This is a genomic window from Stenotrophomonas sp. JAG2, assembly GCF_041080745.1.
GTDB classification, from domain to species: Bacteria; Pseudomonadota; Gammaproteobacteria; order Xanthomonadales; family Xanthomonadaceae; genus Stenotrophomonas; species Stenotrophomonas maltophilia_AA.
In genome coordinates this window covers 1-53,708 of the sequence record NZ_JBEUMH010000011.1, presented here as the reverse complement: position 1 = coordinate 53,708, position 53,708 = coordinate 1, and the positions used below count along the sequence as shown (strand labels likewise).

The window sequence follows — 53,708 nt, the reverse complement described above, 5'->3', positions numbered from 1 at the left end:
GCACGACGAAGCCGCGCTGCGGATCCCGCCGCAGCATGTCCACCTGCGTGTACAGGCCGGTGCCGCCGCTGTAGGCGCTCTGCACCAGGTCGCGCTGGCCGTCGCCATCCAGATCGAGCAGGGACAGGGACAACTCGCCCATCTCCACCGGCACGGTGTGCTGGGCATCGGTATCGCGCAGGTAGCGGCTCACCGCGTCCCAATCGGCCGGGGTGACGGTGGGCGGGCGCACCAGCGCGGGCAGCGGCGCATCGCTGTCGCCGGCCACCGGAATCTGCAGGTCGATGCCGGTCTCGTCGCGGTAACGGGCCAGCACGGTGTCGATCGGGGCGGGATCGTCGGGCGGCATCGCGGCGATTTCCGCGCGCAGGCGTGCCAGCACGTTGTCCAGGCCGGTGGCGCCGGCCAGCGAGGGGAGGGTGAGAGCGGCGAGCAGCGCGACCCGCAGTGCGGTATGCCTCACGCCCGGCGCCACGCGGGCTTGAGGGTGTCGATGCGCTTGAACACGGGGCAGTCCGGGCTGTGCGCGCCGGGCAGGTAGCCCAGGCTCATCAGGAACTCGCCGGTGATCTCCCCGCCGGTGAAGCGGAAGGTCTTCTTGAACAGCTTCACCCAGCCGGCCTTGTCCAGCGGATGGTGGGCATCCAGCCAGGCGACGAAGCTGCCGTGGCTGGCCCGCAGCTGCTGGATCACCTGGGCGTTGTGGACCGCCGCATGGACCTTGAGCCGGTTGCGGATGATCCGGGCATCGTTGAGCAGACGCTCGATGTCGCGCTCGCCATAGGCGGCCACCGTGTCCACGTCGAAGCCGTCGTACGCGGCGCGGAAGCCTTCGCGCTTCTTCAGGATGGTCTCCCAGCTCAGGCCGGCCTGGTTGATCTCCAGGATCAGCCGCTCGAACAGCTCGCGCTCCTCGCGCTGCGGGAAGCCGTACTCATGGTCATGGTAGTGGCCGTGGACCGGATGGCCGGGGGCGATGAGGCAGTAACCGGACACGTGCAGCTCCTTGCGATGGCGGATCAGGCGCGCGGGGGGCGGGGCACGCGCGCAGGCCTGCATTATGTCAGCGCGAAAGCGCACATCACGGCCAGCGGCTAGAATGGGGCCATGTCTGAACTGTCCACTTCGCTTGCCCACCACCTGCTGGTCGCGCTGCCGTCGCTGACCGACCCCACCTTTGCCCGTACCGTGGCGCTGATCTGCCAGCACGACGAGAACGGCGCGATGGGCGTGCTGGTCAACCAGCCCTCCGAGTACACCCTCGGCGAGGTGCTGGCCCAGATGGAAATCACCACCACCAGCGACACCCTGCGCAGCCAGGTCGTGCTCAACGGCGGCCCGGTGCACCCCGAGCGCGGCTTCGTGATCCATGATGATGCGCGCAGCTGGGATTCCAGCCTGGCCGTGGGCGAGGGTGTGTTCCTCACCACCTCGCGCGACATCCTTGAAGCGATGGCCCGCGGCGAAGGTCCGCGCAATGCGCTGGTCACCCTGGGCTGCGCCGGCTGGAGCGAAGGGCAGCTGGAAACCGAACTCGCCGAGAACAGCTGGCTGGCCGTGCCGGCCGATGCCGAGCTGCTCTTCAGCACCCCGTTCGACGAGCGCTGGCAGGGCGCGGCGGCACGCATCGGCGTGGACCTGTTCCGCCTCACCGATTACAGCGGCCATGTCTGAGCCGGCGACGCCAGTGCCCGCCGCAGCCGCGCCGCCGACCATCCGCCGTGATGGCACGGTGCTCGGGTTCGACGTGGGTTCGCGCCGCATCGGCGTGGCCATCGGCAGTTCGTTCGGCACCCATGCGCGCGCGATCGCGGTGGTGGATGTGCACGGCAACGGACCGGACTGGACCGCGTTCGAGCGCCTGATCAAGGAATGGCGGCCGGACGGTTTGGTGGTCGGCGATCCGCTGACCCTGGACGGCCAGGACCAGCCCAACCGCAAGCGTGCGCAGGGCTTTGCCCGCCAGCTGCGGGAACGTTTCAAACTGCCGGTGGTGCTGGTCGACGAGCGCTCCAGCTCGGTCGAGGCGGCCCGCCGGTTCGCGGTCGAGCGCGCCGAAGGCCGCAAACGCCGCCGCGATGCCGCTGCGCTGGACGCCGTCGCCGCGGCAGTCATCATCGAACGCTGGCTCTCCAGCCCGGATGACGCCACCCCCGTTTCCTGACCCTCAGACCCTGCCCATGACCGCCTCGCAACTCGATTCCGATGGACGCCTGCGCCACCTGCTGACCCTGGAAGGTCTGCCCCGCGAAACCCTGCTGCAGCTGCTCGACCGCGCCGGCCAGATCCGTGATGCGGCTGTTGGCCGGGTCGGCAACAAGCGCCACGTGCTCGGCGGCTCGGCGGTCTGCACGCTGTTCTTCGAACCCTCCACGCGCACCCGCAGCTCGTTCCAGCTGGCCGCACAGCGGCTGGGCGCGGACGTGCTGAACTTCGACGCCTCCACGTCCTCCACCCGCAAGGGCGAGACCGCCTGTGACACGCTGAAGAACCTGGAAGCGATGGGCGTGCGCGGCTTCGTGGTGCGCCATCCCGATGATGGCGCGGTGGCGGCGCTGGCGGCGGCGGCGGGCGAGGGCACCGCCCTGGTCAACGCCGGCGACGGCCGCAGCTCGCACCCGACCCAGGGCCTGCTGGACATGCTGACCCTGCGCCAGGCCAAGGGCAGCGATTTCTCGAAGATGAAGGTCATCATCGTCGGCGACGTGAAGCACTCGCGCGTGGCCCGCACCGATCTGCATGCCCTGCGCACGCTGGGCGTCGGCGAGATCCGCGTCTGCGGCCCGCAGTCGCTGCTGCCGGACGATGACACGCTCAAGGGCTGCATCGTCGGCGATGATTTCGACGCCATGCTGGAAGGCGCCGATGCGCTGATGATGCTGCGCCTGCAGCGCGAGCGCATGGAAGAAGGCCTGGTGCCCTCGCTGGAGCAGTACCACGCGCAGTACGGCCTGGATGCCACACGCCTGAAGCGTGCGGGCACCGATGCCGCCGTGCTGCACCCGGGCCCGATCAACCGCGGCGTGGAGGTCACCGACGAGGTGGCCGACGGCCCGCAGTCGTGGGTCCTGCGCCAGGTCGCCAACGGCGTCGCGGTGCGCATGGCGGTGCTGGAAACGTTGTTGGGGTAAGGCGTCTCGGCCCACGGTAGGCATCGACCGTTGGTCGATGCGTGCGGTTGGCGGTACCCACCTGCGGTGGGTACCTATCGGTCATCCATGGGCCATCTGCACCAGGCGAAGGGATACTCACCCATCGTCGTTGAAAGTCCTGCCCTGATGGGATTTCCAACAATGTACATCGCATGCCTGCGCAGGGATTCTTCTGACCGGACGGCATGGTCGTGATAGCCGGATTGCCACATCGGACCGGTTCGCCCGTGCAGGCGGTTCAACAGCAGCGCACTGCGTGATTTGATCCGTTGGGCAACGTAGGACAGTGGGTGCGCGCGCAGCTCCAGCAGCCAATGAATGTGATCAGGCATGACCACCCATGCAAGTGAGCAGCACAGCCCCTGCTCGTCGAGCTGTGGAAACAGCCCCATCATGGCGGTCGCGTCGCGAGGGTCACTGAACCAGGGGCGGCGGTGCAGACATACCATGGTGAGAGTGTAGGAATGGCCGGCGATGGATGATCGCCCCAGCCTGAGGCGCGGACTGTTCATGCCGCCATCGTCTCTTCGCCAACGCATGTCGGGTATCGCTGGAACGCATGACCTTGCGTCGGGGAAAGGTACCGACCAACGGTCGGTACCTACCGAACGGGCGAACGCTCAGCCCATCACCGCCTCTGCGCCCACAGCCATTCCCACATCGCGGAATCGGCATACGTGGCGTCCCACGCGTTGTGGTTGCCGTCGGGGTACTCGGTGTAACGCACATCCTTTGCCCCGGCCTGCTGGAACGCGGCGTGCAGTTTGCGGTCGTCCTCCGGCGGCACCACGTCGTCCAGCGCGCCATGGAACATCCAGATCGGGACGTTGCGCAGGCGCTGGGCGATGGCCGCGTACGGATCGGCCTCGTGGGCGACGTCCTCGACGAACAGGGTGGGGCGCACTGCGCGCGGGGCCAGCACCGCGCCGCACACCGGCACGATCGCGGCGAAGCGCTGTGGCGCGTCCAGCGCGATGTTCCAGCTGCCGTAGCCGCCCATCGACATGCCGGTCAGGTACTGCCGCCGCGGATCAGCGCCGAATTCGGCGATGGCGGCATCCAGCGCGGCCAGCGCGATGCGGTTGTTCCCGCCCGACCATTCCTGGTCGTCCGGGGTCTGCGGCAGCACGACCAACGCGGGGAAGGTGGTGGCATGCTGGCGCAGGTAAGGCCCGAGACCGGCCTGGGTCTGCCGGCGGCCGTCACGACCCCGTTCGCCGGAGCCATGCAGGAACAGCACCACCGGCACGTCGCCGCGCGAGGCGGCTGCAGTGCGTGGTACGAACACCTGGTAGTAGGCGGTCTGGCCATCGACCTTGACCGCACGGCCGACAAACCGGCCACCTGACGTATCGGGGCTGCTCGCACAGCCGGCCACCGTCATCATCGCCACCGCCCACAGCAGCCATCCACCCCAGCGTCGCGCCATTGCCGTGCCTTGATTGAAATCGATTTCAGTCTAGGCCCGGTGGCGCGCCGGGGCATCTTGCAGTGCATCAGTGCGGGCGCGGTACCGAAGCGAGGATGTCCAGCTGTTCGATCGCCTCGGGGTGACCCTCGGCGGCGGCGGCCTGCACCTGGGCCAGGCTGGGGTGGACCACCAGCAGGATCGGGTTCTCGCACTGTGGGCAGTCGAACTGCGCTTCGTCTTCGTGCAGTTCCATCGGCATCTGCCGCGCGCTGCCCTGCCATTCGCAGGCGGCGCAGGTATAGGCCGCGTCGCGCCAGCCGGGGACGAAGTAATTGTCGAGGGTCACGGCCATGCGGGAGTCCAGGGTCAGTGCAGCAGGATCAGGCTGGCCAGGCCAAGGAAGCTGAAGAAGCCCATGACGTCGGTGACGGCGGTGACCACCACGGTGCCGGCCACGGCCGGGTCGACATTCATGCGCTTGAGCAGCAGCGGCAGCAGGACGCCTGCCAGGGCGGCCGCGCAGAAGTTGATGATCAGCGCCATCGTGATCACCAGCGAGAGCAGGAAGCTGTGGAACCAGAGGTAGGCGATGATGCCGACCACGGTGCCGATCAGGGTGCCGTTGATCAGCGCGACCCGCGATTCCTTCCACAGCAGGATGCGCGCGTTGCTCTGGCCGACCTGGCCCAGCGCGATGCCGCGCACCATCAGGGTCAGCACCTGCACGGCCGCATTGCCGCCGACGCCGGCGACGATCGGCATCAGCACGGCGAGGGCGACCACCTTCTGCAGGGTCAGCTCGAACTGACCGATCACGCTGGCCGCCAGGAACGCGGTGCACAGGTTGATGCCGAGCCAGACCACTCGACCGCGCACGGCGCGCTTGATCGGCGAGAACAGATCTTCTTCTTCGTCCAGACCGGCCGCGCCCAGCGCCTGGTGCTCGGCCTGCGACCGGATGATGTCGACCACGTCATCGATGGTGATGCGGCCGAGCAGGATGTTGTTGTCGTCCACCACCGGGGCGGAGACCCAGTCATGATCGGAGAACTGGCGCGCGACTTCCTCGGCGCTCTCGCCGACGTCGATCGCCGGCTGTTCGTCATCGATCAGGCGGTTGATCGGGGTGTTGTCCTCGTGCGTCACCAGCGCGGCCAGCGACAGCCGGCCCAGATACTGATGGCGGCGGCTGACCACGAACAGGTGATCGGTGTGGTCCGGCAGTTCGCCGCGCAGGCGCAGGTAACGCAGCACCACATCGACGTTGACGTCGGCGCGCACAGTCACCACGTCCGGGTTCATCAGGCGGCCGGCGCTGTCCTCGGGATAGGAGAGCACCTGCTCGAGCCGCTCGCGGTTCTCGCGGTCCATCGACTTGAGCACTTCATCGATGACCGTGTCCGGCAGGTCTTCGACCAGGTCGGCAAGGTCATCGATGTCCAGGTCTTCGACCGCGGCGATGATCTCGTCCGGGTCCATGTCGGCCAGCAGGCTTTCGCGCACTTCCTCGCCGACGTGGACCAGCACCTCGCCATCGTCTTCCGGATCGACCAGGCCCCAGACGATTTCGCGCTTGCCCGGGGGCAGCGATTCGAGCAGGTTGCCGATCTCCGCCGGCGCCAGGGTATTGACCAGCCGGCGCACCGGACCCAGTCGCCCGCTGTCCAGAGCATCGGACAACAGCCGCAGCTGGCGTGCCGTCTTGTCGTGGCGTACGGCTTCGGCCATGCACAGCTCCTGCGGGAAAAGAAAAAGGCCGCTATCCGGTAGAGGATGCGGCATGGGCGGTGGTCACCGCGTCATTATCGCGTGCTTGTGTGTCAATCGGGTAGGGCACGACCGTTGGTCGTGCTGCAGGTGACGCCCCGCGGTCAGGCGCGTATCGACCAACGGTCGATACCTACCGGTCCAGGCTGGCCTTCTCGATCCAGCGTTCGATGCCGCGGCGGTCGCGCGCCTGCAGCAGCTTGGGCGCCATCGCCTGCAGCACGGACAGGTCGCTGTCGCGCACCGCGCGGCGCACTTCCAGCAGCGTGCCCGGGTGCAGGCTGAATTCCGTCAGGCCCAGCGCGAGCAGCAGGCGCGTCATCATCGGGTCGCCCGCGATCTCGCCACAGACCGCCACCGGGATGTCGTAGGCCTGGCCGGTGCGAAGGATATGCGCCAGCAGCCGCACCACCGCCGGGTGCAGCGGCGAATACAGCTCGCCCACGGCTTCGTTGTTGCGGTCGGCGGCAAGCAGGTACTGGACGAGATCGTTGGTGCCGATCGAGAGGAAGTCGACCAGGTCGATGAAGCTCTCCAGCGCGATCGCCGCGGCCGGGACTTCGATCATCGCGCCGAACGGGATGTGCTCGGCGACCTCGTGCCCCTCTGCGCGCAACAGCTCGGCTTGCTTATGCAGGCGCCTGCGCACGGCGAGGATTTCCTCGCGGGTACTGACCATCGGGATCAGGATGCGCAGCTTGCCGTAGGCCGACGCACGCAGGATCGCGCGCAGCTGGGTGTCGGCCACTTTCGGCCGGGCCAGCGACAGCCGCACGCCGCGCAGGCCCAGCGCGGGATTTTCTTCATTGCTCAGGGTCAGCCCGGTGCGGTCGGCCTTGTCCGCGCCCAGGTCCAGGGTGCGGATGGTGACCGGCCGCCCGCTCATGCCGAGCGCGGCATCGCGGTAGGTCTCGAACTGTTCCTGCTCGTCCGGCAGCTCGTTGCGCTGCAGGAACAGGAATTCGGTGCGGTACAGGCCCAGCCCGTGTGCGCCCAGCGCATGCGCCTGGGTGACGTCCTCGCTGGATTCGGCATTGGCCAGCAGCGCGATGTCGACGTTGTCGCGGGTGCGGCTCGGCTTGGTGCGCAGGCGGCCGAGCTCGCGCTGTTCGCGCGCGTGTTCGCGAAGCCGCACGCGGTAATCGCGCAGGTCCGGTGCCTGCGGGTTGATGGTGACCGTGCCGTCGCTGCTGTCCATGATCAGCACGTCGCCGTCGGCGACCTTCTGCAGCACGTTGGGGACGTTGACGATCAACGGCAGATGCAGGCTGCGCGCCAGGATCGCGCTGTGCGACAGCGCGCTGCCCCCGGCGGTGACGATGCCGACCACGCCGTGGGCCTGCAGCTGGGCCAGCTCGGAGGGCGCGATGTTGTCGCAGATCAGGATCTCGCCGGCCATGCCTTTGACGTCCGGCGGGCGCTTCTGCAGGAAGGCATGGATGCGCCCGATCACATGGTCCAGGTCGTCCATGCGGCTCTTCAGGTAGGCATCGTCCATGCCATCGAAGACCTTGGCCAGGCGATCGCGCTGCACGCGCAGGGCGTAGCCGGCGCTGTACGGGCCACTGCGGATCAGCTCGTCCAGCCCGAACAGCAGCTCCGGATCATCGAGCAGCAGGGCATGCAGGTCGAGGAACTCGCCGACCTCCTGGTTGAGCGCGCCATGCAGGCGCTGCCGCAGATCGTGCATTTCGCCGCGTGCCGCTTCCACGGCCACATGCAGGCGCGCCAGTTCGGCGTCGATCTTGGACGGCGGAATGCGCTGCTCGGCGACTTCCAGGGCATGTGGCAGGCGCACCCGGACACGGCCCAGGGCATTGCCGCGCGAGGCACCGTGGCCGGACAACAGCATCGCCCCGGACGCGGTCCGGGCCGGTGCGGAGGATCCCGATCGCGGTTGCCCCCCCATGCTCAGTTGTCCTCGTCGAAACGCCGTTCGAACAGGGCCACCACCGCGTCCATCGCGGCGGCTTCGTCTTCGCCGTCGATGCGCACGGTGACCGGGGTGCCCTGGCCGGCGGCCAGCAGCATGACGCCCATGATGCTCTTGGCATTGATCTCACGGCCTTTGGCGGCCATGGTCACGTTGCAGCGGAACGGCGCCAGCTCCTGCACCAGCTTGGCAGTGGCGCGGGCATGCAGGCCCAGGCGGTTGGATACGGTGAGTTCACGTTCAAGCATCGTCGACAATCGCTCCATTGCGAGTGCCTGCCGCGGCTGTGGCAGGCAGTTGATCCAGTCCCTGTTCCGGATAATTCATCACCCGCATCAACATCGGCAGGCTCAGCGCCGAAACCCGGCGTGCCGGGGTGCCCAGACGCGCCAGTTGCCCGGCCAGATTGCTGGGGCTGGCGCCGTACAGGTCGGTCAGGATCAGCACGCCCTGTCCACTGTCCACCCGGCGCAAAGCGGCCGAGGCGAGCGGGAGCAGGACGTCCATATCTGCGTCGAACGGTACTTCGAAAGCTTCGGTCTTCAGCGGCAGGTGCCGCAGCAGCCGTGTCGCCACGTCCAGCAGGGCCGTGCCGACACCGGGATGAGTTACGAGGAGAATGCCACAGGTCATTCCCGAACGTTAACAGGTCAACATGAATTGGCGATAGCACGCGTGAAAGACTGCTGTGTTCCGCGGTTCAGCGTGCCGATGGCCTGTCCCGGGTCGGGGCAGGACAGGGCGGTCCGGAAGCGCCGCGTTCAGTCCAGTTCCCGGTGGAAGGTGGCCACTTCGGGCCAGCCCTGGTCGCGGGCATGGCGGGCCATGCGTTCGGCCATGTAGACCGAGCGGTGCTTGCCGCCGGTGCAGCCGAAGGCGACGGTGACGTAGCTGCGGGTGTCATTGCCCAGCCGCGGCAGCCAGGTGTCGAGGAAATCGACGAGCTGGGCCGCGTAGCGCTGCACATCGGGCTGTTCGTCCAGATGCTCGCGCACGCCGGCATCGCGGCCGGACAGCGGGCGCAGCTCCGGGTCCCAGTGTGGATTGGGCAGCACGCGCACGTCGAACACGAAGTCGGCTTCGGCCGGGACGCCGCGCTTGTAGGCGAACGATTCGAACAGCAGCGACAGTTTGTTGCCGTAGGCGAGCGCGAATTCGGTCACGACCTTGCGGCGCAGCTGGTGCACGTTGAGGCTGGTGGTATCGATCACCGCATCGGCGGCGCGGCGCAGCGGCGCGGTGAGTTCGCGTTCGCGGGCGATCGCTTCGGGCAGCGACAGGCCAAGCTGGCTCAGCGGATGGCGGCGACGGGTGTCGGCGTAGCGCTTGAGCAGGCTTTCATCGGTGGCATCGAAGAACAGCAGCTGCGCATCCAGGCCGGCGGCCTTGGCGTCTTCGCGCCAGTGCGAGAGCTGGGTCAGGTCGCTCTGCGCGCGAACGTCGATGCCGACCGCGAGCCGTCGCGGGGCCTCGCGGCCGGGATCGCCGAGCAGGCTGCGCACGAAATCCGGCAGGAGGTCGATCGGCAGGTTGTCCGAGCAGTAGTAGTCGAGGTCTTCGAAGGTCTTCAGCGCGACCGTCTTGCCGGAACCGGACAGGCCACTGACGATGATCAGGGTTGCGGCGGTCGGGGCGGAGGCGGGGGCGGGGGTGTTCATGGCGTGCGGCGTTCCAACATGTTGCTGTGGCGGGCGATGAACATCGCGGCCGGGTCGATGCCCTTGGTCCGCAGGATGTGCAGGCGCGTGGCGGCTTCGGTCAGCACGGCCAGGTTGCGCCCGGGCATCACCGGCAGGGTGATCAGCGGCACGTCCAGGTCCAGCACGTGGCGGGTACCCGAGTCGCCGGTCAGGCGTTCATAGCCGTAGGGGGTGGGCTCGGTCATCGGCTTGGTCAGGTGGACGATCAGCCGAAGGTACTTGTTCTTCTTTACAGCGGTGTCACCGAACATCTCGCGCACGTTGAGCACGCCCAGGCCACGGACTTCCAGCAGGTCCTGCAGCAGCTCCGGGCAGGTGCCGTCGAGCACGTCCGGGGCGATCTGGGTGAACTCGGGGGCATCGTCGGCGACCAGCCGGTGGCCGCGGCTGAGCAGTTCCAGCGCCAGCTCGCTCTTGCCCGAGCCCGCCTCGCCGGTGATCAGCACGCCGATCGAGTAGATCTCCATGAACACGCCATGCAGGATCACCCGCGGCGCGAGCGTGCGCGCCAGGTGGTAGGACAGGTGGTTGAGCAGCTCATGACCGCGCTTGGGCGAGATCCACAGGGGCGTCTGCGATTCGTCCGCGGCCGCGCGCAGGTCTTCCGGACAGGACTGGTTGCGGGTGATCACCAGTGCCAGCGGATGCGACTGCATGATCCGCTCGATGGTCTCCCAGCGCTGGCGCGAGTCCAGCGAGTCCAGCCAGGACAGCTCTTCGGTGCCCAGGATCTGCACCTTGTTCGGGTAGATCGCGTTGAGGTAACCGGCCAGCGAGGGGCGGCGCGAGACCTTGTTGCCGGCTTCCAGCTCACGGCGCTCGCCTTTCTGCCCCGCGATCCAGCGCAGGGCGAGACGGTCACGCTGCTGTTCGAACAGTTCGCGCGCGGTGATGCTGGTATTCATGCGGCACTCGCCGGCGGGGGAAATTCGATGACCCGACGCAGTTCGTCGCCGTCGCGCGCTTCGCGCAGCGCCTGGCGGATGGCCGGCTCGGAGAACAGCTCGGCCAGCTCGGACAGCAGCATCAGGTGTTGATGGGTGTAATGCGCGGGAACGGCAATCGCGAAGACCAGGTCCACCGGCTCATCGCCGCCGAACTCCACCGGCGACTCCAGCCGCAGCAGCGCGCCGCGGGGGCGTTCGAGCAGGGGCGCACGGCCGTGCGGGATGGCGATGCCATGGCCGATGGCGGTGCTGCCCAGCGTCTCGCGCTGGCACAGGTTCTGGTACAGCAGCTCGGCGTTGGCTTCGCGGCAGGCCAGCAGGCGGGCTGCGGCCTTCAGCACGCTGTCGCGATCGGCGGCCGGCAGCACTTGCGTGCGGACGGCCGCCAGAAGATCAGTCAGAGGCATGTCGGGGTGGAAACGAGGGCATCAGCCCTCATTGTCGCCCACCGGCAGCGGTTGCGGTGCGTGCTGCTGCTTTTTCTCTTTGTGCTTGATGACCAGGCGGTCGAGCTTGTCGGCCAGGATGTCGATCGCGGCGTACATGGTGGGGCCGCTGGCGTCCGCGTGCAGAGTCTGCCCGGGAACATTCACACTCGCATCGGCATGGTGCTCCGGCTTGCGGATCGACAGTTGCACGCGAACCTCGCAGTGCTGGTCGAAGTGCTTCCTCAGCCGTTCCAGCTTGGTCTCCACGTACTCGTTCAGAGCCGGGGTGATCTCAAGGTGGTCCTTGCCAAACGTCTCGATGTGCATCGGGTTTCTCCTTTGTTCGGATGTGCCAATGAACCTTCCCGCCGGGCGCGGTGGAGCGTCAGACGATTCTTACCCTTTCGTGCGAGGCGGAAATGTTCATGGCTTCACGATACTTCGCCACGGTGCGTCGCGCCACCGGTATTCCCGAGGTCTTGAGCAGGTCAGCCAGCTTGGCGTCAGAAAGCGGCTTGCGCGGGTTCTCGTCATCGATCAGGCGGCGCAGCATGGCCTGGATGGCGGTACTGGAAGCTTCGCCACCGCTGTCGGTATCGATGCCCGAGGCGAAGAAGCCGCGCAGCGGCAGGGTCCCGCGCGGCGTGCGCACGTATTTGCGGGCGATCGCCCGGGAAATGGTCGATTCGTGCAGGCCGAGCTCGCCGGCTACTTCACGCAGGGTCAGCGGGCGCAGCGCCTGTTCGCCGAACTCCAGGAAGGCGGCCTGCTGATCGAGCAGGCAGCGCATGACCCGCAGCAGGGTCTCGCCGCGGGCCTCCAGGCCCTTGAGCAGCCAGCGCGCCTCCTGCAGGTGGGCGCGCATGTAACCGGCGTCGGCTTCTCCGCAGCGGCGGATCATCTGTTCATAGCCCCGGTGGATGACCACCCGGGGCCCGGCATGGCCGGCCAGGGCCGCGCGCCAGACGCCGTTCTGGCGCCAGACCACGCAGTCCGGCACCACGTAGCTGTCGTGGGAGAGCTCGCCGATCTGGGTGCCCGGGCGCGGGTCCAGCGAGCGCAGCAGCTGCACGGCGACCTCGACCTCGGCCACCGGCTCGCGCAGCTCGTGGGCGATGCCCGCCACGCCGCTGCGCGGCAGGCGCTCCAGCGGCCCATCGGCGATGCGCCGGGCCAGGGCCAGCCCGGGGGTGTCGGCGGGCAGCACCAGCAGCTGCAGGTCCAGGCATTCGCCCAGCGAGCGCGCACCGACCCCGACCGGGTCGAAACGCTGGATCTGGTGCAGGACGGTCAGGATTTCGGCCTCGTCGGCCTGGATGCCCGGACGCAGGGTCTCGGCGATGGCCGCCAGCGGCTCGCGCAGGTAGCCGTCGTCTTCGAAGGCGTCGATCAGGGCCGCGCCGATGCTGCGGTCCCGGGCCGAGAGGTGGGACAGGTGCAGCTGCCAGAGCAGGTGGTCGGCCAGCGATTCGGTCTCGGCCACGCGCTCGGCGGCGCTGCCGTTGTCGTCATCGTCGAACGAGCCGCCGCTGCTGCCGCTGGTCCAGTCGCCTTCACCGGGCGACCAGTCATCGCTGGCCGAGACCTGGTGCTCGCCGTCGGCGTGGGTATCGGTGGGGGCGGGCGGCGGCGCGTCCTCGCCGGGACTGGCCTCGAGCGCCGGTTCAGCGTTCTCGGCCCAGTCCAGCAGCGGGTTGGTCTCCACCGCCTCGTTGATCTCCAGCTCCAGCTCGGCGCTGGACATCTGCAACAGCTTGATCGCCTGACGCAGCTGCGGCGTCATGACCAGGTGTTGCCCCATCGATGTCTGCAGCCGTGCTTTCATGCCTGTGCCGAACGGAAGGAAGGCGTTGCGGCGGCCGCTGGATCAGAGCTTGAAGGTGTCCCCAAGGTAGACGCGGCGGACGTCGGCGTTGGCCAGGATCTCGTCCGGCGCGCCCTGTGCCAGCACGCTGCCCTCGTTGAGGATATACGCGCGGTCGCAGATTCCCAAGGTTTCGCGGACATTGTGGTCGGTGATCAGCACCCCGATCCCGCGCTGCTTGAGGTGGGTGACGATGCGCTGGATTTCACCGACCGAGATCGGGTCGACGCCGGCGAACGGTTCATCGAGCAGGATCAGGCGCGGCTTGGCGGCCAGCGCGCGGGCGATTTCACAGCGGCGGCGCTCACCACCGGACAGGCTCGCCCCCAGCTGGTCGGCCACGTGGTTGATCTGCAGCTCGTCCAGCAGGCTGGCCAGTTCCTTTTCGCGGCCGGCCTTGTCCAGGTCTTCGCGCAGTTCCAGCACCAGGCGCAGGTTGTCGGCCACGGTCAGTTTGCGGAACACCGAGGGTTCCTGCGGCAGGTAGCCCACGCCCTGCTTGGCGCGGGTATACATCGGGTCGCTGGTGATGTCCTTGCCGTCCAGCACGATGCTGCCGGCGTCGGTCTCGACCAGGCCGACGATCATGTAGAAGCAGGTGGTCTTGCCGGCACCGTTGGGGCCGAGCAGGCCGACCACTTCACCGGCCTCCAGGGTCAGCCCGAAATCCTTGACGACTTCACGCTGCTTGTAGCGCTTGCGCAGGCCTTTGGCGACGAGCATTACTTCTTGCTCCCGGTGGCCGGCGCGGCGGCAGGCTTGGCCGCCGGCGTGGCCGGTTTGGCGGCCGGGGCAGCCGGTGCGGCGCCCTTGTTCTTGGGCTGGATAACCGTGCGCACGCGCGTGCCGTCGCCACCGCTCTGCATGTTGCCGGTGCGGGTGTTGTAGGTCATCTTCTGGCCGCTGTTGGTGCCGCGCGGCGATTCGACCTTGTAGTTGCCGGTGAGGATGATCACTTCGCTGTTGACGTTGTAATCCATGTTGTCGGCCCAGGCATTCATCTTGGAGCCGTCATCCATTTCCTGTTCCAGCGTGGCCTGCTTGCCGGTCAGCACGACGCGTTCGATATCGCCGTTCTTGCGGAACAGATCGGCGTTGGCGGCGTGGATCACCAGGGTGCCCTGGGTGATCACCACGTTGCCGGTGAACGTGCACTTGCCCGCATCATCGGTCAGGTTGCAGTCGTTGCTGTTGGATTCCAGGTTCATCGGCTGGTTGCGGTCGGACGACTTGGCCAGCGCCACGCCGGGCAGCAGCAGGGCGAGCAGCGCGAGCTTAGCGGGCAGCGTTCGGTTCATAGCGGGTCTTGACCTGTGAAAGGAGTTTGTACTGCCGGGTTTTCATGTCGGCTTCGAAGCCGACGCCTGTCTGCGACAGCCCCGGGCGGGTCATGGTGACCCGGGCATCGGTCTTGGCACGGTTCTCTTTCGGGAACACGTCCAGGTGATCGGTGCGGAAGGTGGTGGGCGGCGTGCCGGCAACCTTGGGGCTGTCGCCGCTGACGTTGCCGGTGAGCTTGAGCTGGTCGCCCTTGGCGCTGACCCAACCGCTGTCACCGCGCATTTCCCAGTGGTTGCCGTCCTGGTCGGGCAGCAGGAACACCGGGGTGGTCAGGGTCATCGTCTCATCGCTGCGCGCGCGTTCCAGCAGCGGGGCGCGCAGGGTGGTGGATTCCTTGCCCTGTTCGTCCAGCGCCACGATCTGGAAATCGTGCAGCACGTAATCCTTGGTGGCATCTTCGCCCTCGGCCGCCGGGGCTTTGCCGCGATGGTGCAGGGCCAGCCAGCCAGTCAGCAGGGCGGCGGCCAGCAGCAGGCCCCCGATGGCGGTACGCATGTTCATGCGCCGAACCTCGCCAGCACCGCATCCACATGGCCCTGCGCTGCCAGCAGCACATCGCAGAGCTCGCGCGCCGCGCCCTGGCCGCCGTCGCTGCGGGTCTGCCAGTGCACGCGTTCGGCGATCCACGGGTGGGCGTTGGCCGGGGCGACCGCCAGGCCGACCGCGCACAGCGGGGCCAGGTCGGGCAGGTCATCGCCCATGAAGGCCACCTGGTCCAGGCCGATGCCATGTTGCCCGCACAGCGCCTTGACGCTGGCCAGCTTGTCGCCGACCGCGATCTGGGTATCGATGCCCAGGTCCGCGCCGCGCCGGAGCGCGGACTGGCTGTTGCGCGCGGTGATCAGCACCGGGTGGATACCATGCTGCTGCAGTAGTTTCAGGCCGAGTCCGTCCTGCACGTAATACGCCTTGCTCTCGTTGCCGTCCTTGTCGTAGTAGAGCCGACCGTCGGTGAGCGTGCCGTCCACGTCGAAGCAGGCCAGCCGGATACGGCCGGCGGCGGCATGCAGGTGGGACGGGAAACCGGGCAACGGGGAGTAAGGCATCGTCTGGGGGGAGCTCAGCTGAATGGAGGAAGGCAACTGTGGTTTAAACCACCCGGGCCCGCAACAGGTCATGAATGTTGAGTGCGCCGACCAGGCGACCCTCCGCATCGACCACCAGCAGGCCGGTGATCTTGTGGGCTTCCATGAGCTGCGCGGCCTCGGCCGCCAGCTGATCGGCGCCGATCGTGCGCGGGCCACGGGTCATCACATCGGCGATCCGCGCGCTGCGGACGTCCAGGTCGGTATCCAGCGCGCGGCGCAGGTCGCCGTCGGTGAACAGGCCGATCAGGCGGTTGTCGGCATCCACCACGGCGGTCATGCCCAGGCGCTTGCGGCTCATTTCCACCAGGGCCTCGCTGAGGCTGGCATCGACCCCCACGCGCGGCAGCTCATCGCCGCTGTGCATGACATCGGTGATGTGCAGCAGCAGGCGGCGGCCCAGGCTGCCGGCTGGGTGCGAACGCGCGAAATCGTCGGCGGTGAAGCCGCGGGCATCCAGCAGGGCCACGGCCAGCGCATCGCCCATCGCCAGCGAGGCGGTGGTGCTGGAGGTGGGGGCCAGGGCCAGCGGGCAGGCCTCGGCCGGCACGCTGACATCCAGGTGAACGTCGGCCGCGCTGGCCAGGCTGGACTGCGGCCGCCCGGTCATCGCGATCAGGCGGTTGCCCTGGCGCTTGAGCACCGGCAGCAGCATCAGCAGCTCGTCGGACTCGCCCGAGTAGGACAGCGCCAGCACCACGTCGGCGCTGGTGATCATGCCCAGGTCGCCATGCCCGGCTTCACCGGGATGCACGTAGAAGGCCGGGGTCCCGGTCGAGGCCAGCGTGGCGGCGATCTTGCGCGCCACATGGCCGGACTTGCCCATCCCGGTGGCGACCACGCGGCCCTTGCTCTGCAGCATCAGCTGGCAGGCCTGGCTGAACGCTTCGCCCAGCCGGTCGGCGACCGCGCCCAGCGCATCGCGCTCGATCTCGAACACGCGGCGGCCGCTGGCGACCAGTGCCGCCGCGTCGGCCGGATGGGGGAGTTGGGGCGAGACAGCCATGCGAGCGCCACGTGGAAGAGTAGAATGAGCGCTCATTTTATTAGGAAAGCCCGTTGGACGCCGAGACCATCCGCAATCTGATCGAAACCGGCCTGCCTGGCGCCCGCGCGGACGTGCAGGGTGACGACGGCGTGCACTTCGAGGCCACCGTGGTCTGCGACGCCTTTGCCGGCAAAATGCCGCTGGCGCGCCACCGCATGGTCTACGCGACCCTGGGCGATCTGATGGGCGGGGCGATCCACGCGCTGGCGCTGAAGACCGTCACCCCGGCCGAAGCCGGTCGGTAAGCCGACCAGCCAAGCCCCCCTCCTTTTTCTTATTGCGCAGACTCCATGGCCAAGATCGTAGTGACCGGCGGCAAGCCGCTGCACGGTGAAGTGAACATTTCCGGCGCCAAGAACGCTGTCCTCCCCATCCTGTGCGCCACCCTGCTGGCCGATGCGCCGGTGGAAATCACCAACGTGCCGCACCTGCACGACGTGGTCACCACCGTGAAGCTGCTCGGCGAGCTGGGTGCCAAGGTCACCATCGACCAGGGCACCCTGTCGCGCGGCAGTGCGATCGTGGTCGACCCGCGTTCGGTGGACCAGCACGTGGCCCCGTACGAGCTGGTCAAGACCATGCGCGCCTCGATCCTGGTGCTGGGCCCACTGCTGGCCCGCTTCGGCGCGGCCGAAGTGTCGCTGCCGGGCGGCTGCGCGATCGGCTCGCGTCCGGTCGACCAGCACATCAAGGGCCTGCAGGCCCTGGGGGCGGAAATCACCGTCGAGAACGGCTTCATCAAGGCCCAGGCCAAGCGCCTGAAGGGTGCGCACTTCACCTTCGACATGGTCAGCGTCACCGGCACCGAGAACGTGCTGATGGCCGCCGTGCTGGCGGAAGGCACCACCGTGCTGGACAACGCGGCGATGGAGCCGGAAGTCACCGACCTGGCGCACTGCCTGATCGCGCTGGGCGCGAAGATCGAAGGCCTGGGCACCGCCCGCCTGGTGATCGAAGGCGTGGAGAAGCTCTCCGGCGGCCGTCATGAAGTGCTGCCCGACCGCATCGAAACCGGCACCTTCCTGGTGGCCGCGGCGATGACCGGCGGCAAGGTCACGGTCAACCGCGCGCGCCCGAACACCATGGATGCGGTGCTGTCCAAGCTGGTCGAGGCCGGTGCGAAGATCGAGACCACGGAAAACAGCATCACCCTGGACATGGAAGGCAAGCGCCCGCGCGCGGTCAACCTGACCACCGCGCCGTACCCGGCGTTCCCGACCGACATGCAGGCGCAGTTCATGGCGCTCAACTGCGTGGCCGACGGTGTGGGCGTGATCAACGAGACGATCTTCGAAAACCGTTTCATGCACGTCAACGAACTGCTGCGCCTGGGCGCGGACATCCAGGTCGAGGGGCATACCGCGATCGTGCGCGGCACCGAACAGCTCAGCGGTGCGCCGGTGATGGCGACCGACCTGCGCGCATCGGCCTCGCTGATCCTGGCGGGCCTGATGGCCGAAGGGGATACCACCATCGATCGCATCTACCACCTGGACCGCGGCTACGAGAACATCGAAGAGAAGCTGTCTTCGCTGGGCGCCACTATCCGGCGCGTCGCGGCATGATCCTGCGCGGCCGGTTCACCCGCCGCCGCAAGGCGCTGCTGGTCCTGGTGCTGATCGTGCTGGCGTGGCTGGGCTATGCCTGGTACGCCGGCATCGCGATCACCCAGGGCATCCAGCAGGAAGACATGGACTGGAACGCGGACGGCACGGTCAGCCGTACCGAGGTGTTCCAGTCGTTCTATGCGGTCGGCGTGGAGAAGAAGGTCGACGGCAACCGCCACTGCAGCACCTACTACTGGCGCGACACGCGCCAGCAGATCCGGGTCGACTGCAGGACGGTGTTCGGCGAAGCCAAGCCGGAATAAAAAACGCCCGCGCAAGCGGGCGTTTTTCTTGGTCAGTTCATGCCCTTGATCGTCAGATCCAGCGCATCCTTGCCGCTCTCACGCTGCAGCAGGCGCGCCGGCACCGGGAACTCCGGCACGATCCAGGCGATCAGTTCCTTGTTGCCATCCACGCGCGAGACCTTGGTCGCGTCGTAGGACTTGCCGCCCACCGTGATCTTTTCCTTGCCGACCACCTTGTAGGACATCGGCTTGATCCGACCTTCGTCGACCATGCGGTAATTCAGCGGCTTGCCGGCGGCCAGGTCGCGTGCGATCGCCAGGTTGATCAGCAGAGCATCCATGTCACCGGCCTTGAGCGCGACCGGACCGCGGCGGTCCGGCTTCACGTCGCCGGTCCAGGTGGCCTGGTTGCTGCTCCAGTTGTAGGTGGCATCCACGTTGCGCTTCTTGACCAGCAGCACCGAACGGTCGTTGCTGCTCAGCGGGCGCAGGCGGCCGTTGGCTTCCTCGAACACGGTGTTCTGGCTGAGATCGGCCAGCTGGTTCTTGACGTTGAGGCTGTAACGCCACTTATTGGCGCCTTCGCTGGTGAGGGTCATGGTGCCGTTGGCCTGCATGCCCATGTAGCTGGCCTGGTAATCGGCCTTGAACGGCTGCAGTGCCATCGCGGGCAGGCTCACCACGGCAAGCGCGCCGGCGGCGATCCAGGTCAGCGGACGGTTCAGTGTGGTCATGCTCAGACTCCTTGGTATTCGATCAGGCGCAGATCAATCCGATCTTCGCCGTCTTCGCGTTGCAGGATGCGCACCGGCGTGGGGACACCGTTGGCGATCCAGAGGATGGTTTCGTCATTGCCGCCGTTGGTGCGATACACCCGCAGCGCGTTGTAGGACAGATCGCCGACCGGCACGTTCTCGGTGTCCGGCGCGGCCTGGTAGTCGTGCTGGCGGACGCGGCCCACGTCCACATAGCGGTAATGCATCTGCCCACCGGGGCGGGCGTCGCGCATGATCGCCAGGTTCAGCAGCAGCGCGCTCTGGTCGCCGGGCTGCAGCGGAATCGGCTGGCGGCGCTCCTTCTTCAGGTCGCCCAGCCACTGCGCGGTGCCGGCCTTCCAGTCGTAGGTGCCGGTGACCTTCTTGCCGAGGAACAGGCCTTTGCGCACCGTGCTCTGGCTCAACGGCACATAGGTGCCGTTGCGGTTCTCGAACACCGTGCTCTGTTCCAGGTTCAGCCCGAGCACACTGGCAAAGCCACTGCGGCCGACCACCTGCATGTCCACGCGCCACTGGTCGCCCCCGGTGTGGGTGACGCGCATGGTCGCATCGCCGGCCTGCTTGCCCTTGTAGAGGGCCTGGTAGGTGGCGGTGAATGGCTGCAGCGGCGGCGCCTCCCAGTCCATGGCAGGCAACGCGGGCAGCGGTGGCGTGGGCGTCTCCTGCGCGTGGGCAAGAGCAGCGGTGCACAGCAGGGATGCCATCAGCAGCACGGGCTTGAACACAGGCGTTCTCATGCGGGCCGGTCGGTGGAGGAGGGGAAAGAATGCCAGCGCCGGGATCAGCGGCGCGTGTGCGCGGCGCTTATCGGTTCAGCTGTCCGGCGCAATCTAGGCGCAGCGGGCTAAACAGGGGGTGACCATCGAGCTGGAGCTGACCTGCCTGTTCAGTTACGCGGCCGCTGACCAGCAGCGAGAGGCTGGCGATCAGCAGCGGATGCTCCACCGCCAGCACCCGCAGCGCCAGCGTCTCGGCGGTGTCGCCGGCCTGCACGGGCACCCGGGCCTGGGCGAGCACGGTGCCGGCATCCAGTTCGGGCACCACGAAGTGCACGCTGGCGCCGTGCTCGGCATCATCGGCCTCGAGCGCGCGGGCATGGGTGTGCAGGCCTTTGTACAGCGGCAGCAACGAGGGGTGGATATTGACCAGGCGCCCGTCGAACCGCGCCACGAAGGCCGGGCCGAGGATGCGCATGTAACCGGCGCAGACGATCCAGTCCGGGGCGAAGGCCTCCAGCGCCTCGGCCATCGCGGCGTCGAAGGCGGCGCGGTCGGCGAAGTCCCTGGGCGAGCGTGCCCAGCGCTGCCCCGGGCCGACCTTGAGCAGGGCCGAGGCCTCGGGTTTGTCCGAGAGCACGGCCACAACCTGCGCATCCAGCCGCTGCGCGGCGATGGCATCGAGGATGGCCTGGAGATTGCTGCCCCGGCCGGAGGCGAGTACGGCGATACGGCTGCTCATGCGGTTTCGAAGGCCGCCTTGACTGCCGGGCGTGACAGCACCACCAGGCTGAACACACCCAGCGCGGTGCCGAACGGCATGAAGATGCAGGCGATGCCAGCCACGACCATGCACAACAGGTAGCGTCGGCGCTGCGCCAGGCAGCGCCCGGCGTAGGCCATGTAGCCGGCGAGGACCAGTCCGGCCGCGCAGCCGAGGCCGCCGATCAGCACGAACACCCAGCCGATCAGGCGCGGATCGAACGGTGGCGGCGCCTCACCGGGCGCCAGCGGCGTCGGCGCGGCGAAGATCACCGCCACCCCCATCAGCAGGTAGATCAGCGGGAACAGCGAGAACAGGGCGGTCAGGCCAGCCACGACATAGTGGAAGACCGACAGCAACTGCAGCTGCGAGGTGTCACCCGCGGTGGCCGGCAGGGCCGGCGCCGCTGCGACGGGCAGCGACGGCGGTTGAGCAGCGGCCTCCGGGCGGGGCTCCATGGCCGGGCTCAGCCGATCTTGACGCGTTCGGCGCCGTCGGCGGTGGTCACTTCACCGATGGTCCAGTGCTCCAGGCCCTGCGCGGCCACGGCCGCACTGACCGCGGCGACCTGGTCGGCCGCCACGATCAGCACGAAGCCGATGCCGCAGTTGAAGGTGCGCCACATTTCGCTGTCGGCCACGGCGCCTTCCTTCTGCAGCCACTGGAACACCGGCGGCAGGGTCCAGGCATCGGCCTTGATGTCCAGGCCCAGGCCGTCGGGCACCACGCGGATGATGTTCTCGGTCAGGCCGCCACCGGTGATGTGGGCCATGCCGTGGATCGCCGCGCCGTGGGTCTTCAGCAGCGCCAGGATCGGCTTGACGTACAGGCGGGTCGGCGCCATCAGCGCATCGACCAGCTTGACCCCGCCCTCCAGCTCCAGCTCGGCCGGCTGGCCTGCGCGGTCGTAGATGCGGCGCACCAGCGAGTAGCCGTTGGAGTGCGGGCCGGAGGAGGCGATGCCGATCAGCACGTCGCCGGCCGCCACGCTGGCGCCGTCCTTCAGCTCGCTCTTCTCGACGCCGGCGACGGTGAAGCCGGCCAGGTCGTACTCGCCCGGGGCATACATGTCCGGCATTTCCGCGGTTTCACCGCCGATCAGCGCGCAACCGGCCTCGGTGCAGCCGTTGGCGATGCCGCCCACGACCGCCGCAGCGGTGTCGATGTCCAGCTTGCCGGTGGCGAAATAATCCAGGAAGAACAGCGGCTCGGCCCCCTGCACCAGCACGTCGTTCACGCACATGGCGACCAGATCGATGCCGATCGTGTCGTGGCGGCCCAGCTGTTGTGCAAGCTTCAGCTTGGTGCCCACGCCGTCCGTACCCGAGACCAGGACCGGCTCGCGGTACTTGTTGGAGAGGTCGAACAGGGCGCCGAAGCCACCCAGCCCGCCCATGACTTCCGGGCGGAAACTGCGCTTCACCAGCGGCTTGATGCGCTCGACCAGCTCATTGCCCGCGTCGATGTCGACACCGGCGTCGCGGTAGGTCAGGGGAGAGGGATGGGACGGGGAATTGGTCACGGGCGTCGGCGCTGCGCTGGGGTGAAAGCGCGATTTTAACAGGCCACGTTGGCGCGCAGGCCCTATTCGGGCAACAATTCCCCCCGGATACGCTCAATGGAAGTCCTGATGCGCCGCAGCCTCTTTTTCATGATGTTCCTCGCGCTGTGCCTGCCGGTGGCCTCGATGGCCCAGAGCGGCCTGCGCACCGAAGGCGATGTGGCCAGTGCCAGTGGCGCTTACGAGGCCGAGGTCCCGGTCAACAGCCAGGCCGATTCGGACCGCAACGGTGCCCTGGCCAGGGCGCTGGGCAACGTGCTGGCCAAACTCTCGGGCGACCGCAGCGTGATGAGCCGCCCGGGGGTGATGCAGGCCCTGCGCAATGCCAAGGATTACGTGGCCAGCTATGACTACCGCCAGGACCAGAGCACCTCGGCTGGTGGCGCGCCGAGCTACCGCACGATTCTGGTCGCCCGCTTCCGCGAGGATGACGTTGACGGCCTGATCTCGGCCCTCGGCCTGCCGCTGTGGCCGCAGCCGCGTCCCAAGCCGGTGATCTGGCTGGCCATCGACGACGGCTCCGGCCCGCGCCTGGTGACCGTCCAGCAGGCCAATGCGGCCCGCCCGCTGCTGAATCGCGCCATCGAGCGCGGCTACAAGCTGGGCCTGCCCTCGGGCAGCGCGGCCGAGCAGGCGCTGGTCGGCGCGATCTGGCGCCAGGACACCGCGTCCGTGGCCCGCGCCTCGGCGCGCTATGCCCCGCCGATGCAGCTGATCGGCAAGCTCTACCGCGACGGCAGCGGCTGGGTGGCCGACTGGGTGTTCGTCGACGGTGGCAAAGAACTCAACAAGTGGACCACCAAGGACAGCGACGCCCGTCGCGCCATGGCCAGTGGCGCCGACGGTGCCGCCGATGCGCTGGTGCGCCGGTACGCCAAGGCCGGTGCCGCCACCGGTGCGGCCGGCACGTACACCATCGTGGTGCTGGGCCTGAACAGCGCCGAGGACTACATGCGCCTGGCCGCTGGCCTGCGCGAGACCGCCGTGGTCCGCAACGTCACCCCGGTGCGCGCCTCGGGCGACCGGCTGGAGCTGTCGCTGGAGATGACCACCGGCCTGGCCGGCCTGAACCGCATGCTGGGCGAGAACGGCGTGATCGCGCCGACCGCGCCGCTGCCGGTGCCGATCGATGAAACCAGTCCCTCGGCCCTGCCGCCGCCTGCCAGCAACGAGTACCGCCTGCGATGATCCTCACCCCCGAAGCAGAAATCGCGCAGTTCCTCCGACGGTTGAAATTCGTACTGGTGGCGCTTTTCGCCGGCTGGGTGATCTGGCTGCTCGGCCCGATCCTGACGCCGTTCGTGCTGGCGTTGGCGCTGGCGTGGCTGGGCGACCCGCTGGTCGACCGTATCGAGGCCACCGGCCGCTCGCGCAACACCGGCGTGGTGCTGGTGTTCGTGGCCATGATCCTGCTGATCACCGCCGCGCTGCTGATCCTGGTGCCGATGATCGAACGCCAGATCGCCACCCTGGTGGCGGCGATCCCGCAGGCACAGCAGTGGCTGATGGAAAAAGGCATCCCGTGGTTCGAGCAGAAGACCGGGCTGGAGATCATGCAGTGGATGGACCCGGACCGCCTGATCGAGTGGGTGCGCAGCCACTGGCAGCAGGCCGGCGGGTTCGCCAAGACCTTCTTCGGCTACGTGCAGCGCTCGGGCTTCACCATGGTCACGTGGGTGGTCAACCTCCTGCTGCTGCCGATCCTGGCGTTCTACTTCCTGCGCGACTGGGACAAGCTGGTCGAGCGCGTGGCCTCGATGATTCCGCGCAACCATGTCGGCACCATCACCAAGCTGGCGCGTGAGTCGGACGAGGTGCTCGGTGCGTTCATCCGTGGCCAGTTCCTGGTGATGATCGCGCTGGGCGTGGTGTACGCCGCGGGCCTGTCGCTGGTCGGCCTGAAGCTGGGCCTGTTGATCGGGCTGGTCGCCGGCCTGATCAGCTTCATCCCGTACCTGGGCGCGACCACCGGCATCGTGATGGCGGTGGCGGCGGCGCTGGTGCAGGCGCAGGGCTTCGATCTGAAGCTGCTGATCCTGGTCGGCGTGGTGTTCACCGTGGGCCAGCTGCTGGAAAGCTACGTGCTGACCCCGCGCATCGTCGGCGACAAGATCGGCCTGCACCCGGTGGCGGTGATCTTCGCGGTGATGGCCGGTGGCCAGTTGTTCGGCTTCCTCGGCATGCTGTTGGCACTGCCGGTGGCGGCGGTCAGCAACGTGCTGCTGCGTTACGCGCACCAGCGCTATCGCCAGAGCGATCTGTATGCCGGTGAGAAGTCGGCGATCGTGCTCGATGCGTATGTCGACAAGCCCGAGATCGTGATCGTGGGCAACCCGAAGGGGCCGGACGCGCAGTGAGTGTCGTTCCGCAGTTGCCGCTTGCCCTGCGCTACCCGCAGGACGAGCGGTTGGAGACGTTCATCGGTGCGCCGGATGGTGCGCTGGCGCAGCTGCGCGCCATTGCCGTGGGCGCCGCGCATGACTGGGTGTACCTGGAGGGCGCGCCGGGCACCGGCAAGACCCATCAGGCGCTGGCAATGTGCTCGCTGGCCGAACAGGCCGGCCGCCAGCCGACCTACCTGCCGCTGAAGGCGGTGGTGGGCCGCACGCGCGCCGCGCTGGAATCACTGGAAGGCCGCGACCTGGTCGCGCTGGATGGGCTGGATGCCGTGGCCGGGCAGCGCGACGACGAAGTGGCGCTGTTCGATTTCCACAACCGTGCGCGCGCGACGGGGATCACCCTGCTGTACACCGCGCAGCACGCACCGGACCAGCTCGGGCTGGTGTTGCCGGACCTGCGTTCACGCCTGCAGCAGTGCGTGCGCGTGGTACTGCAGCCGCTGGACGACGAAGGCCGTGCGGCGGTGCTGCGCGAGCGCGCGGCGCGCCGTGGCCTGGCGATCGATGAGGCGGCGATCGAATGGCTGCTGACCCGCACCGGTCGTGAACTCGGCAGCCTGGTCAGCCTGCTGGACTGGCTGGACCGCGAATCACTGGCGGCGCAACGCCGCATCACCGTGCCGTTCCTGCGGCAGGTCCTGGAAGACGGTCCGCACCTGTTGTAACGGTCGGGAAACGGCCCGTAGATCCACGCCATGCGTGGATGCACTCGGTGCCGGCGTCCTGGTTGCGTCAGCCACGCATGGCGTGGCTCTACCCTGGCAGGGTCAGGCGTTCAGTTCCGCATCCAGCTGCGCCAGGCGTTCCGGGGTGCCCACATCGGTCCATCGGCCGCGATGGTGCTGGCCGGTCACGCGGCCCTGCGCCATCGCATGCCGTAGCAGCGGGGCCAGGCCGAACTGTGGGGGCGTTGCGGCGGCGCCGACGGTCGCGCCGATCACCGCGCGCCAACCGTCGATGATCGCCGGGCGGTATACGCCCACACCGGCATAGGTGAGTCGCGCGCTGTCGCCGTCATCGCTGACGCGACCATCGGCGTGCAGGATGAAATCGCCGCGCGGGTGCTGCGCGGGATTGTCGACCAGCACCAGATGCGCATCACCGGCGGGCATGCGCGGGAGCGTGGCGACATCCACGTCCGTCCACACATCGCCGTTGATCACCAGGAACGGTGCCTCGCCGAGGATCGGCAGCGCGTTGAGAATGCCGCCGCCGGTTTCCAGCGGCACCGCGCCCTCGTCGATGAAGTGCAGCCGCAGCCCCCAGCGCGCACCGTCGCCGAGCGCGGGCGCGAACTGATTGCCGAGCCACGCGGTATTGATCACCACCTCATCGATGCCGGCCGCGGCGAGCCGTTCCAGGTGCCAGACGATCAGCGGCTTGCCGCCAGCGACCAGCAATGGCTTGGGCGTGTGCAGGGTCAACGGGCGCATGCGCTCGCCCTTGCCGGCCGAGAAGATCATCGCTTTCATGGGCGCGCCAGCACCGGCTCGGCGATGCGGGCCAGGGCCGGTTTGATCCGCAGCTCGAACAGGGCGTGCAGTGGTGCCAGTTCGGGATGGCGGGGCAGCACCTCGTCGAGATACTGGATGAAACGGGGGGCGTCCTCGAAGTAATGGCCCTTGCCGTCACGGTCGCGCAGGCGCACGAACAGACCGAGGATTTTCAGATGGCGCTGCACGCCCATCCAGTCGGCATCGCGCAGGAACTGCGGCCACGGCCGCACCGGCAGGCCGGCGGCCAGGGCGAGCGCGTGATAGCGCGCCAGCCAGACGTCCACCCGCTCGATCGGCCAGCTCAGGAACGCGTCCTTGAACAGGCTGACCGGATCGTAGGCGATCGGCCCGCGCACCAGATCCTGGAAGTCCAGTACCGCCGGGCCACCGTCGATCGGCATCAGGTTGCGCGGCATGAAGTCGCGGTGGGTCAGCACCTGCGGCTGCTGCAGCGCGTTGTCCATCAGCAGGCGATGCATGCGCTGCAGGTTCTCGATTTCGCCGCAGTCCAGTTCCAGGCCGAGGTGACGCTGCAGGAACCATTCGTCGAACAGGCCGGCGTCGCGCTGCAGCAGCGCCTCGCCGAAGCTGCCCATGCCCTCCGGCACCGGGATCGACTGCAGCCGGATCAGCTGTGCGAACGCGGCCTCGAACCAGGCGTCGGCGTTGCTGGTGTCGATATGGCGGGCCAGGGTGGGGCCGCCCAGGTCTTCCAGCAGCAGGAATCCGTTGTCCTCATCGCGCGCCAGTACCTGCGGCACGCGCACGCCATGGGGCTCGAGCAGGTCGTGCATGCGCAGCCACGGCCGCACGTCCTCCAGCCCCGGCGGGGAGTCCATCACGATGTGGCTGCCGCGCGCGCTGGTGGCGCGCCAGTAGCTGCGGAAACCGGCGTCGACCGAGGCACGGTCGAGCGCGGTGGCCGGGTCGCCGAGGGCGGCGCAGGCCCACTGCCGGCGGAGTTCGGCGCGCAGCGGATCGGAAGCAGGATCGTTCATGGACGGGTACGTCGAAGCGGCGCCGGGGGGCGCGCGGGAAAGAAGAGAGGGGCGGTGCTCAGCGCTTGCTGCTGAACAGCCGGAGCACGGCCAGGACCACGACCGCACCGAGGATGGCGCCGATGAACCCGGCGGGCTCGCCGCGCGCATACCAGCCCATGTACTGGCCGAACCAGCCGGCCAGCAGGGCGCCGACGATGCCGAGCACGATGGTCAGCAGGCAGCCCATGCGGTTGTTGCCGGGCATGAAGAAACGCCCGAGCAGGCCGACGACGAAGCCGACCAGGATGATGTAGAGCCAGCTGGTGCTGCCAAACAGTCCGTTCATGCCAAAGACGTCAGTAGAGGGTGGACGCAGCCTAGCAAGGCCAGGCTGCGTCCGCCAACGTCAGCAGCAGCCGTGGCCGCCGTGACGGGTGCCGCTGTCGGCGGCGACCGGCGAACCGCTGGTCTCGCCACGCAGGCTGGCCGCGTAATGCTCGCTGATCACCTTGGACACGCACGAGGTCACGCGCTTGCCCATCGGGATGTGCAGGAACTCGTTCGGGCCGTGTGCATTGGAGTGCGGGCCGAGCACGCCGGTGATCATGAACTGAGCGCCCGGGAACTTCTCGCCGAGCATGCCCATGAACGGGATCGAGCCGCCTTCGCCCATGTACATCGCCGGCTTGCCGAAGAAGGTCTGGCTGGCATCGTCGATCGCCTGGGTCAGCCACGGCGCCATCGCCGGAGCGTTCCAGCCGCTGGAGGCCTTTTCCAGGTCCAGCTTCACTTCGGCACCGTTCGGCGGATCGCGCAGCAGCGCTTCCTTGAGCAGCTCGCCGCAGGCCTTGCCGTCCGCGGTCGGCGGCAGGCGCAGCGACAGCTTCACCGCGGTGTGCGGACGCAGCACGTTGCCGGCAGACGCCAGCGGCGGCAGGCCGTCCACACCGGTGACCGACAGCGCCGGGCGCCAGGTGCGGTTGAGCACCAGTTCGGCCAGGTCGTCGTTCATCGGCCGCAGGCCGTCGACCATCGGGAATTTCTCGAAGATCGCGGTGTCCACCACTTCGGCGGCACGCTTGGCCTGTTCCTGGCGCTCGGCCGGGATCTCGACGTTCATGCCGTCGATCAGGATGCGGCCGGTGTTCTCGTCCTCGATGCGCGAGATCAGCTGGCGCAGCAGGCGGAAGCTGGACGGGATCACGCCGGAGGCATCGCCGGAATGCACGCCTTCGTTGAGCACCTTGACCGAGAAGTTGCCGCCGGTCAGGCCGCGCAGCGAGGTGGTGCACCACAGCTGGTCATAGTTGGCGCAGCCCGAATCCAGACAGACGACCAGCGACGGCTTGCCGATGCGGTCGGCCAGGTGGTCGACATAGGCGGGCAGGTCGTAGCTGCCGGATTCTTCGCAGGCTTCGATCAGGATCACGCAGCGTGCGTGCGGCAGGCCCTGTTCCTGCAGCGCCAGCACGGCCGCCAGCGAACCGAACATCGCGTAGCCGTCATCGGCGCCGCCGCGGCCATACAGCTTGTCGCCACGCAGCACCGGGATCCACGGGCCGAGATCGTCGTCCCAGCCGGTCATTTCCGGCTGCTTGTCCAGGTGACCGTAGAGCAGGATGGTGTCGTCGCCGGTCTCGGCGCCGGAGGCCGGGATTTCCAGCAGCAGCAGCGGGGTGCGGCCTTCCAGGCGCACGACCTCCACTTTCAGGCCCGGCAGCTTCTGGGCCTTGGCCCAGGTCTCCATCAGGGTGACGGCCTGTTCCATGTAGCCGTTGGCGACCCAATCGGCGTCGAACATCGGCGATTTGTTGGGGATACGGATGTAATCGACCAATTGCGGGACGATCTCGTTGTCCCACTTTTCACTGACGAATTGGCCGAGCTTGGCGCTGTCCATCTGAACTCCGGAGTGCTTTTGACAAGTCCCGCCATTCTACGCCTGCGCTGGGGTAGGTATTTCCCTACACCACGTCGGGTGTTAGGCCTGCTGTGTGAAGGTGCCGTGGACGATAGGCTGTGTGTATGTGGCGAGGGACGCTGGAACCTTCGACAGGATTGCCGGCAGGGGCCGGTTCCGAGCCACAAGGAGTTACACAGTGGGACCTTGGTTTTCGTGCAGGGCGCTGGTGCTGGGACTGCTGTTGAGCGGAATGGCCTTCGCGGCCGATCGGATCAACATCAATACGGCGGATGCGTCGACGCTGCAGCAGGGATTGGCGAACGTGGGGCCGATGAAGGCCGAAGCGATCGTCGCGTACCGGCGACAACACGGACCCTTCGAACACGTCGAGGACCTGGCGCGGGTGAAGGGGATAGGGACAGCAACCGTCGAACGGAATCGACAACGGATGACGACCGGCGCCAGGCAGGCACCGGTCGAGGCACCGCCCAGGAGGGCAGCGCCGGCCTCCGTACCGAGGCGCTGAACAACAGGACGGGTCGGGACAGGCAGGACGCCGGTCACTGGTCGCCACGGCAGGAGGCCGCGGCGGCACCGACAGCTGCAGGACGCAGCACGCACGGAAGCGGCGCGGAAGGATTGGCGCGGACCCACCAGGACGGTGGCATCCAGACCCCGGGAAGGGCTGAGATGGCGGAAGCATATACGGCCGAGTGCACGGAGCATGGCCGGCACCCAGACTGGGCAGGATGCACAGGGGGAAGGCGGGATGCCGACAAGGATGTATCGATTGCCCGGTCTGCACAGGGATGTGTGGCCGGGCAATTACTTTTTGTGCTCCCTTGTTTTCGCGAACGCATGCAGGCACTTCGTGTAGCGTGGCGGCATCTCTTCGAATGGATGCACGACATGGCAGTACGCAGCACGCTGTTGAGTCTGGCGCTCGGGACGCTGCTGGCGACCGGGACGCTTCCCGCCACCGCCGCCAACACTGCGCCGACGGCCACCAAGACGACCGAGGCCCCACGCGGCCCGACCGATCTCAAGCCCGGCGAATTCCTCTGGCACCCCGAGATTTCTCCGGCCGGTCCGATCGTGCTGGTGGTCAGCCTGGATGAGCAGCGCGCCTACGTCTACCGCAACGGCATCGCGATCGGCATGAGCACGATCAGCTCGGGCAAGACCGGGCATGAAACGCCGACCGGTGTGTTCACGATCCTGCAGAAGGACAAGGACCACAAGTCCAACCTCTACAACAGCGCGCCGATGCCTTACATGCAGCGCCTGACCTGGGATGGCATCGCGCTGCACGGCGGCAGCCTGCCCGGGCATCCGGCTTCGCACGGCTGCGTGCGGCTGCCGCAGGCGTTCGCGCAGAAACTGTTCGGCGAGACCCATCGCGGCGATACCGTGGTGGTGGCCGATGCCAAGAGCGCACCGATGACGCTGGCCTATCCGGCGGTGCTGGCACCGGTCAGCAGCACCGGCAAACCGCTGGTCGAGAGCACCGACGCCCCGGCGCATTACTGGAACGATGCGGCGGCCCCGGCCGGCCAGGTGGGCATCCTGGTCAGCCTGCACGACCAGCGCCTGTACGTGCTGCGCGACGGCGTGCTGATCGGCGAGTCGCGGTTGGAAGCCAAGGCCCTGCCGGCCTTCGAGGGGACGACCCTGTTCGTGATGGGCCAGGGCTACCAGGACAACCCCAGCCCGCTGGACCCGCACCGCCCGCTGCACCGCTGGACCGCCTATCCCCTGCTGGGCCAGACCGCCGCCAATGCGACGCCGGACCTGCTCGCCACGCCGAGCCTGCCGATGGCGCTGCCGCCGGAATTCGCCGAGCAGCTCTACAGCGTGCTGGTGCCTGGCACTACGCTGCTGGTCACCAGCCTGCCAGCGGTACGCCCGGTGGCCGATGAACAGAACCTGCAGCCTGTCTTGGAATCGGACGCCGGTGGGTCCACTTTGTAAGGGTTGCCTCCGGTTGGCGTGCTGCCCATGTCCGTTGTGAAATTGCTGCCTGCCGCGTTCTGCGGCCTGATCGCATCCGCCACGGCCGGCGCGGCCAGCCCTGCGCCGGCCCCGACCGCCAGCCCGGTGCAGATGGCCGAGATGCTGGCCAAGGCCGCGCCGGCCGCGGACAAGCACGTGCTGCAGCTGGCGGCCCGTGCGATGCACTGCGCGCTGCGTCGTCCGGAACTCGGCATCGACCCGGGCAAGCTGAGCGTGATCGATTACTCGCGGCCCTCGACCGAGCCGCGCATGTGGATTTTCGATCTCACGCGCCAGCGGCTGCTGTTCGAGGAGTGGGTCGCGCATGGCCGCAACAGCGGCGACAACCGCACCCAGCATTTCTCCAACAAGGACGGCAGCTTCATGTCCAGCTTGGGTGCGTTCACCGCCAAGGAAACCTACATGGGCGGCAACGGCTATTCGCTGCGCCTGGAAGGACTGGAACCGGGCTTCAACGACCACGCCCGCGACCGCGCGATCGTCATCCATGGCGCGCCGTACGTGAATCCCGCGATCGCGCGCCTGCAGGGGCGCCTGGGCCGCAGCCTGGGCTGCCCGGCGGTGCGCCTGTCCGTGGCCCGGCCGCTGATCGACAGCCTGCGCGGCGGCACGATGGTGTTCGCGTATTACCCCGACAAAGACTGGCTGGCGCGTTCGCGCCTGCTCGAACCCGATTGCGGCGGCGTGTCCTGAGCGCACTGCGGTGTGCCGCTCAGGCACACTAGGCGCATGTCGACCGATACCGTCCTGGGCGCGGCCAGCCGCGTCATTCCCTCCTTTGAGTACCGCCGCGAACGCTGGCGCAATGGCCTCGGCTGGACCCGCGAGATCCTGCGCCTGCCGGACAACGACGACTGGCAGGTACGCCTGTCGATCGCCGAGATCGAGCAGGACGCCGCGTTTTCCGCGTTTCCCGGCATCGACCGCGAACTGGTGCTGCTGCGTGGCGAAGGCCTGCGCCTGCGCTTCGCCGACGGCGCCGTGCACACACTGATGCCGCCGCATGAGCGCCTGCGCTTCGCCGGTGAAGCGCAGGTCACCGGTGAACTGATCGATGGCGTGACCCACGATTTCAATCTGATGTGGCGGCGCGATGCCGTGCAGGCCGAGCTGCTGCACCGGCCGCTGGTGGGCAGCATGTTCTTCTTCACCGAGCCCGAGGCGGCGTGGGCGATACACCTGCTTGCCGGGCAGGCCGAATTCGAGGGCGAGCCGTCGCTGGCACCGCTGGCCGCCGGTGATACCGCCTGGTTGGCGGCCGGTGAGCGCCGTCGGTTCGCATTGCACGGCGGCGGGGAATTGCTGGCGATACGCGTGAGTGCAGGCGGCCGCGCTGCCTGAGCAGCGGCACGTAACCTCAATACACGTCGCGCCGGTAGCGACCGGCCACGATCAGCGCTTCTTTGCCGTCGCGACCCAGCGCCTGCTCGATCACCGCATCCACCGCCGGCGCCATGCCCTGCAGGCTGCCGCAGACCAGGATCGTGGCCCCGTCATGCACCCACTGCTGCAGTTCGCCGATGTGCGCCTGCAGACGGTCCTGGATGTAGTGATGCTCGCCACCATCGCGACTGAACACCGTATCCAGCCGTGCGATCCAGCCATCGCGCTGCCAGGCGCGCAGGTCGTCGCCGAAGAAGAAGTCGTGCGCGGCCGTGCGTTCGCCGAACAGCAGCCAGTTGCGGCGCGCGCCGGCGCTGATGCGCTCGCGCAGGTGGGCGCGCAGGCCGGCGATGCCGGTGCCGTTGCCGATCAGGATCAGTGGCGTCGCGGCGGCGACACCGTGGAAATTCGGATTGCTGCGGAAGCGCAGATCGATCTGCCCCTCCAGCGCGGCGTGATCGCACAGCCACCCGCTGCCCAGCCCCGGCGTCCCATCCGGACGCAGCTGGCGGCGCAGCAGCAGCTGCACCTGGCCTTCGGCAGGCAGGCTGGCGATCGAGTACTCGCGGTGCGGAAGCGGACGTAGTGCGGCCACCAGTGCGGCCGTGTCGGCCGATGCCGGAATTTCGTCGGCATCCGGGAGGTGCGCCCGCGCGAGATGCGCACGCAGCGGCCGTCCATCGATGTCCGCATCGCCCTCCCACGCGGTATCACGCAGCCAGGCCTCGACCTCGGCCGGTGCATGCTGCGGTCCGATCTCGACGACGTCGCCGGCCTGCCACACCGGCAGCACGCCGTCGGCCGGCACCAGCGTGATGCGGTAGGTCGGCGCGCCCGGGCTGCCCGGGTTTTCCAGGTGCCGCGCCTGCAGTTGCCACGGCAGGTAATCGGCCGGCGCCCAGTCCGACAGTTCGGTGGCTTCACCGCCCAGCTGGCCGAGCAGTTGCTGCCAGTGGCGCAGTGCGCCGGGATCGGCGTTGTCCACCTCGACCGTGTCGAACAGCGGATGCGCGCCGTGCTGGCGCAGCCACGCATCGAGCTGGTGGCCGAACGCGCAGAAGTGCCCATAGCTGCGGTCGCCCAGCGCCAGCACGCCGTACTGCAGCTGTGGCAGGGCCAGCGACTGCGGCATCACGTTGCGCAGGAAGGGCAGCGCATGATCCGGCGCATCGCCTTCGCCGGTGGTGCTGACCACGAACAACACCTGCCCGCTGCGCTGCAGAAGCTCGGCCGTCACCGCATGCAGCGCGCGGATGCGGACCGGCAGTCCGGCAGCGCGCAACGCGTCCGCACTGCGTTCGCACAGCTGCTGCGCGAAGCCGGTCTGGCTCGCCCAGACCAGCAGGATCGGGGCGGGTCCGTCATCGGCCACGCGCGCCTCGCGCGGTCGTCCACGCCACCAGATCAGCGCGCAGAACGCCGCATACAGCAGCAGGCTGCCGGCGGCCCAGCGCCACTGCGCGGCCAGGGGGGCGCTCTGCCACCACGCTTCACCCTGGTGCAGGCGCAGCAGCGCCCAGGCGATGGCCGCCAGCACCAGCATCACCGCCAGGTTGCCCAGCCACGCACGGGAAGGACGCAGGCTCATGCCGCGTCCACGCGGTCGTCGGCGAGCAGGTGCTCGAATGCGGGACTCATGTGTTCCTCGATACCGTGCGTCCCCCGGCTGACAAAGCGTGCGGCCAGCGCATGGGTGCGCGCAAATGCCATCCCGTCGTCGGCGCCCATCACCGTCAATGCGGTGGCCCAGGCATCGGCCTGCATGGCGCTGTCGGCAACCACGGTGACCGCGGCCGCGGCGCGTGCGACCGGCGCACCGATGCGCGGATCCAGGGTATGGCTGTACTGCTCACCGCCGTGCTCGAAATGGTGCCAACGATCACCGGAGGTGGCGACCGCACGCTCCGTCAGCGCGAGCACGCGCGGCGGATGGTCTGCCTGCGCATCGTCTTCCGGAGCGGATTCCACCAGCACCCGCCACGGCTGACCGTCGGGCTTGCGTCCGAACCCGTGCAGCTCGCCGCCGACTTCCACCAGCCCTGCGTGCACGCCGTTCTGGCGCAGCCACGCGCTGACCTGGTCGACGCCAAAGCCCTTGGCGATCGCCGAGAGATCCAGCGCCAGCCCACCGGGTTGCCGCAGGCGACCGGGCTGCCACTGCAGGCGTTGCCAGCCACACCGCGCACGGGTCGCGGCGAGGGCGGCCGCATCGGGAATCTGCCGGGCCTGGGCCTGCGCGCCGAATCCCCACAGCGCCACCAACGGGCCGACGGTCGGATCGAAGGCGCCGCCACTGCGCTGTGCGATCTCCAGCGCGCACTGCATCACCGTGTCGAACAACGGCGGCAGCGCCTGCCATTCACCGGCGGACGCCCGGTTGAAACGCGCGATATCGCTGTCGGCTTCCCACGTGCTCATCTGCGCCACGATGGCGTCCAGCTGCGCCTGGATGCCGGCGTGAAGCGGGTGCAGGTCGCGGCTGCGCGCCACGGCCAGCTTTACCTGCCAGGTGGTGCCCATGGTGTGGCCGCCGAGGCTGGCGATGTCGAGATCCGGGTTGTTCATGGGGATGGGCACGTCGGGGCCTAGTAAGCCCGATGGCCGGACTGCGTCGGGTGAAAAGCCCCCGTCGTGTCGACAGGGGCGGGTGAGGTGGAGGGCGCGTGCAGCGCCCGCGCCGCAGGTGGTTACTCCGGCAGCACTTCCAGCGTGGCCACGTAGCTCAGGCGACGCTTCTTGGCTTCCTTGATCGAGGTCTTGCTGTCCTCGGTGCCGGTTTCCAGCCAGTACATGCCCGCTTCCGGCCAGGTGACGGCGAACTCGCCCTTGGCATCGGTGCTGACCTTGATCTCGTCCTGCGCGTTGCGGTACCGGGTGCCGCCGCGGGTGATCTCGAACGCCAGGCCGGCGGTCGGCTTGCCGTCGACCAGCACGCGGAAGCGCGCGGCTTCACCGGCGACCAGATCGTTCGGGTGGGCCAGCGCGATCATCTCGATGCCCTGGTTGGTCGGCTTGAGCGCGGTGTCGTTCGGGGTGCCGTTGGTAACGAAGGTCTCCACGCGGCCGACCGACTGCGAGACCTGCAGGTTCTTCGCGTTCTTCGGAACCTCGGTGGCGAAGGTGGCCGGGGTACCACGCCAGCGCTTGGGCTTGCCGTCTTCTTCCCAGCTGGCCGACAGGCCGTTGTTGATCGTGGCCAGGCGGTAGGTGCCCTGCTGGGTCAGCTCGACATCGAACACGCTGCGGAACTTGCCGGTCGCCGCGTTCTGCGGCTGCACGGTGCTGCCATCGGGCGCGGTGATGACCAGGTTGTCCAGGCGCAGCGGCACGTGGTTGAAGTAGAACAGGTCGTTGGAGACCGCCGCATCGACCGTGATCCACGGGTTGGTGCCCGCGATCACGGTCTGCGAGGGCTGCAGCCAGGCCTTGTGGGCCAGGGCGGAGAACGGAAGTGCGGCGGCCATGGCGGCGGCGAGGACGAGCGTGCGCTTCATCGAAAAACTCCAAGTGGATGGGGTATCAGGGCTTGGCGGACAGGGTGACCAGACCGAGTTCGGTCGCGCCCTGGGCCTTGCCCGTCTGTGCGGCCGTGACCGGCCAGGTGAAGGGAATCTTGAGCAGTTCGCGGCCGCCGACTTCGCGCACCGCTTCCACCACGAGGGTGTAGTTGCCCGGCGCGAGTGCCTTGAGCGCCGGCTGCTTGTCGTTGAACGACAGCGCATGCTTGCCGACCGGGCGGGTCGGACCGGTCACGCCGTCCACCGGCACCTCCAGGGTGCGGCCGCTCTTGCGCCACCACTGGCGCAGGTCAGGCAGCCACTTGGTGCCATGGCCTTCGCTGTTGCCGGTCTGCTGATACCAGACCGACAGGTTGGCGGCGACCTTCTGGTCGGCACCTTCCAGCCACACGGCCACATACGGGCGGTGGTACTCGGCCACGTTGAGCTTGGGCACCTCGACATTGATGTCCAGGGTGGTGGCGTAGGCCGGCGAGGTGGCCAGCAGGCCGCTCAGGGCGATGGTCAGGGTGACGCGCATGGTGCGGCTCCGGGAAGGGAAGGTCAGTGGATGAGGATCAGGGCGATCAGCAGCGGGATCAGCAGGCCCAGGCCGACCAGCGGCCAGGTCATGCGGCGCTGGCGGGCATGCAGGTGCAGCAGGAACAGGCCGGTGATGCAGAACACCAGGCAGGCCACGGCGAAGATATCCAGGAACCAGCCCCAGGCTGGCCCGGCGTTACGCCCCTTGTGCAGATCGTTGAAATAGGACACCCAGCCGCGCGCGGTGGATTCGTACTCCACGGCGCCCGATTCGCGGTCGATGCTCAGCCAGGCATCGGCCCCCGGGCTGGGCAGGGACAGGTAGATTTCGCCATCAGACCACTCGGCCGGGCGGCGCCCGATCGAGATGCCGAGCTGCGCATCCAGCCAGCGGGTGGCCACGCGGGGAATCGGTGCGTTGCCATCGGCGCGGTCGCCGAGCTTGCCGAGCAGGTCGGCAGGCAGCGCCAGCTGGCGGCTGACCACCTCCGGCTTGGCTTCGATCCTGGACGCGTGGTTCAAGGTGATGCCGGTCGCGGCGAACAGCAGCATGCCGATCAGGCACACCGCGGAGCTGATCCAGTGCCACTGGTGCAGCGTGCGCAGCCAGAAGCCGCGGCGTTGTTGTTGCACGCTGGAAGAGGGAGCGCTGGTGGCCACGGTCGCAGGAGGAAGTGCTGAGGGGCGAATTACACCATTGATGAGAATGATTCGCAATTTGTGGGCAAAAAAAAGGCAGCGGACCGTTGCCGGCGCGCTGCCCGAGGTCAAGGCCCGCGGCGGCGTCACTCGGGACGCCGCCACGGGGTGCCTCAGAACTTGGCGTTCACTGAAATCCAGTAGCTGCGACGCTGGTCCTTGGTGGCGTAGTCGTCCACGCAGTTGAACTCGCTGTCGCTGATCAGCACGCAGGACTGCGAGACGAAGTCCTTGTCGAACAGGTTGTTGACCCGCGCGTTGACCGTCAGCCAGGTGTTGATGTCCCAGCTGCCGCCGAGGTGGAAGATCGTGTAGTCCTCGTAGTAGCGGGTCTGCGAGCTGCTCACGCCGCCGACGTTGCTGACCAGCGTGTCGCGGTAGCGGTCGTAGCGGCCTTCGCCGATCAGCGACAGACTTACCGCCTCGCTGATCTGCCAGTTCAGGCTGGCATTGGCCATGTGCCTGGCCGGGTTGCCGGTGATGGGCAGGCCCTTGCCGGTGCCGCTGGTCTGCTCGCTCCTGGTCCAGGTGTAGTTGCCGCGCAGCTGGAGGGTGTCCAGCAGATCGACCTGGGCGGCCGCTTCCACGCCGCGGGTTTCGGCCTTGTCGATGTTCACGCTCTGGCCGAAGGTGCTGTAGCCCAGCTCGGCCCAGCCCGGGCCGATGTCCACGCAGTAGCTGCCATCGTCCGGGGCGACTTCGCAGTTGGCGAAGGTGCCGCCGCTGGCGATCTTGTCATCGAACTTGTTGAGGAAGCCGGTGACGTTGAAGCCCCAGCGATCGCCTTCGTAGTACGCGGCGATTTCGTAGTTGGTGCTGGTTTCCGGCTTCAGGTTGGGCGAGCCGACCAGCGGGGTGACGCCCTGGCCACCGAAGCCGACGATGCCCGGGAACAGCTGGTCCGGACGCGGGGTCTTGTAGCCGGTGCTGACGCCGCCCTTGAGGGTCCAGGCATCGTTGGCGTTCCATACCAGGTAGGCACGCGGGCTGACGTGGCTGCCGAAGATGTTGTGGTCGTCATAGCGCACGCCGACGGTGGCGGTCAGGGTGTCGGTCAGCGACCAGTTGTCCTCGGCGAACAGCGCCCACATGCGGTGCTGCTGCTTGACGTTGGTCTTGTAGCCGTTGCCGTCCATGCCGAACACGCCATCGACCATGTCGGTGTCGTTGTACTGGCCGCCGACGGTCAGCTTGTGCGCGCCGAAGGTCAGGTCGAGCATCGTGTCCAGCACGTTGCCTTTCAGTTCCATGGTGCGCAGCGGACGCGGCAGGAAGGCCTGCAGGCGCGCCAGCTCGGCGGCGTTGAGCGCACCCAGCCCGTTGCGCGCGCCGGCCGCGCAGTTGGCGGCGGCGCCAGTGCGGCGGCACACGTCGTTCCACAGGCCCTGCAGATCCGCGCGCTCGTCCAGCGTCAGCGGCAGCGAGCGGCCGAGGTTGTTGCTGGTGATGTGGGTCAGCGTGGTCTGCCAGGTGCCGAATTCATAGCGGCCCTGGTGGGTCAGCGCCAACTGGTCGCGCTCGTAGCGCTGGTAGGCGGTGTAGCCCACGCGCGGCTGCACCACGCGGCGGCTGACGGTGCCGGTGCCGTTCGGGCTGGGGATCGTCGCATTGCCGACGCGCCACAGGCTGGCGAGGCTGTCCAGGGTGCCGGTCTGGCCTTCGCTGTTGTCGTACTTCTGGCGCGACACGTCGTAGTCCAGCCACAGCTCGTGGTCGTCGTTGACGATGAAGTTCAGGCGCAGGCCGGTGTTCCAGTTGGTGTTGGCCACCGCCTTGCCGCCGCCGCCGAAGCCGATGCTGCGCGACCACATCGTGCCGTCGGGCAACTGGAGGTCGTCCCATTCCGGGTTGGAGGCTTTGGCGTCGTAGTAGCTGCCGCGCACCGACAGGCCCAGTCGGTCCTTGATCAGCGGGCCGCTCAGGTAGACATCGGTACTGCGCGCGTCACCGAACTGGTCGTCCTGCTGCAGGGTGAAGCCCTGGGTGACCGCGCCATGCCACTCGGTCTGGTTGCGACGGGTGATGATGTTGATCACCCCGCCCATCGCATCCGAGCCGTACAGGGTCGACATCGGGCCACGCACCACTTCGATGCGTTCGATCGCATCCAGCGGCGGCATGTACGAGAACTGGCCGCCGCCAAAGTTGTTCGGATACAGGTTGCCGGCGTTGCTCTGGCGGCGACCGTCGATCAGCACCAGGGTGTAGTCAGACGGCATGCCCCGCATGGAGATGGTGGCGCGGCCGTTCTTGTCGGTCGGCTCCATGCCCACGTCGATGCCTTCCACGTCGCGCAGCGCATCCACCAGGCTGGTGTACGGGCGCTTGCTCAGTTCTTCGCGGCTGATCACGCTGATGCTGGCCGGGGCATCGGCGATCTTCTGCTCGAAACCGGCGGCGGTGACCACCACCTTGTCCAGGGTGGTCGGACCGGCGGCGTCGCCGTTGGCGAAGGCCGGGGCGCTCAGCGCACCGAGCAGGGCGAGGGACAGGGTGCAGCGGGACAGGGACGTGCGACGACGATGGCGCTGGGCCATGGGGGCAACCTCGGAAAGGAGAAAACGGACGCGACGTGGCAGGCCGGAGGGCGGCAGCACGCGCAGGTATCAGGGACGCCCGGGGCGGGCGAAACACGCAGGACCGGAGGCGGGCGCGATGGCGCCGCCGGGGTCGGAATCAGCCCTGCGGTGGGGCTTGGCCGCGCTGGACGCGCAGGCCGGGTGCGGCAGGCAGCGGCGTGGCCGGTGCCGAATCGATGGCGGGCACGATCCGCGGCGGCTGTGCCACCAGGGTGGCCATCAGCGAATCCAGGGATTCCACGACCGGCGGCAGTGAAGGCGGCTGCGGCGGCGTCGCGGCAGGGCGCGCGCTGGCGACCCGGCGCGGTTTGGCCGGGGCTTCTTCCTGCTGGGTGGTTTCCCCACCGCCGGCCGGGCGCTCGTCCATCGGCATCTGCAGGACCATGACAGTGCTGCCGGGGGCTGCCCGTTCCAGCACCGGCAGGCCGGTAAAGAGCATCGCCAGCACTGCCAGCCACGCCAGCACCACGGGCAGCGCAGGGCGTTGCCCGCGCATGGCGGTGGCGAAGCTGCGATGGCGGTGAGGGTGGCGCAAAAGGAGGCCCGGTAGCGGCGGACCGGATGTCCGGTTCGCAACGCGCCGAGATTGTAGTGAGATATGTTCCCAAGCGCAAATGGGAATGATTTGCGATTGCGGAAGCCTATGGCGCCAAGCTCAGATCTCGCTCCAGCGTCGCAGGAGATTGTGATACACGCCGGTCAGCTGCAGTACGGCCGCGCTGTCGGCACCCGTGGTGCGCAGCGTTTCGATCGCACTGTCCATCTCCAGCAGCGTGCGCCGCGCGCTGTCATCGCGCACCATGCTCTGCACCCAGAAGAATGAGGCCAACCGCGACCCACGGGTGACCGGGTTGACGCGATGCAGGCTGCTCGAGGGATACAGCACCAGATCGCCGGCGGGGAGCTTCACCTCGTGCTCGCCGTAGGTATCGCTGATCACCAGCTCGCCGCCGTCGTAGTCGTCCGGCGCGGTGAGGAAGAGCGTGCACGATACGTCCGAACGCAGATGGCTGCGCTGTCCGTCCAGCGGGGTGATCATCACCGCCCCATCCACGTGGAAGCCGTACTCGCCGCCGCCCTGGTAGCGGTTGAAGCGGGGCGGCAGAATCCGCAGCGGCAATGCCGCCGCGAAGAACAGCGGATGCCGGTCCAGGGCGCCCAGCACGATCCGGCCCAGCTCGGCCTTCAGCGGCGAGGCGTCGGGCAGTTGTTCATTGCGCTTGACCTGCGCGCCCTGCGCGCCGACGGTCTCGCGCCCATCGGCCCATGCCGCCTCGGCCAGCGCGCGCTGGAGGTGGGCCAGTTCATCGGCGCTCAGTACGTCGGGAACATGCAGCAACATGACAGGGTCCTTGTACGACGCAGGGGAGGGCTCCCCTGCGCCGGCCGGTGGTCAGAAGCGGAAGTCCGCACTGAACAGGACGGTGCGCGGGGCACCCGGGGTGTAACGGTAGCCGCTCTTGTTGATCGCAGCCACGTACTGCTTGTCGAACAGGTTGTATGCGTTCAAGCGCAGCACCAGATGCTCGTTGATCGCATACGAAGCCACCGCATCGTAGACCGTGTAGGACTTGGTGAAGGCCGGGGTACCGACCGCACCGTCCGTGCCGCGATGCATCTGGCCGGCGTAGCGCACGCCGCCGCCGATCGTCAGGCCGGACGGGAAGGCATAGCTGGTCCAGCTGGTGAAGGTGTCGCCCGGGGTGTAGGTCAGGTTGCGGGTGCCGTCGGCGGCGACGTTGGCGCCTTCGTCCACCTCGGTATCCAGATGGCTGTAGCCCGCCGAAACCGACCAGTTGTCGGTGATGCGGCCCAGGGTGGAGACCTCGATGCCCTGCACCGACTTCTTGCCGGTCTGGGTCGGGTTGCCTGCATCGTCCAGGACCTGCGTGTTGATCTCGTTGCTGACCTCGGTCTTGAACAGCGCCACGTTGAAGGCGAGTGCGTCATCGAGGAAGGCCCACTTGGTCCCCACTTCGACGGTCCTGGCCTTCTGCGGATCCAGGCTCGGGTTGTCGGCGCTGCTGGCGGAGGTGCTCAGCTGGAAGTTGCTGCCGCCCGGCGGCTGCTGGGAGAGGGCGTAGTTGGCGTACAGGCTGACAATGTCATCGACCTTGTAGACCGCGCCTAGCTTCCAGTTGAGCAGGGTGTCCGAATGTTCAAGCGAGGGATTGGCGATCACCGTGCCGACCGGGTTGGCGCCACAGGCCGGACCACGGCCGCCGCACACCGACGCACTCTGGTACTCGGTCGTGTAGTGGTCCGCGCGCAGGCCCGCGGTGACCAGCAGGCTTTCGCCGAAGTTGAGGGTGTCGAAGAGATAGACCGAGGAGGTGGTGGTCTTGCCGTGGCTGTCGGCGCCGTTGTGTGCCCAGGTCAGTCCGGTCGCGTTCCAGTCCGGGGCATACAGGTTGGCCGGCGACCAGGTGGTGCCACCGGTGGCGGCCTGGCCGAAGCTCTTGAGCTCCTCGCGGGTGAATTCCAGGCCGGCGCTCAGGTTGTGCACGATCGCCCCGGTGGTGATGTCCGCGCGCAGGTTGAGCTGGTCGGTCAGGATCGTGTTCTGCTGGTCCTTGAAGGTCGGCAGGCTGCGCGCGATGGTGTAGGTGGCGGGATCGGCCGGGTTGGTGAAGCGGATGTTGCCGGTCGGTGCGCCATTGGCACCGCGCGTGCCGGTACCCATGAACGCGGTCAGCAGGTAATCCTGGTCGGTGCGGCCCCAGCGGGCGGTATTGGTCACGCGCACGGCGTCGTTGACGTCGTGCTCGATGCGGAACGTCGCCATCTTCGCGGTGACATCGTCGTGGTCGGCGCGGGTGCCGTAGAAATTCTCCGGATCGACCGGCTGCCCGGCCAGCCGCTCCAGGCTGGGCTGCGGCGTCCAGCCCGGCAGGCCCAGGGTCGGCACGCCGCCGTCGGGCACGTTGTCCTGGTCCACGTAGAGCAGGTTGAGGAAATAGCGGGTACTGGTGCCGAGGCCGAACGCCAACGACGGTGCGATGCCCCAGCGGCTGTTGTTGACGTGGTCGCGGCCGGGCTGGTCGCTGTCCTGCCACATCGCATTCACGCGCAGCGCACTGGTCGCGCCGAGCGCCTGGTTCCAATCGGCGGTGCCGCGCTGCTGGCTGTCGGTACCGGCCGAGACCGTGCCCGACACGGCGTTGTGCAGGTTGGCCTGTTTGCTGACCATGTTGATCGCACCCGTCGGTGCCGAGCGGCCGTTGTCGGTGCCGGCCGGGCCCTTGGCCACCTCCACCTGCTCGGTATTGAACACATCCCGCGAGATCGAGCCGAGGTCGCGCACGCCATCGACGAAGATGCTGCTGGAGGTGTCGAAGCCGCGCATGAAAATGCTGTCGCCGGTGTTGGTGTTGCCGTTCTCACCCACGTAGAACGTACCCACCCCCGGGCTGTTGCGCAGCGCATCGGTCAGCGTGGTCGCACCCTGCTGGTTGAACAGGTCGCTGGTGATCACCTGGATCGTCTGCGGGGTGTCCTGCAGCGACTGGGTGAACTTCGGGGAAGCGACCTTGTCGGTCTTGAAGCCGCGCACGCCGCGCACATCGATCTGATCCAGGGTTTGCGGCGTGTTGCCGCTGGACTGTGCGTGCGCGATGACTGGCAGGACAGCCAGGCTCAGCCCGGTGACCAGGCCGGCAGTGGCGCGGCCGGCAACGGTGCGCGGAAAGGAAGAATGCTTGCGGCTCTTGATCATGGTGTGGACGATCCGGGAAGGGAAAGACAGGCGGAGCGGTGTGCGCGGGGCACAGCGACAGGCAATGGAGAAGCGGGCACGCGAAGCCGTTCGCACTGCGCACAGGCGCAGGCACGGCACGCCCCACGCGGTGCGCGGGGCCGGAATCAGGCGTAGGGAGGCGCGTGGCCGGGGTTGAGCCGCAGCGACGGTTCCAGCCGCTGCCGCCGCAGCGCATCGGACGGCCACAACGGGGCCAGTGCCGTCCAGGCGGTACGCCGCTGACGCAGAGGCAGGCCGACATGGCCGAGTTCGGGATCGGGGCCGGACTCGGTGGCCGACAAGGGCTCTGCCGCCGGGAGTTCGGGCAGCGGCGTATCCGGGGCGGTCGCCGTCGGCGAGAGGTCCCAGGCCAGCGAGGTCCGTGCCGGCGCGTTGCCTGGCTCAGCGCCGACCTGCGTTCCGCTCAGCCCGCGGCACGCCAGCAGCACCACGCAGAGCGTGGCCCACAGGGCGAGAGCACCAAGAAGAGAGCGGTGGGCGGACACGGGCTACCGGACAGGCGCGACCGGCTGGCCGCAATGCCTATCGTAATAGGAATAATTCGCGTTTTCAAAACGCCGGCGTTCAGCCCGGGTCAGTCGCGGTCGTCGCGGGCCCAGACGGCGTCGTGTTCCCGCTTGACCGGGAACTTCGCCACCGGTGAGTAGGCCGGCGCGCACAGCGCGGCGCCGTCGCGGATGTCGAAGCGGGCTCCGTGCAGGACGCACTCGATGCTGGCCTCGCCGGTATCGAAGGTGCCCGAGGACAGCTCGAACTCGTCGTGGGTGCACTGGTCTTCCAGCGCGTACAGCTCGCCGTCCAGGTTGAACACCACGATCGGCGTGCCGGTCACTTCATCGAAGGTGCTCTTCATTTCGCCGGGCAGCAGTTCGGCGCTGGCGCAGACGAAGGTCCAGGTTTCGCTCACGCGGGCACCACCAGCGGCTTTTCCAGGATCTCGAAGCGCAGATCGTCGCGCTTGGGAATGCCGAAGCGCTCGTCGCCGTAGGGGAAGGGCTTCTTGATCCCCGTGCGCAGGTAGCCCCGGCGCTCGTAGAAGGCGATCAGCTCGTCGCGGATGTCGATCACCGTCATCTGCATGACCGATACGCCCCACTCGCGTGCGGCGTGGGCCTCGGCCGCCAGCATCACCTGCTTGCCGATGCCGCCGCCCTGCTGGGCCGGATCCACCGAGAACATCCCGAAGTACCCCTTGCCCTGGTCATCGGCCACGTGCGCGCACGCCAGCAGCTGGCCGTCGCGCTCGGCGAGCAGGATGGTGCTGCGGGGGCGCTCGAGGTCGGCCTGCAGGCCCTGCGCGTCGATGCGGGCGCCATCAAGGATGTCGGCCTCGGTGGTCCAGCCGGCGCGGCTGGCATCACCCCGGTAGGCGGAGGTGACAAGGGTGATCAGGGCGGGGATGTCGGCCGGCGTGGCGGCGCGGTAGGTCAGGGTGCTCATGCCGCCATTTTAGGCTGGCTGGGGCCCGGACGGAAACGACCTCCGGCGGCAACGAAAAACGCCGTGGCAGGCCACGGCGTTCCGGTGGGGCGCAGGCGGGGCAGGCTCACCCCAGCAGCTTGCGCACCTTGTTCAACGCCACGATGAAGCGTTCGATTTCTTCATGCGTGTTGTAGAACGCCAGCGACGCCCGGCAGGTCGCCGCCACGCCGTAGTACTGCAGCAGCGGGTGTGCGCAGTGCTGGCCGGACCGGACCGCGACGCCTTCCAGGTCGAGCAGGGTGGCCAGGTCGTGCGAATGCGCGCCGTCCACCAGGAAGGAGACCACCGCCGCTTTGTCCGGCGTGGTGCCGAAGATGCGCAGGCCGTCGATTTTGTTCAGCTCTTCGGTGAAGTGCGCCAGCAGCTCGCCTTCGCGGGCTTCCACGTGGTCCAGGCCCAGCGACTCCAGGTAGTCCACCGCCACGCCCAGTCCGATGAAGCCGGCGATGTTCGGGGTGCCGGCTTCGAACTTGTGCGGGGCATCGTTGAACACGGTGCCCTCGAAGCTGACTTCCTTGATCATCTCGCCCCCGCCGAGGAACGGCGGCATGGCGTCCAGGTGTTCGCGCCTGGCCCACAGCGCACCGGTGCCGGTCGGGCCGCACATCTTGTGGCCGGTGATGGCGTAGAAGTCGCAGCCGATCGCGGGGATGTCGACCTTGCGGTGCGGGACGGCCTGCGAGCCGTCGACCACGGTGATGATGCCGCGCTTGCGGGCCTCGCGGCAGATCTCCCGCACCGGGTTGACCGTGCCCAGGACGTTGGAGACGTGGGCGACTGCGAGCAACTTGACCTCGGGGGTCATGGCCTTGCGCAGTGCGTCCAGGTCCAGTGCGCCGTCCGGGGTGATCTCGGCCACGCGGATGGTCGCCCCGGTGCGCTGGGCGACCAGCTGCCACGGCACGATGTTGGCATGGTGCTCCATGCGCGAAACCAGGATGACATCCCCGGCCTTCAGCCGCGGCAGCGCCCACGAATACGCGACCAGGTTGATCGCGAAGGTGGTGCCGCTGCACAGCACCAGCTCGCTGCCGCGCACGTTGAGGAAGCGCGCCAGCTTGTTGCGGGCGCCCTCGTAGGCATCGGTCGCTTCGGTGCCGAGCGCATGTACCGCGCGGCTGACGTTGGCATTGTAGCGGCGGTAGAACTCGTCCACCGCGCCGATCACCTGTACCGGCTTCTGGCCGGTGTTGGCGTTGTCGAAGTACACCAGCGGCTTGCCATGCACTTCGCGCATCAACAGCGGGAAGTCCAGGCGCACGCGATCCCAGTCGGGCGCGGCGCCGGTATCGGCGACCGGGCGCGGCGTGGACAGGTTCATGCGACGCCCGCCAGGGCCAGCGCTCGGGTGAGCTGGGCGGTGAGTTGCTCGGTCAGGCGTGCGTCGAGGACGTTCAGCGGTTCATGGCAGAACGCCGCGCTCAGCAGCTGCTGCGCGCGATCGGCCGGCAGGCCACGCGAGCGCAGGTAGAACAGCGCATTCGCATCGAGCTGGCCGACCGTGGCGCCGTGCGCGGCCTTCACTTCGTCGGCATCGATCACCAGCGTGGGCTGGGTATCGATCTCGGCATCGGCGGAGAGCAGCAGGTTCTTGTTGGACAGGTTGGCGTCGGTGCCATCGGCGCCTTCGCGGATGTGGATGCCGCCGTGGAAAACCACGCGGCTGCGGTTGGCCGCCACGCCACGCCAGACCATTTCCGAGCTCGTATCGCGCGCGATGTGCTCGATGCCCAGGCGGGTGTCGACATGGCGACGGCCGTTGCCGAGCAGCACGCCGTTGGCGGTCAGCTGGGCGTTGTCGCCTTCCAGGCGGACGTTGAGCTCATGGCGGCTCAGCGCGGCGCCCAGCTCCAGGTCGACACGGCGGTACTGTGCGTTGCGGGCCAGCACGGCGTCGGTGCGCAGCAGCGAGGTGGCGCGGGTGGCATCGGCCTGCACGCGGGCATGCGAGAGCACGGCGTCCTGCGCGAGGTGGACGTGCACCAGGGTGTTGTCCAGGTGTGCGGCATCCCCGACATGCAGGTGATGCTCGACCACGCCCAGCGCGGCACCGCTGCGCAGTTCGATCAGGTGGCGGTGGTGCCAGGACAGATCGGCATCGCCGGCCACGCTGATGAAGACCAGCTGCAGCGGCGCCTCGACCTGCACGCCTTCCTCCACGCGCAGCAGCACGCCTTCATCGGCAAGCGCGGCGTTGAGGCGGGCGAACACTTCCTCGCTGCGCTCGAATCGGCGGCCAAGGAAGCGCGCGGCTTCATCGCCGGCGGCCAGCGCCGAGGACAACGTGGCCAGCTGTACGCCGGCCGGCACTGCCGCGACATCGCTCAGCGCGCCGGACGGACGGCCGTTGACGAACACCAGCCGCGGCGACGGGATGTCGGCCAGCAGGGCGGCATCGACCACGGCCGGGGCGAGCGGCGCGGGCTGGAAGCTGCGGCGCTCCAGCTGGCGCAGCGAGGTGTATTTCCAGGCTTCGGTACGCGGACCGGGCAGGCCGGCCTGCAGGGCGGCGTCCAGCTCGGCGCGACGTGCATCGCTGCCGCAGAAGCCGCTGGCGAGGGAATCGAGCAGGGCGCTCATCAGACCGCTGCCTCCGGCACCACGCGGTCCTTCAGGAAGTGGTAGCCGTGGGCTTCCAGTTCCAGGGCCAGTTCCGGGCCGCCGCTCTGCACGATCCTGCCGTCGGCCAGCACATGCACCACGTCCGGCTTGATGTAGTCGAGCAGGCGCTGGTAATGGGTGATCACGATGAACGAACGGTCCGGCGAACGCAGCGCGTTGACGCCGTCGGCCACGCTCTTGAGCGCATCGATGTCCAGGCCGGAGTCGGTTTCATCCAGGATCGCCAGCTTCGGCTCGAGCACGGCCAGCTGGAAGATCTCGTTGCGCTTCTTCTCGCCACCGGAGAAGCCTTCGTTGACGCCACGGTGCAGCAGCTCGTCTTTCAGGTGCAGCACGGCCAGCTTCTGGCGGACCAGCTTGAGGAACTGCATCGAATCCAGTTCCTCTTCGCCGCGCGCTTTGCGCTGGGCGTTGAGCGCGGCGCGCAGGAAGTAGGTGTTGTTCACGCCGGGGATTTCCACCGGGTACTGGAAGGCCAGGAACAGGCCGGCGGCGGCGCGTTCTTCCGGGGCCAGATCGAGCAGATCCTTGCCTTCGAACTGCACGCTGCCTTCGCTGACGTCATAGCCTTCGCGGCCGGCCAGGACATTGCCCAGGGTGGACTTGCCGGCGCCGTTGGGACCCATGATGGCGTGCACCTGGCCCGGCTTCACGTCGAGCGAGAGGCCCTTCAGGATGTCTTTTTCGCCGATGCGTGCGTGGAGGTTGTCGATCTTCAACATGTCGATAATCGTCTTGTCAGATAGGGGAACTGGAGGCAGCGCGACTCAGCGGTCGTATTCGCTGCGCTCGAGGAATTCGCTGCGCAGGTAAGCAGTACGCGTGGTGGTCAATGCCGCCTTGGCGCCGGAGTACAGCATCGGGTACATCGAGCCGTACAGGAAACGCGGATTCTCATCCGCGCCCACCGGGTAGCGCGCTTCCAGGTCGGCGTCACGCAGCTGCACCCACAGCCGCTGTGCCGCTTTCACCTTCGCCAGCGCCACGGGCTCGCCGGCAAGCCGGGTCACGATCTGGCGGTAGACGGCATTCAATTCGGCATCGGCCTTCTTGAACTCCTGGTCGGCGCAGGCATTGAGTTCGAGCTGATTGCCGCCGGGATTGCACACCACGTCCTGCGCGAACGCCGGTGCCGCCGCGCACAGCAGCACGGCCAGGGTGAGCAGGCGCTTCATCCGACCGAGCCTTCCAGGCTGACGTCCAGCAGCTTCTTGGCTTCCACCGCGAACTCCATCGGCAGCTCGCGGAAAACCTGCTTGCAGAAACCGTCCACGATCATCGAGACCGCGTTTTCCTGGTCGATGCCGCGGGCGCGGCAATAGAACAGCTGGTCGTCGGAGATCTTGGACGTGGTGGCTTCGTGCTCGACCGTCGCGCTGGGATTCTTCACCTCGATATAGGGGAAGGTGTGCGCGCCCGACTTCTTGCCGATCAGCAGCGAATCGCACTGGGTGTAGTTGCGCGCACCCTCGGCGCCGCGCTCCATCTTGACCAGGCCGCGGTAGGTGTTCTGCCCGTGGCCCGCGCTGATGCCCTTGCTGACGATCTTGCTCTTGGTGCGCTTGCCGATGTGGATCATCTTGGTGCCGGTATCGGCCTGCTGACGGTGGTGGGTCAGCGCGACCGAGTGGAACTCGCCGACCGAATCATCGCCAAGCAGCACGCAGGACGGGTACTTCCAGGTGATCGCCGAGCCGGTCTCGACCTGGGTCCAGGTGACCTTGCTGCGCGCGCCACGGCATTCGGCACGCTTGGTGACGAAGTTGTAGATGCCGCCCACGCCGTTCTCATCGCCCGGGTACCAGTTCTGCACCGTCGAGTACTTGATCTCGGCATCTTCCAGCGCGACGAGTTCGACCACCGCGGCGTGCAGCTGGTTCTCATCGCGCATCGGCGCGGTGCAGCCTTCCAGGTAGGACACGTACGCCTTGTCCTCGCAGATGATCAGCGTGCGCTCGAACTGGCCGGTATGGCCGGCGTTGATGCGGAAGTAGGTGCTCAGCTCCATCGGGCAACGCACGCCCTTGGGGATGAACACGAAGCTGCCATCGGAGAACACCGCGGAGTTGAGCGCGGCGAAGTAGTTGTCGCCGACCGGGACCACGGTGCCCAGGTACTGTTTGACCAGTTCCGGATGTTCCTTGATCGCTTCGGACATGGAGCAGAAGATCACGCCCTTCTCGGCCAGTTCCTTGCGGAACGTGGTGCCGACCGAGACCGAATCGAACACTGCATCCACGGCCACGCCGGCCAGCCTGGCGCGCTCATGCAGCGGCACGCCGAGCTTGTCGTAGGTGTCCAGCAGTTCCTTGGGCACATCGTCCAGCGAGGCGTACTTCGGGCCCTTCGGCGCGGAGTAATAGCTCAGCGCCTGCAGGTCGATCTGGGCGATCTGCAGCTTGGCCCAGTCCGGCATCGGCATGGTCAGGAAGTGGCGGTAGGCATCCAGGCGCCACTGCGTCATCCATTCCGGCTCTTCCTTCTTGGCCGAGAGGGCACGGATGGTGTCCTCGTCCAGGCCGGGCGGCAACGAGTCCGATTCGATGTCCGTGATGAAGCCCGCCGAATACTTGCGGCCGAGCTGCTCATGGATCTCGCGGTTGGGGGTATCGCCGGTGGCGACGGTATCAAGGGTATCGGTGGCCATGGGGGCTGCCTGATCAGGAGACGACATCCGCCGCGATCGCGCGGCGGTGGGCGTCAACAAGGGGAAGAGGGGGCAGGATCTGCGCCAGGGTGACCGCGCGCAGCGCTTCGGACACCACGTCGTTGATCATCCGCCAGCTGCTGCGCGCGCCACACTGCAGCTCGCGGCCGCACTGGCTGTGGTCGTGGGCGCACTCGGTCAGGCCGAGCGGCCCTTCCATGGCTTCCACGATCTCGAACAGCGTGATCTGGTCCGCCGCGCGGGTCAGCCGGTAGCCGCCGCGGACGCCGCGCAGGCCCTCGACCAGACCGGCCTGGGCCAGCGGCTTGAGCAGTTTGCTGACAGTCGGCGGTTCCAGACGGGCAAACTCGGCCAGTTCAGTCGCACTGAGCACCTCGCCCGGACGGGCGGCGAGCACGGTCAACACGACGGTGGCGTAATCGGTAAGCTTGGTGACGCGGAGCATGGTGGGGTGCAGAACCATAAAGCGGACTGAAATTGTACGCTTTTCTCCGGCGGCATCCAACCCGCCCGTTCAGGCGCCCGCAGGGCGGCCTTGGACGCCTATTGGACCGCATCGCTTTGGCAATCACAAAGATTAAGCGAGAATCGGGGCTTCCCACCGCAACGGTCAGCCAGATGCCCAAGAAGATCCAGGCCCGCAAGTCCACCATCCATGGCAATGGCGTGTTCGCGCTGGCGCCGATCAAGAAGGGCGAGCGGGTCATCCAGTACAAGGGTCTGCTGCGCAGCCACGCTGACGTGGATGCCGACGACACCGGGGATGTGGAGAGCGGTCATACCTTCCTGTTCACCCTGAATGACGACTACGTCATCGATGCGAACTACAAGGGCAACGACGCGCGCTGGCTCAACCACAGCTGCGATCCGAACTGCGAGGCCGTGATCGAAGAAGCCGAGGGCGACAACCGGCGCGAGGACAAGGTCTTCATCGAGGCGATCAAGGACATCAAGCCGGGCGATGAGCTGACCTACAACTACGGCATCACGCTGGCCGAGCGTCACACCGCGCGCCTGAAGAAGATCTGGGAATGCCGCTGCGGCTCGAAGAAGTGCACCGGCACCATGCTGCAGCCCAAGCGCTGATCCCGCTGGCAACCACCGACTGAGCGTCGGTGGTTGCGCCGACACGCTGTGCACATCGTGGTCACCGTCGCCCAATGCGCACGTGGCCACACTGGACGCTCCCACGTACTGGAGCCGCTCCATGGCACACGCACTCAACGGCAAGCACATCGCGATCCTCGCCACCGATGGTTTCGAGCAGTCCGAGCTGCAGGAACCCAAGCGCCTGCTGGAATCCTGGGGGGCCTCGGTGAAGGTGATCGCGCCCGGCGATGCCAGCCAGATCCGCGGCTGGAAAGACAAGGACTGGGGTGAGAACGTGAAGGTCGATGCGCCGCTGAAGGGCGCCAAGGCCGACGATTACGACGCGCTGGTGCTGCCCGGCGGCGTGATCAATCCCGACAAGCTGCGCATCGACACCGACGCGGTCGCCCTGATCAAGGCATTCGGTGCGGCAGGCAAGCCGGTCGCGGCAATCTGCCACGGCCCGTGGCTGCTGGTCGAGTCGGGCCTGGCCAAGGGCCGCAAGGTCACGTCCTGGCCCTCGCTGAAAACCGATCTGGGCAACGCCGGCGCCGAGTGGACCGATGCCGAGGTTGTCGTGGATGGTGGCCTGATCACCAGCCGCAAGCCGGGTGACATCCCGGCGTTCGCCGATGCGGTGGCCAAGGCGTTGGCCGGTTGAGCGTATAGGCACCGACCATTGGTCGGTGCCATCCGAATTATTTGCCCAGCACCCCGGCCGGCACGAGTGCGCCGAGATCCTGGTTGAAGGTGACCACCAGCTTGCCGTTCTCCACCTGGGCCGACTGCACCTGCAGCGCGCCAAGCAGGGCACCCACGCTCGGGTCGATCTTGTAGATCGGCTCGCGCTGGGCGTAATCGGCGAGCCAGGCGTTGAGCAGGCTGCGCGTGCGTGAATCCAGCTTGCCGCCGTTGTTGGCCGGGGTGAAGTCATCCACCGTCGGCTCCTGCAGATGGAAGCCCTGGGTCTGCGTGTCATAGCGCAGGCCGCTGCTGAGCTTCACCTTGCCCAGGGGTGCCGGGGTGCCGCCGGCCGTGGCCATGGCCACATCGAAGCCCAGATCCAGTCGGCTGCCCTGCGGCAGGGTCAGCTGCGGGTGACTCATCGTCATCGCGATCAACCCGCCGAGCGCGTCCTGGGTACGCGGGAAACTGCCATCGAGATACTGCTGCACATCGGTGGCACCGACCGACAACTGGCGGCCGGACACGCTGGGCGCGGCCTGCGCGCCGATGGCGGCGGCGAGCAACACGGTGCAGGCGGCGAGGCGGGACAACAGCGGGCGAACATTCATGGCGGCAGGCCGTGGGGAGTGAGAGGCCAACAATAGCGCGTGCGGCTGAATCCAGCTTTGACGTACGCGCACGCAGATCAACGTCCTTTCCGCTGCGGTCAGTTCATCACTGGCTGGATCGAGGCGCCATGGATTTCCCAGCCACTGCCATCCACGCGGGGCTGCAGTCGATACCAGCCCTCGAAGCGCAGCGTGCCGGTTGCCGTGCCGACCCGGATATGGACCGGGACTTCGCGCAGTCGGGAGGGCGTGGCCGTGTCGCGGGCGATCGGTGCCTGGGTCTTGATGCGCAGCCCGCGGAACCCGGGCAGTGCGCGCAGGACCGCATCGTCGGGATGGCCGCCCGGTCCGCCGCCGGTCCAGGCGGGCGCCTGGTTCAGGGCGCGCCCTGGATCGATTCCAGCGCGGCCAGCACCTCGTCCAGCTGTGGCTGCAGCACGGTCAACGGATGGTCGGGTTCGTCGGCGTGACGCCGGGCGAGATCGCGCAGCAACTGGGTGGCGACGATCGCCGCGGCACGCTCGTCACCGCTGAGCCCGGTGGTGCGCCGCGCGGTTTCCAGCAGGCGCATCCAGTCCTGCTGCGCGCGATGTTCCAGCTCGATGGTGCAGCGCCCGCTGCACTGCAGGCCGTCCTTTTCGATCGGGGTGACGGTGATGCGGTAACGCTGGGAAGAAGAGCTGGCCATGGCTGCCTGCACGGTGGGGGACAAGGCCACCATAGGCTGCGATCCGTACCGCGACGACAGGCGCGGTCGCACGCAGTGTTCCACCCTGTGCGTTCCGGTCGGTTCTGCCATGCCGTGGATCGCGGCAGGGCGGGCATCTGCGCGGGAAGTGCGCGCCGCGAACGGCTTCGGCAACGCTGTGTTTCGTTCCGCACGCCGAGCCCCGTAGCGGCCGGTAGGCCCCTCGGCAAATGTCCCCCGGCCGCCGCCTGGCGGCGACGGCCTCCTCCTT

Annotated in this window: 63 protein-coding genes (1 of these 63 running past the window's edge); 15 read left to right on the top strand and 48 right to left on the bottom strand. The window is 67.8% G+C overall.

The window, feature by feature from the left end:
• A protein-coding gene (locus AB9O74_RS14620; protein WP_369349731.1) for a hypothetical protein crosses the window boundary here: on the bottom strand, positions 1–463 show its 5' portion. The gene continues 677 nt to the left of window position 1, outside the view; the window shows 463 of its 1,140 coding nt (coding positions 1–463); its start codon is at positions 461–463; its stop codon lies off the left edge, out of view.
• Positions 460–996 (bottom strand): DNA-3-methyladenine glycosylase I, encoded by a 537-nt coding sequence (locus AB9O74_RS14615; protein WP_346492558.1) that lies wholly within the window; start codon positions 994–996, stop codon positions 460–462. The genes AB9O74_RS14620 and AB9O74_RS14615 overlap by 4 nt, the downstream gene beginning before the upstream one ends.
• A gap of 111 nt (positions 997–1,107) precedes the next feature.
• Here AB9O74_RS14615 and AB9O74_RS14610 point away from each other — a divergent pair, with 111 nt between their 5' ends.
• The 3 genes from AB9O74_RS14610 to AB9O74_RS14600 are packed head-to-tail and all read left to right on the top strand — an operon-like array spanning position 1,108 to position 3,131.
• Complete coding sequence (locus AB9O74_RS14610; RefSeq protein ID WP_346492557.1) at positions 1,108–1,674, top strand: YqgE/AlgH family protein; 567 nt, start codon at positions 1,108–1,110, stop codon at positions 1,672–1,674.
• Positions 1,667–2,164, top strand: coding sequence for a Holliday junction resolvase RuvX (gene ruvX / locus AB9O74_RS14605; RefSeq protein WP_369349730.1), 498 nt, complete (start codon positions 1,667–1,669; stop codon positions 2,162–2,164). The genes AB9O74_RS14610 and ruvX overlap by 8 nt, the downstream gene beginning before the upstream one ends.
• A 16-nt stretch (positions 2,165–2,180) precedes the next feature.
• Positions 2,181–3,131, top strand: coding sequence for an aspartate carbamoyltransferase catalytic subunit (locus AB9O74_RS14600; RefSeq protein WP_019185395.1), 951 nt, complete (start codon positions 2,181–2,183; stop codon positions 3,129–3,131).
• Positions 3,132–3,205: 74 nt separating this feature from the next.
• Here the strand turns inward: AB9O74_RS14600 and AB9O74_RS14595 are convergent, their stop codons facing one another.
• From AB9O74_RS14595 to AB9O74_RS14515, 17 genes are all read right to left on the bottom strand, one after another.
• Positions 3,206–3,664: a transposase gene (locus AB9O74_RS14595; RefSeq protein ID WP_369349729.1), complete on the bottom strand. Its 459-nt coding sequence runs from the start codon at positions 3,662–3,664 to the stop codon at positions 3,206–3,208.
• Positions 3,665–3,780: 116 nt separating this feature from the next.
• Positions 3,781–4,581: a prolyl oligopeptidase family serine peptidase gene (locus AB9O74_RS14590; protein ID WP_369349728.1), complete on the bottom strand. Its 801-nt coding sequence runs from the start codon at positions 4,579–4,581 to the stop codon at positions 3,781–3,783.
• A gap of 67 nt (positions 4,582–4,648) precedes the next feature.
• Entirely contained in the window at positions 4,649–4,915 is a 267-nt protein-coding gene (locus AB9O74_RS14585) for a hypothetical protein (protein ID WP_369349727.1), read from the bottom strand.
• A 14-nt stretch (positions 4,916–4,929) separates the two neighbouring features.
• A complete protein-coding gene (gene mgtE, locus AB9O74_RS14580) occupies positions 4,930–6,291 on the bottom strand; it encodes a magnesium transporter (RefSeq protein ID WP_176990845.1) in 1,362 nt (453 codons plus the stop codon).
• 172 nt (positions 6,292–6,463) lie between these two features.
• Positions 6,464–8,182, bottom strand: coding sequence for a phosphoenolpyruvate--protein phosphotransferase (gene ptsP / locus AB9O74_RS14575; RefSeq protein WP_369349726.1), 1,719 nt, complete (start codon positions 8,180–8,182; stop codon positions 6,464–6,466).
• A 59-nt stretch (positions 8,183–8,241) separates the two neighbouring features.
• Positions 8,242–8,511 (bottom strand): HPr family phosphocarrier protein, encoded by a 270-nt coding sequence (locus AB9O74_RS14570; RefSeq protein WP_019185400.1) that lies wholly within the window; start codon positions 8,509–8,511, stop codon positions 8,242–8,244.
• Positions 8,504–8,896 carry a PTS sugar transporter subunit IIA gene (locus AB9O74_RS14565; RefSeq protein WP_019185401.1) on the bottom strand — a complete coding sequence of 131 codons (393 nt, stop codon included), beginning with the start codon at positions 8,894–8,896 and terminating at the stop codon, positions 8,504–8,506. The genes AB9O74_RS14570 and AB9O74_RS14565 overlap by 8 nt, the downstream gene beginning before the upstream one ends.
• 128 nt (positions 8,897–9,024) lie before the next feature.
• Complete coding sequence (gene rapZ / locus AB9O74_RS14560; RefSeq protein ID WP_176990843.1) at positions 9,025–9,921, bottom strand: RNase adapter RapZ; 897 nt, start codon at positions 9,919–9,921, stop codon at positions 9,025–9,027.
• Positions 9,918–10,868 (bottom strand): HPr(Ser) kinase/phosphatase, encoded by a 951-nt coding sequence (gene hprK, locus AB9O74_RS14555; RefSeq protein WP_176990842.1) that lies wholly within the window; start codon positions 10,866–10,868, stop codon positions 9,918–9,920. Before hprK ends, rapZ begins: the two co-directional genes overlap by 4 nt.
• Complete coding sequence (locus AB9O74_RS14550) at positions 10,865–11,317, bottom strand: PTS sugar transporter subunit IIA (RefSeq protein ID WP_121043141.1); 453 nt, start codon at positions 11,315–11,317, stop codon at positions 10,865–10,867. Before AB9O74_RS14550 ends, hprK begins: the two co-directional genes overlap by 4 nt.
• A gap of 21 nt (positions 11,318–11,338) precedes the next feature.
• Positions 11,339–11,665, bottom strand: coding sequence for a ribosome-associated translation inhibitor RaiA (gene raiA / locus AB9O74_RS14545; RefSeq protein WP_046274055.1), 327 nt, complete (start codon positions 11,663–11,665; stop codon positions 11,339–11,341).
• Between the two features lie 58 nt (positions 11,666–11,723).
• Positions 11,724–13,163 (bottom strand): RNA polymerase factor sigma-54, encoded by a 1,440-nt coding sequence (locus tag AB9O74_RS14540; protein ID WP_354273821.1) that lies wholly within the window; start codon positions 13,161–13,163, stop codon positions 11,724–11,726.
• 42 nt (positions 13,164–13,205) lie between these two features.
• Entirely contained in the window at positions 13,206–13,925 is a 720-nt protein-coding gene (lptB, locus tag AB9O74_RS14535; protein WP_019185407.1) for an LPS export ABC transporter ATP-binding protein, read from the bottom strand.
• A complete protein-coding gene (gene lptA, locus AB9O74_RS14530) occupies positions 13,925–14,500 on the bottom strand; it encodes a lipopolysaccharide transport periplasmic protein LptA (protein ID WP_369349725.1) in 576 nt (191 codons plus the stop codon). Before lptA ends, lptB begins: the two co-directional genes overlap by 1 nt.
• Positions 14,478–15,044, bottom strand: a complete 567-nt coding sequence (gene lptC, locus AB9O74_RS14525) for an LPS export ABC transporter periplasmic protein LptC (protein ID WP_176990838.1) — start codon at positions 15,042–15,044, stop codon at positions 14,478–14,480. The genes lptA and lptC overlap by 23 nt, the downstream gene beginning before the upstream one ends.
• Complete coding sequence (locus AB9O74_RS14520; RefSeq protein WP_176990837.1) at positions 15,041–15,589, bottom strand: HAD family hydrolase; 549 nt, start codon at positions 15,587–15,589, stop codon at positions 15,041–15,043. The genes lptC and AB9O74_RS14520 overlap by 4 nt, the downstream gene beginning before the upstream one ends.
• Positions 15,590–15,632: 43 nt before the next feature.
• The gene (locus tag AB9O74_RS14515) at positions 15,633–16,634 is read right to left on the bottom strand and encodes a KpsF/GutQ family sugar-phosphate isomerase (RefSeq protein ID WP_369349724.1); all 1,002 of its coding nucleotides are present in this window, start codon (positions 16,632–16,634) and stop codon (positions 15,633–15,635) included.
• Between the two features lie 53 nt (positions 16,635–16,687).
• On the opposite strand from AB9O74_RS14515, the gene AB9O74_RS14510 reads away from it, so the two are divergent.
• From AB9O74_RS14510 to AB9O74_RS14500, 3 genes are read left to right on the top strand one after another with little or no spacing between them, the layout of a single operon-like run.
• Positions 16,688–16,921 (top strand): BolA family protein, encoded by a 234-nt coding sequence (locus tag AB9O74_RS14510; protein WP_176990835.1) that lies wholly within the window; start codon positions 16,688–16,690, stop codon positions 16,919–16,921.
• Positions 16,922–16,966: 45 nt separating this feature from the next.
• Positions 16,967–18,241, top strand: a complete 1,275-nt coding sequence (gene murA / locus AB9O74_RS14505; RefSeq protein ID WP_369349723.1) for a UDP-N-acetylglucosamine 1-carboxyvinyltransferase — start codon at positions 16,967–16,969, stop codon at positions 18,239–18,241.
• Positions 18,238–18,546, top strand: coding sequence for an EF-hand domain-containing protein (locus tag AB9O74_RS14500; RefSeq protein WP_176990833.1), 309 nt, complete (start codon positions 18,238–18,240; stop codon positions 18,544–18,546). The genes murA and AB9O74_RS14500 overlap by 4 nt, the downstream gene beginning before the upstream one ends.
• Positions 18,547–18,578: 32 nt before the next feature.
• Here the strand turns inward: AB9O74_RS14500 and AB9O74_RS14495 are convergent, their stop codons facing one another.
• The 5 genes from AB9O74_RS14495 to purM form a co-directional block, all read right to left on the bottom strand.
• Complete coding sequence (locus tag AB9O74_RS14495) at positions 18,579–19,262, bottom strand: DUF3108 domain-containing protein (RefSeq protein ID WP_176990832.1); 684 nt, start codon at positions 19,260–19,262, stop codon at positions 18,579–18,581.
• Between the two features lie 2 nt (positions 19,263–19,264).
• Positions 19,265–20,041, bottom strand: a complete 777-nt coding sequence (locus AB9O74_RS14490) for a DUF3108 domain-containing protein (RefSeq protein ID WP_176990831.1) — start codon at positions 20,039–20,041, stop codon at positions 19,265–19,267.
• A 67-nt stretch (positions 20,042–20,108) separates the two neighbouring features.
• Complete coding sequence (gene purN / locus AB9O74_RS14485; RefSeq protein ID WP_369349722.1) at positions 20,109–20,762, bottom strand: phosphoribosylglycinamide formyltransferase; 654 nt, start codon at positions 20,760–20,762, stop codon at positions 20,109–20,111.
• A complete protein-coding gene (locus AB9O74_RS14480; protein ID WP_369349721.1) occupies positions 20,759–21,241 on the bottom strand; it encodes a hypothetical protein in 483 nt (160 codons plus the stop codon). Before AB9O74_RS14480 ends, purN begins: the two co-directional genes overlap by 4 nt.
• Before the next feature lie 8 nt (positions 21,242–21,249).
• Positions 21,250–22,275 (bottom strand): phosphoribosylformylglycinamidine cyclo-ligase, encoded by a 1,026-nt coding sequence (purM, locus tag AB9O74_RS14475; RefSeq protein WP_176990851.1) that lies wholly within the window; start codon positions 22,273–22,275, stop codon positions 21,250–21,252.
• Between the two features lie 138 nt (positions 22,276–22,413).
• On the opposite strand from purM, the gene AB9O74_RS14470 reads away from it, so the two are divergent.
• From AB9O74_RS14470 to hda, 3 genes are read left to right on the top strand one after another with little or no spacing between them, the layout of a single operon-like run.
• Complete coding sequence (locus tag AB9O74_RS14470) at positions 22,414–23,532, top strand: DUF2066 domain-containing protein (protein WP_369349720.1); 1,119 nt, start codon at positions 22,414–22,416, stop codon at positions 23,530–23,532.
• Entirely contained in the window at positions 23,529–24,701 is a 1,173-nt protein-coding gene (locus tag AB9O74_RS14465; RefSeq protein ID WP_346479511.1) for an AI-2E family transporter, read from the top strand. Before AB9O74_RS14470 ends, AB9O74_RS14465 begins: the two co-directional genes overlap by 4 nt.
• On the top strand, positions 24,698–25,408 hold the full coding sequence (gene hda / locus AB9O74_RS14460; protein WP_176990827.1) for a DnaA regulatory inactivator Hda: 711 nt from the start codon (positions 24,698–24,700) through the stop codon (positions 25,406–25,408). Before AB9O74_RS14465 ends, hda begins: the two co-directional genes overlap by 4 nt.
• Before the next feature lie 102 nt (positions 25,409–25,510).
• On the opposite strand, the gene murU is transcribed toward hda, so the two are convergent.
• Genes murU through AB9O74_RS14440 form a run of 4 tightly spaced genes read right to left on the bottom strand, consistent with a single transcriptional unit; the run spans position 25,511 to position 29,119 of the window.
• Positions 25,511–26,215, bottom strand: a complete 705-nt coding sequence (gene murU, locus AB9O74_RS14455) for an N-acetylmuramate alpha-1-phosphate uridylyltransferase MurU (RefSeq protein WP_369349719.1) — start codon at positions 26,213–26,215, stop codon at positions 25,511–25,513.
• On the bottom strand, positions 26,212–27,237 hold the full coding sequence (locus AB9O74_RS14450) for an aminoglycoside phosphotransferase family protein (protein ID WP_369349718.1): 1,026 nt from the start codon (positions 27,235–27,237) through the stop codon (positions 26,212–26,214). Before AB9O74_RS14450 ends, murU begins: the two co-directional genes overlap by 4 nt.
• Positions 27,238–27,295: 58 nt before the next feature.
• A complete protein-coding gene (locus AB9O74_RS14445) occupies positions 27,296–27,565 on the bottom strand; it encodes a GlsB/YeaQ/YmgE family stress response membrane protein (RefSeq protein WP_176990824.1) in 270 nt (89 codons plus the stop codon).
• A gap of 60 nt (positions 27,566–27,625) precedes the next feature.
• Entirely contained in the window at positions 27,626–29,119 is a 1,494-nt protein-coding gene (locus AB9O74_RS14440) for a M20 family metallopeptidase (protein WP_369349717.1), read from the bottom strand.
• Positions 29,120–29,372: 253 nt separating this feature from the next.
• On the opposite strand from AB9O74_RS14440, the gene AB9O74_RS14435 reads away from it, so the two are divergent.
• From AB9O74_RS14435 to AB9O74_RS14420, 4 genes are all read left to right on the top strand, one after another.
• On the top strand, positions 29,373–29,648 hold the full coding sequence (locus AB9O74_RS14435) for a ComEA family DNA-binding protein (RefSeq protein ID WP_176990850.1): 276 nt from the start codon (positions 29,373–29,375) through the stop codon (positions 29,646–29,648).
• A gap of 383 nt (positions 29,649–30,031) precedes the next feature.
• On the top strand, positions 30,032–31,093 hold the full coding sequence (locus AB9O74_RS14430; RefSeq protein WP_369349716.1) for a L,D-transpeptidase: 1,062 nt from the start codon (positions 30,032–30,034) through the stop codon (positions 31,091–31,093).
• Between the two features lie 27 nt (positions 31,094–31,120).
• Positions 31,121–31,828 carry a murein L,D-transpeptidase catalytic domain family protein gene (locus tag AB9O74_RS14425; protein WP_346489698.1) on the top strand — a complete coding sequence of 236 codons (708 nt, stop codon included), beginning with the start codon at positions 31,121–31,123 and terminating at the stop codon, positions 31,826–31,828.
• Between the two features lie 36 nt (positions 31,829–31,864).
• Positions 31,865–32,476: a HutD family protein gene (locus AB9O74_RS14420; RefSeq protein ID WP_369349715.1), complete on the top strand. Its 612-nt coding sequence runs from the start codon at positions 31,865–31,867 to the stop codon at positions 32,474–32,476.
• 16 nt (positions 32,477–32,492) lie between these two features.
• Here the strand turns inward: AB9O74_RS14420 and AB9O74_RS14415 are convergent, their stop codons facing one another.
• From AB9O74_RS14415 to AB9O74_RS14330, 18 genes are all read right to left on the bottom strand, one after another.
• On the bottom strand, positions 32,493–34,106 hold the full coding sequence (locus AB9O74_RS14415) for a sulfite reductase subunit alpha (protein WP_369349714.1): 1,614 nt from the start codon (positions 34,104–34,106) through the stop codon (positions 32,493–32,495).
• The gene (locus AB9O74_RS14410; protein ID WP_369349713.1) at positions 34,103–35,083 is read right to left on the bottom strand and encodes an FAD:protein FMN transferase; all 981 of its coding nucleotides are present in this window, start codon (positions 35,081–35,083) and stop codon (positions 34,103–34,105) included. The genes AB9O74_RS14415 and AB9O74_RS14410 overlap by 4 nt, the downstream gene beginning before the upstream one ends.
• A 122-nt stretch (positions 35,084–35,205) precedes the next feature.
• Complete coding sequence (locus AB9O74_RS14405; RefSeq protein ID WP_346479520.1) at positions 35,206–36,012, bottom strand: DUF4198 domain-containing protein; 807 nt, start codon at positions 36,010–36,012, stop codon at positions 35,206–35,208.
• A gap of 25 nt (positions 36,013–36,037) precedes the next feature.
• A complete protein-coding gene (locus AB9O74_RS14400; RefSeq protein ID WP_102789113.1) occupies positions 36,038–36,556 on the bottom strand; it encodes a DUF2271 domain-containing protein in 519 nt (172 codons plus the stop codon).
• 23 nt (positions 36,557–36,579) lie between these two features.
• Complete coding sequence (locus AB9O74_RS14395) at positions 36,580–37,218, bottom strand: PepSY-associated TM helix domain-containing protein (protein WP_346479521.1); 639 nt, start codon at positions 37,216–37,218, stop codon at positions 36,580–36,582.
• A 152-nt stretch (positions 37,219–37,370) separates the two neighbouring features.
• A complete protein-coding gene (locus AB9O74_RS14390) occupies positions 37,371–39,794 on the bottom strand; it encodes a TonB-dependent receptor (protein ID WP_369349712.1) in 2,424 nt (807 codons plus the stop codon).
• 139 nt (positions 39,795–39,933) lie between these two features.
• A complete protein-coding gene (locus AB9O74_RS14385) occupies positions 39,934–40,332 on the bottom strand; it encodes a hypothetical protein (protein ID WP_369349711.1) in 399 nt (132 codons plus the stop codon).
• A 159-nt stretch (positions 40,333–40,491) separates the two neighbouring features.
• Entirely contained in the window at positions 40,492–41,178 is a 687-nt protein-coding gene (locus AB9O74_RS14380) for a Fe2+-dependent dioxygenase (RefSeq protein WP_179460970.1), read from the bottom strand.
• Between the two features lie 51 nt (positions 41,179–41,229).
• Positions 41,230–43,551, bottom strand: coding sequence for a catecholate siderophore receptor Fiu (locus tag AB9O74_RS14375; protein WP_369349710.1), 2,322 nt, complete (start codon positions 43,549–43,551; stop codon positions 41,230–41,232).
• Between the two features lie 146 nt (positions 43,552–43,697).
• A complete protein-coding gene (locus AB9O74_RS14370; RefSeq protein WP_369349709.1) occupies positions 43,698–44,078 on the bottom strand; it encodes a hypothetical protein in 381 nt (126 codons plus the stop codon).
• Between the two features lie 89 nt (positions 44,079–44,167).
• Positions 44,168–44,500 carry a non-heme iron oxygenase ferredoxin subunit gene (locus tag AB9O74_RS14365; protein WP_176990811.1) on the bottom strand — a complete coding sequence of 111 codons (333 nt, stop codon included), beginning with the start codon at positions 44,498–44,500 and terminating at the stop codon, positions 44,168–44,170.
• Entirely contained in the window at positions 44,497–45,033 is a 537-nt protein-coding gene (locus AB9O74_RS14360) for a GNAT family N-acetyltransferase (RefSeq protein ID WP_369349708.1), read from the bottom strand. The genes AB9O74_RS14365 and AB9O74_RS14360 overlap by 4 nt, the downstream gene beginning before the upstream one ends.
• A gap of 106 nt (positions 45,034–45,139) precedes the next feature.
• Entirely contained in the window at positions 45,140–46,396 is a 1,257-nt protein-coding gene (locus AB9O74_RS14355; RefSeq protein ID WP_369349707.1) for a cysteine desulfurase, read from the bottom strand.
• Positions 46,393–47,655, bottom strand: a complete 1,263-nt coding sequence (gene sufD, locus AB9O74_RS14350; protein WP_369349706.1) for a Fe-S cluster assembly protein SufD — start codon at positions 47,653–47,655, stop codon at positions 46,393–46,395. Before sufD ends, AB9O74_RS14355 begins: the two co-directional genes overlap by 4 nt.
• A complete protein-coding gene (sufC, locus tag AB9O74_RS14345) occupies positions 47,655–48,419 on the bottom strand; it encodes a Fe-S cluster assembly ATPase SufC (protein WP_176990807.1) in 765 nt (254 codons plus the stop codon). Before sufC ends, sufD begins: the two co-directional genes overlap by 1 nt.
• 45 nt (positions 48,420–48,464) lie before the next feature.
• Positions 48,465–48,872, bottom strand: coding sequence for a lysozyme inhibitor LprI family protein (locus AB9O74_RS14340; protein WP_369349705.1), 408 nt, complete (start codon positions 48,870–48,872; stop codon positions 48,465–48,467).
• Positions 48,869–50,344, bottom strand: a complete 1,476-nt coding sequence (gene sufB / locus AB9O74_RS14335) for a Fe-S cluster assembly protein SufB (protein WP_176990805.1) — start codon at positions 50,342–50,344, stop codon at positions 48,869–48,871. Before sufB ends, AB9O74_RS14340 begins: the two co-directional genes overlap by 4 nt.
• A 13-nt stretch (positions 50,345–50,357) precedes the next feature.
• Positions 50,358–50,810, bottom strand: coding sequence for an SUF system Fe-S cluster assembly regulator (locus AB9O74_RS14330; RefSeq protein ID WP_026070170.1), 453 nt, complete (start codon positions 50,808–50,810; stop codon positions 50,358–50,360).
• Positions 50,811–50,983: 173 nt separating this feature from the next.
• On the opposite strand from AB9O74_RS14330, the gene AB9O74_RS14325 reads away from it, so the two are divergent.
• Entirely contained in the window at positions 50,984–51,451 is a 468-nt protein-coding gene (locus tag AB9O74_RS14325; protein WP_176990804.1) for an SET domain-containing protein, read from the top strand.
• 121 nt (positions 51,452–51,572) lie between these two features.
• Entirely contained in the window at positions 51,573–52,115 is a 543-nt protein-coding gene (locus AB9O74_RS14320) for a type 1 glutamine amidotransferase domain-containing protein (protein WP_369349704.1), read from the top strand.
• A gap of 37 nt (positions 52,116–52,152) precedes the next feature.
• Here AB9O74_RS14320 and AB9O74_RS14315 read toward each other — a convergent pair whose 3' ends face one another.
• Both AB9O74_RS14315 and AB9O74_RS14310 read right to left on the bottom strand, forming a co-directional pair.
• A complete protein-coding gene (locus AB9O74_RS14315; RefSeq protein WP_369349703.1) occupies positions 52,153–52,749 on the bottom strand; it encodes a DUF1439 domain-containing protein in 597 nt (198 codons plus the stop codon).
• 376 nt (positions 52,750–53,125) lie between these two features.
• Positions 53,126–53,437, bottom strand: a complete 312-nt coding sequence (locus AB9O74_RS14310; RefSeq protein WP_257018781.1) for a DUF3861 domain-containing protein — start codon at positions 53,435–53,437, stop codon at positions 53,126–53,128.
• Between the last annotated feature and the right edge of the window lie 271 nt (positions 53,438–53,708).

Coding starts and splice junctions, on each gene's coding strand:
- AB9O74_RS14610 (WP_346492557.1), top strand. CDS start 1,108: ATGTCTGAACTGTCCACTTCGCTTGCCCACCACCTGCTGGTCGCGCTG.
- ruvX (WP_369349730.1), top strand. CDS start 1,667: ATGTCTGAGCCGGCGACGCCAGTGCCCGCCGCAGCCGCGCCGCCGACC.
- AB9O74_RS14600 (WP_019185395.1), top strand. CDS start 2,181: ATGACCGCCTCGCAACTCGATTCCGATGGACGCCTGCGCCACCTGCTG.
- AB9O74_RS14595 (WP_369349729.1), bottom strand. CDS start 3,664: ATGAACAGTCCGCGCCTCAGGCTGGGGCGATCATCCATCGCCGGCCAT.
- AB9O74_RS14590 (WP_369349728.1), bottom strand. CDS start 4,581: ATGGCGCGACGCTGGGGTGGATGGCTGCTGTGGGCGGTGGCGATGATG.
- AB9O74_RS14585 (WP_369349727.1), bottom strand. CDS start 4,915: ATGGCCGTGACCCTCGACAATTACTTCGTCCCCGGCTGGCGCGACGCG.
- mgtE (WP_176990845.1), bottom strand. CDS start 6,291: ATGGCCGAAGCCGTACGCCACGACAAGACGGCACGCCAGCTGCGGCTG.
- ptsP (WP_369349726.1), bottom strand. CDS start 8,182: ATGCTGTTGTCCGGCCACGGTGCCTCGCGCGGCAATGCCCTGGGCCGT.
- AB9O74_RS14570 (WP_019185400.1), bottom strand. CDS start 8,511: ATGCTTGAACGTGAACTCACCGTATCCAACCGCCTGGGCCTGCATGCC.
- AB9O74_RS14565 (WP_019185401.1), bottom strand. CDS start 8,896: ATGACCTGTGGCATTCTCCTCGTAACTCATCCCGGTGTCGGCACGGCC.
- rapZ (WP_176990843.1), bottom strand. CDS start 9,921: ATGAACACCCCCGCCCCCGCCTCCGCCCCGACCGCCGCAACCCTGATC.
- hprK (WP_176990842.1), bottom strand. CDS start 10,868: ATGAATACCAGCATCACCGCGCGCGAACTGTTCGAACAGCAGCGTGAC.
- AB9O74_RS14550 (WP_121043141.1), bottom strand. CDS start 11,317: ATGCCTCTGACTGATCTTCTGGCGGCCGTCCGCACGCAAGTGCTGCCG.
- raiA (WP_046274055.1), bottom strand. CDS start 11,665: ATGCACATCGAGACGTTTGGCAAGGACCACCTTGAGATCACCCCGGCT.
- AB9O74_RS14540 (WP_354273821.1), bottom strand. CDS start 13,163: ATGAAAGCACGGCTGCAGACATCGATGGGGCAACACCTGGTCATGACG.
- lptB (WP_019185407.1), bottom strand. CDS start 13,925: ATGCTCGTCGCCAAAGGCCTGCGCAAGCGCTACAAGCAGCGTGAAGTC.
- lptA (WP_369349725.1), bottom strand. CDS start 14,500: ATGAACCGAACGCTGCCCGCTAAGCTCGCGCTGCTCGCCCTGCTGCTG.
- lptC (WP_176990838.1), bottom strand. CDS start 15,044: ATGAACATGCGTACCGCCATCGGGGGCCTGCTGCTGGCCGCCGCCCTG.
- AB9O74_RS14520 (WP_176990837.1), bottom strand. CDS start 15,589: ATGCCTTACTCCCCGTTGCCCGGTTTCCCGTCCCACCTGCATGCCGCC.
- AB9O74_RS14515 (WP_369349724.1), bottom strand. CDS start 16,634: ATGGCTGTCTCGCCCCAACTCCCCCATCCGGCCGACGCGGCGGCACTG.
- murA (WP_369349723.1), top strand. CDS start 16,967: ATGGCCAAGATCGTAGTGACCGGCGGCAAGCCGCTGCACGGTGAAGTG.
- AB9O74_RS14500 (WP_176990833.1), top strand. CDS start 18,238: ATGATCCTGCGCGGCCGGTTCACCCGCCGCCGCAAGGCGCTGCTGGTC.
- AB9O74_RS14495 (WP_176990832.1), bottom strand. CDS start 19,262: ATGACCACACTGAACCGTCCGCTGACCTGGATCGCCGCCGGCGCGCTT.
- AB9O74_RS14490 (WP_176990831.1), bottom strand. CDS start 20,041: ATGAGAACGCCTGTGTTCAAGCCCGTGCTGCTGATGGCATCCCTGCTG.
- purN (WP_369349722.1), bottom strand. CDS start 20,762: ATGAGCAGCCGTATCGCCGTACTCGCCTCCGGCCGGGGCAGCAATCTC.
- AB9O74_RS14480 (WP_369349721.1), bottom strand. CDS start 21,241: ATGGAGCCCCGCCCGGAGGCCGCTGCTCAACCGCCGTCGCTGCCCGTC.
- AB9O74_RS14470 (WP_369349720.1), top strand. CDS start 22,414: ATGCGCCGCAGCCTCTTTTTCATGATGTTCCTCGCGCTGTGCCTGCCG.
- AB9O74_RS14465 (WP_346479511.1), top strand. CDS start 23,529: ATGATCCTCACCCCCGAAGCAGAAATCGCGCAGTTCCTCCGACGGTTG.
- murU (WP_369349719.1), bottom strand. CDS start 26,215: ATGAAAGCGATGATCTTCTCGGCCGGCAAGGGCGAGCGCATGCGCCCG.
- AB9O74_RS14450 (WP_369349718.1), bottom strand. CDS start 27,237: ATGAACGATCCTGCTTCCGATCCGCTGCGCGCCGAACTCCGCCGGCAG.
- AB9O74_RS14445 (WP_176990824.1), bottom strand. CDS start 27,565: ATGAACGGACTGTTTGGCAGCACCAGCTGGCTCTACATCATCCTGGTC.
- AB9O74_RS14440 (WP_369349717.1), bottom strand. CDS start 29,119: ATGGACAGCGCCAAGCTCGGCCAATTCGTCAGTGAAAAGTGGGACAAC.
- AB9O74_RS14435 (WP_176990850.1), top strand. CDS start 29,373: ATGGCCTTCGCGGCCGATCGGATCAACATCAATACGGCGGATGCGTCG.
- AB9O74_RS14430 (WP_369349716.1), top strand. CDS start 30,032: ATGGCAGTACGCAGCACGCTGTTGAGTCTGGCGCTCGGGACGCTGCTG.
- AB9O74_RS14425 (WP_346489698.1), top strand. CDS start 31,121: ATGTCCGTTGTGAAATTGCTGCCTGCCGCGTTCTGCGGCCTGATCGCA.
- AB9O74_RS14420 (WP_369349715.1), top strand. CDS start 31,865: ATGTCGACCGATACCGTCCTGGGCGCGGCCAGCCGCGTCATTCCCTCC.
- AB9O74_RS14415 (WP_369349714.1), bottom strand. CDS start 34,106: ATGAGCCTGCGTCCTTCCCGTGCGTGGCTGGGCAACCTGGCGGTGATG.
- AB9O74_RS14410 (WP_369349713.1), bottom strand. CDS start 35,083: ATGAACAACCCGGATCTCGACATCGCCAGCCTCGGCGGCCACACCATG.
- AB9O74_RS14405 (WP_346479520.1), bottom strand. CDS start 36,012: ATGAAGCGCACGCTCGTCCTCGCCGCCGCCATGGCCGCCGCACTTCCG.
- AB9O74_RS14400 (WP_102789113.1), bottom strand. CDS start 36,556: ATGCGCGTCACCCTGACCATCGCCCTGAGCGGCCTGCTGGCCACCTCG.
- AB9O74_RS14390 (WP_369349712.1), bottom strand. CDS start 39,794: ATGGCCCAGCGCCATCGTCGTCGCACGTCCCTGTCCCGCTGCACCCTG.
- AB9O74_RS14385 (WP_369349711.1), bottom strand. CDS start 40,332: ATGCGCGGGCAACGCCCTGCGCTGCCCGTGGTGCTGGCGTGGCTGGCA.
- AB9O74_RS14380 (WP_179460970.1), bottom strand. CDS start 41,178: ATGTTGCTGCATGTTCCCGACGTACTGAGCGCCGATGAACTGGCCCAC.
- AB9O74_RS14375 (WP_369349710.1), bottom strand. CDS start 43,551: ATGATCAAGAGCCGCAAGCATTCTTCCTTTCCGCGCACCGTTGCCGGC.
- AB9O74_RS14360 (WP_369349708.1), bottom strand. CDS start 45,033: ATGAGCACCCTGACCTACCGCGCCGCCACGCCGGCCGACATCCCCGCC.
- AB9O74_RS14355 (WP_369349707.1), bottom strand. CDS start 46,396: ATGAACCTGTCCACGCCGCGCCCGGTCGCCGATACCGGCGCCGCGCCC.
- sufD (WP_369349706.1), bottom strand. CDS start 47,655: ATGAGCGCCCTGCTCGATTCCCTCGCCAGCGGCTTCTGCGGCAGCGAT.
- sufC (WP_176990807.1), bottom strand. CDS start 48,419: ATGTTGAAGATCGACAACCTCCACGCACGCATCGGCGAAAAAGACATC.
- AB9O74_RS14340 (WP_369349705.1), bottom strand. CDS start 48,872: ATGAAGCGCCTGCTCACCCTGGCCGTGCTGCTGTGCGCGGCGGCACCG.
- sufB (WP_176990805.1), bottom strand. CDS start 50,344: ATGGCCACCGATACCCTTGATACCGTCGCCACCGGCGATACCCCCAAC.
- AB9O74_RS14330 (WP_026070170.1), bottom strand. CDS start 50,810: ATGCTCCGCGTCACCAAGCTTACCGATTACGCCACCGTCGTGTTGACC.
- AB9O74_RS14325 (WP_176990804.1), top strand. CDS start 50,984: ATGCCCAAGAAGATCCAGGCCCGCAAGTCCACCATCCATGGCAATGGC.
- AB9O74_RS14320 (WP_369349704.1), top strand. CDS start 51,573: ATGGCACACGCACTCAACGGCAAGCACATCGCGATCCTCGCCACCGAT.
- AB9O74_RS14315 (WP_369349703.1), bottom strand. CDS start 52,749: ATGAATGTTCGCCCGCTGTTGTCCCGCCTCGCCGCCTGCACCGTGTTG.
- AB9O74_RS14310 (WP_257018781.1), bottom strand. CDS start 53,437: ATGGCCAGCTCTTCTTCCCAGCGTTACCGCATCACCGTCACCCCGATC.